Source organism: Methyloligella halotolerans, from assembly GCF_001708935.1.
GTDB classification, from domain to species: Bacteria; Pseudomonadota; Alphaproteobacteria; order Rhizobiales; family Methyloligellaceae; genus Methyloligella; species Methyloligella halotolerans.
The window spans coordinates 110,727-165,910 of the sequence record NZ_MASI01000001.1 but is presented as its reverse complement, the minus strand read 5'-3'; the positions used below and the strand labels follow the sequence as shown (position 1 = coordinate 165,910).

59 protein-coding genes, 1 tRNA gene and 4 pseudogenes (2 of these 64 cut by a window edge) are annotated in these 55,184 nt (G+C 63.6%); 6 read left to right on the top strand and 58 right to left on the bottom strand.

Annotation, left to right across the window (positions count from 1 at the left end):
• The 3 genes from clpA to A7A08_RS00875 form a co-directional block, all read right to left on the bottom strand.
• Window positions 1–1,607: the 5' portion of an ATP-dependent Clp protease ATP-binding subunit ClpA gene (clpA, locus tag A7A08_RS00885; RefSeq protein WP_069093681.1), read on the bottom strand. Its footprint begins 757 nt before the window's first position; the window shows 1,607 of its 2,364 coding nt (coding positions 1–1,607); its start codon is at window positions 1,605–1,607; its stop codon lies beyond the left edge, outside the window.
• Between the two features lie 9 nt (window positions 1,608–1,616).
• A complete protein-coding gene (gene clpS / locus A7A08_RS00880; protein ID WP_069093680.1) occupies window positions 1,617–1,949 on the bottom strand; it encodes an ATP-dependent Clp protease adapter ClpS in 333 nt (110 codons plus the stop codon).
• 397 nt (window positions 1,950–2,346) lie between these two features.
• A complete protein-coding gene (locus A7A08_RS00875) occupies window positions 2,347–2,682 on the bottom strand; it encodes a phasin family protein (RefSeq protein WP_245290769.1) in 336 nt (111 codons plus the stop codon).
• Between the two features lie 325 nt (window positions 2,683–3,007).
• On the opposite strand from A7A08_RS00875, the gene A7A08_RS00870 reads away from it, so the two are divergent.
• Window positions 3,008–4,276, top strand: coding sequence for a D-alanyl-D-alanine carboxypeptidase (locus A7A08_RS00870; protein ID WP_169822883.1), 1,269 nt, complete (start codon window positions 3,008–3,010; stop codon window positions 4,274–4,276).
• Window positions 4,277–4,394: 118 nt separating this feature from the next.
• A complete protein-coding gene (locus A7A08_RS00865; protein WP_069093678.1) occupies window positions 4,395–4,796 on the top strand; it encodes a DoxX family protein in 402 nt (133 codons plus the stop codon).
• Between the two features lie 16 nt (window positions 4,797–4,812).
• Here the strand turns inward: A7A08_RS00865 and A7A08_RS00860 are convergent, their stop codons facing one another.
• The 4 genes from A7A08_RS00860 to putA all read right to left on the bottom strand — a co-directional run bounded on the left by A7A08_RS00860 (window position 4,813) and on the right by putA (window position 9,613).
• Entirely contained in the window at window positions 4,813–5,409 is a 597-nt protein-coding gene (locus tag A7A08_RS00860; protein WP_069093677.1) for a DnaJ domain-containing protein, read from the bottom strand.
• A 35-nt stretch (window positions 5,410–5,444) separates the two neighbouring features.
• Window positions 5,445–5,606: a hypothetical protein gene (locus tag A7A08_RS16095; RefSeq protein ID WP_169822882.1), complete on the bottom strand. Its 162-nt coding sequence runs from the start codon at window positions 5,604–5,606 to the stop codon at window positions 5,445–5,447.
• 9 nt (window positions 5,607–5,615) lie between these two features.
• Window positions 5,616–6,338: a vWA domain-containing protein gene (locus A7A08_RS00855; protein ID WP_069093676.1), complete on the bottom strand. Its 723-nt coding sequence runs from the start codon at window positions 6,336–6,338 to the stop codon at window positions 5,616–5,618.
• A gap of 101 nt (window positions 6,339–6,439) precedes the next feature.
• Window positions 6,440–9,613: a bifunctional proline dehydrogenase/L-glutamate gamma-semialdehyde dehydrogenase PutA gene (gene putA / locus A7A08_RS00850; protein ID WP_069093675.1), complete on the bottom strand. Its 3,174-nt coding sequence runs from the start codon at window positions 9,611–9,613 to the stop codon at window positions 6,440–6,442.
• 191 nt (window positions 9,614–9,804) lie between these two features.
• Between putA and panC the strand changes: the two genes are divergently transcribed.
• Window positions 9,805–10,686 (top strand): pantoate--beta-alanine ligase, encoded by an 882-nt coding sequence (gene panC, locus A7A08_RS00845; RefSeq protein WP_069093674.1) that lies wholly within the window; start codon window positions 9,805–9,807, stop codon window positions 10,684–10,686.
• Between the two features lie 3 nt (window positions 10,687–10,689).
• Here panC and A7A08_RS00840 read toward each other — a convergent pair whose 3' ends face one another.
• From A7A08_RS00840 to A7A08_RS00820, 5 genes are all read right to left on the bottom strand, one after another.
• Entirely contained in the window at window positions 10,690–11,130 is a 441-nt protein-coding gene (locus A7A08_RS00840; protein ID WP_069093673.1) for a DUF1489 family protein, read from the bottom strand.
• 107 nt (window positions 11,131–11,237) lie between these two features.
• The gene (locus A7A08_RS00835) at window positions 11,238–12,125 is read right to left on the bottom strand and encodes a YdcF family protein (protein ID WP_069093672.1); all 888 of its coding nucleotides are present in this window, start codon (window positions 12,123–12,125) and stop codon (window positions 11,238–11,240) included.
• A gap of 84 nt (window positions 12,126–12,209) precedes the next feature.
• Window positions 12,210–13,046 carry an aldo/keto reductase gene (locus A7A08_RS00830; RefSeq protein WP_069093671.1) on the bottom strand — a complete coding sequence of 279 codons (837 nt, stop codon included), beginning with the start codon at window positions 13,044–13,046 and terminating at the stop codon, window positions 12,210–12,212.
• 61 nt (window positions 13,047–13,107) lie between these two features.
• A complete protein-coding gene (gene mgtE, locus A7A08_RS00825; protein WP_069093670.1) occupies window positions 13,108–14,493 on the bottom strand; it encodes a magnesium transporter in 1,386 nt (461 codons plus the stop codon).
• A 271-nt stretch (window positions 14,494–14,764) separates the two neighbouring features.
• Window positions 14,765–14,850: transfer RNA gene (locus A7A08_RS00820), tRNA-Leu, on the bottom strand.
• A 157-nt stretch (window positions 14,851–15,007) separates the two neighbouring features.
• On the opposite strand from A7A08_RS00820, the gene lipB reads away from it, so the two are divergent.
• Window positions 15,008–15,715: a lipoyl(octanoyl) transferase LipB gene (gene lipB, locus A7A08_RS00815; protein ID WP_245290768.1), complete on the top strand. Its 708-nt coding sequence runs from the start codon at window positions 15,008–15,010 to the stop codon at window positions 15,713–15,715.
• Between the two features lie 5 nt (window positions 15,716–15,720).
• Here lipB and A7A08_RS00810 read toward each other — a convergent pair whose 3' ends face one another.
• The 4 genes and pseudogenes from A7A08_RS00810 to A7A08_RS00795 all read right to left on the bottom strand — a co-directional run bounded on the left by A7A08_RS00810 (window position 15,721) and on the right by A7A08_RS00795 (window position 22,549).
• Window positions 15,721–16,026, bottom strand: coding sequence for an acylphosphatase (locus A7A08_RS00810; protein ID WP_069093669.1), 306 nt, complete (start codon window positions 16,024–16,026; stop codon window positions 15,721–15,723).
• Between the two features lie 15 nt (window positions 16,027–16,041).
• A pseudogene (locus A7A08_RS00805) lies at window positions 16,042–18,061 on the bottom strand (acetyl-CoA carboxylase biotin carboxylase subunit).
• Window positions 18,062–18,144: 83 nt separating this feature from the next.
• Window positions 18,145–21,294 carry an efflux RND transporter permease subunit gene (locus A7A08_RS00800; RefSeq protein ID WP_069093668.1) on the bottom strand — a complete coding sequence of 1,050 codons (3,150 nt, stop codon included), beginning with the start codon at window positions 21,292–21,294 and terminating at the stop codon, window positions 18,145–18,147.
• Window positions 21,295–21,298: 4 nt separating this feature from the next.
• Window positions 21,299–22,549 (bottom strand): efflux RND transporter periplasmic adaptor subunit, encoded by a 1,251-nt coding sequence (locus A7A08_RS00795; RefSeq protein ID WP_069093667.1) that lies wholly within the window; start codon window positions 22,547–22,549, stop codon window positions 21,299–21,301.
• Between the two features lie 290 nt (window positions 22,550–22,839).
• On the opposite strand from A7A08_RS00795, the gene A7A08_RS00790 reads away from it, so the two are divergent.
• Complete coding sequence (locus A7A08_RS00790; RefSeq protein WP_069093666.1) at window positions 22,840–24,057, top strand: alpha/beta fold hydrolase; 1,218 nt, start codon at window positions 22,840–22,842, stop codon at window positions 24,055–24,057.
• Window positions 24,058–24,135: 78 nt separating this feature from the next.
• On the opposite strand, the gene lanM is transcribed toward A7A08_RS00790, so the two are convergent.
• From lanM to A7A08_RS00745, 10 genes are all read right to left on the bottom strand, one after another.
• Window positions 24,136–24,543 carry an EF-hand domain-containing protein gene (gene lanM, locus A7A08_RS00785; RefSeq protein ID WP_483428584.1) on the bottom strand — a complete coding sequence of 136 codons (408 nt, stop codon included), beginning with the start codon at window positions 24,541–24,543 and terminating at the stop codon, window positions 24,136–24,138.
• A gap of 286 nt (window positions 24,544–24,829) precedes the next feature.
• A complete protein-coding gene (locus A7A08_RS00780; RefSeq protein ID WP_069093664.1) occupies window positions 24,830–25,108 on the bottom strand; it encodes a YARHG domain-containing protein in 279 nt (92 codons plus the stop codon).
• Window positions 25,109–25,189: 81 nt separating this feature from the next.
• Window positions 25,190–26,722, bottom strand: coding sequence for an acyl-CoA carboxylase subunit beta (locus A7A08_RS00775; protein WP_069093663.1), 1,533 nt, complete (start codon window positions 26,720–26,722; stop codon window positions 25,190–25,192).
• An 83-nt stretch (window positions 26,723–26,805) separates the two neighbouring features.
• On the bottom strand, window positions 26,806–27,504 hold the full coding sequence (locus A7A08_RS00770) for an ATP12 family chaperone protein (protein WP_069093662.1): 699 nt from the start codon (window positions 27,502–27,504) through the stop codon (window positions 26,806–26,808).
• A 25-nt stretch (window positions 27,505–27,529) separates the two neighbouring features.
• Window positions 27,530–27,931: a low affinity iron permease family protein gene (locus A7A08_RS00765; RefSeq protein ID WP_069093661.1), complete on the bottom strand. Its 402-nt coding sequence runs from the start codon at window positions 27,929–27,931 to the stop codon at window positions 27,530–27,532.
• A 40-nt stretch (window positions 27,932–27,971) separates the two neighbouring features.
• Entirely contained in the window at window positions 27,972–28,958 is a 987-nt protein-coding gene (locus tag A7A08_RS00760; protein ID WP_069093660.1) for an RluA family pseudouridine synthase, read from the bottom strand.
• A 2-nt stretch (window positions 28,959–28,960) separates the two neighbouring features.
• The gene (gene crcB / locus A7A08_RS00755) at window positions 28,961–29,332 is read right to left on the bottom strand and encodes a fluoride efflux transporter CrcB (RefSeq protein WP_069093659.1); all 372 of its coding nucleotides are present in this window, start codon (window positions 29,330–29,332) and stop codon (window positions 28,961–28,963) included.
• Window positions 29,329–30,672, bottom strand: a complete 1,344-nt coding sequence (locus tag A7A08_RS00750) for a replication-associated recombination protein A (protein WP_069093658.1) — start codon at window positions 30,670–30,672, stop codon at window positions 29,329–29,331. Before A7A08_RS00750 ends, crcB begins: the two co-directional genes overlap by 4 nt.
• Before the next feature lie 10 nt (window positions 30,673–30,682).
• Window positions 30,683–30,814 carry a hypothetical protein gene (locus tag A7A08_RS17050; protein WP_280948559.1) on the bottom strand — a complete coding sequence of 44 codons (132 nt, stop codon included), beginning with the start codon at window positions 30,812–30,814 and terminating at the stop codon, window positions 30,683–30,685.
• A complete protein-coding gene (locus A7A08_RS00745; RefSeq protein WP_245290767.1) occupies window positions 30,811–32,007 on the bottom strand; it encodes a Do family serine endopeptidase in 1,197 nt (398 codons plus the stop codon). The genes A7A08_RS17050 and A7A08_RS00745 overlap by 4 nt, the downstream gene beginning before the upstream one ends.
• A gap of 253 nt (window positions 32,008–32,260) precedes the next feature.
• On the opposite strand from A7A08_RS00745, the gene A7A08_RS00740 reads away from it, so the two are divergent.
• Entirely contained in the window at window positions 32,261–32,815 is a 555-nt protein-coding gene (locus tag A7A08_RS00740) for an SRPBCC family protein (protein ID WP_069093657.1), read from the top strand.
• Window positions 32,816–32,920: 105 nt separating this feature from the next.
• On the opposite strand, the gene rplQ is transcribed toward A7A08_RS00740, so the two are convergent.
• The 32 genes and pseudogenes from rplQ to rpoC form a co-directional block, all read right to left on the bottom strand.
• A complete protein-coding gene (gene rplQ / locus A7A08_RS00735) occupies window positions 32,921–33,346 on the bottom strand; it encodes a 50S ribosomal protein L17 (RefSeq protein WP_069093656.1) in 426 nt (141 codons plus the stop codon).
• A 62-nt stretch (window positions 33,347–33,408) separates the two neighbouring features.
• Window positions 33,409–34,424 (bottom strand): annotated as a pseudogene (locus A7A08_RS00730) (DNA-directed RNA polymerase subunit alpha).
• 98 nt (window positions 34,425–34,522) lie between these two features.
• Complete coding sequence (gene rpsK, locus A7A08_RS00725; protein ID WP_069093655.1) at window positions 34,523–34,912, bottom strand: 30S ribosomal protein S11; 390 nt, start codon at window positions 34,910–34,912, stop codon at window positions 34,523–34,525.
• A gap of 71 nt (window positions 34,913–34,983) precedes the next feature.
• Window positions 34,984–35,352, bottom strand: a complete 369-nt coding sequence (gene rpsM / locus A7A08_RS00720) for a 30S ribosomal protein S13 (protein WP_069093654.1) — start codon at window positions 35,350–35,352, stop codon at window positions 34,984–34,986.
• Between the two features lie 164 nt (window positions 35,353–35,516).
• On the bottom strand, window positions 35,517–36,182 hold the full coding sequence (locus A7A08_RS00715; RefSeq protein ID WP_069093653.1) for an adenylate kinase: 666 nt from the start codon (window positions 36,180–36,182) through the stop codon (window positions 35,517–35,519).
• Window positions 36,179–37,513 carry a preprotein translocase subunit SecY gene (gene secY, locus A7A08_RS00710; RefSeq protein ID WP_069093652.1) on the bottom strand — a complete coding sequence of 445 codons (1,335 nt, stop codon included), beginning with the start codon at window positions 37,511–37,513 and terminating at the stop codon, window positions 36,179–36,181. Before secY ends, A7A08_RS00715 begins: the two co-directional genes overlap by 4 nt.
• Before the next feature lie 213 nt (window positions 37,514–37,726).
• Window positions 37,727–38,194: pseudogene (gene rplO / locus A7A08_RS00705) on the bottom strand (50S ribosomal protein L15); the annotation flags it as partial.
• 11 nt (window positions 38,195–38,205) lie between these two features.
• Window positions 38,206–38,412: a 50S ribosomal protein L30 gene (rpmD, locus tag A7A08_RS00700; protein ID WP_069094246.1), complete on the bottom strand. Its 207-nt coding sequence runs from the start codon at window positions 38,410–38,412 to the stop codon at window positions 38,206–38,208.
• A gap of 32 nt (window positions 38,413–38,444) precedes the next feature.
• The gene (gene rpsE / locus A7A08_RS00695; protein ID WP_069093650.1) at window positions 38,445–39,023 is read right to left on the bottom strand and encodes a 30S ribosomal protein S5; all 579 of its coding nucleotides are present in this window, start codon (window positions 39,021–39,023) and stop codon (window positions 38,445–38,447) included.
• 22 nt (window positions 39,024–39,045) lie between these two features.
• The gene (rplR, locus tag A7A08_RS00690; protein ID WP_069093649.1) at window positions 39,046–39,408 is read right to left on the bottom strand and encodes a 50S ribosomal protein L18; all 363 of its coding nucleotides are present in this window, start codon (window positions 39,406–39,408) and stop codon (window positions 39,046–39,048) included.
• Window positions 39,409–39,410: 2 nt separating this feature from the next.
• The gene (gene rplF / locus A7A08_RS00685) at window positions 39,411–39,944 is read right to left on the bottom strand and encodes a 50S ribosomal protein L6 (RefSeq protein WP_069093648.1); all 534 of its coding nucleotides are present in this window, start codon (window positions 39,942–39,944) and stop codon (window positions 39,411–39,413) included.
• Window positions 39,945–39,974: 30 nt separating this feature from the next.
• Window positions 39,975–40,373: a 30S ribosomal protein S8 gene (gene rpsH / locus A7A08_RS00680; protein ID WP_069093647.1), complete on the bottom strand. Its 399-nt coding sequence runs from the start codon at window positions 40,371–40,373 to the stop codon at window positions 39,975–39,977.
• 22 nt (window positions 40,374–40,395) lie between these two features.
• Window positions 40,396–40,701: a 30S ribosomal protein S14 gene (gene rpsN / locus A7A08_RS00675; protein WP_069093646.1), complete on the bottom strand. Its 306-nt coding sequence runs from the start codon at window positions 40,699–40,701 to the stop codon at window positions 40,396–40,398.
• Window positions 40,702–40,721: 20 nt separating this feature from the next.
• Window positions 40,722–41,294 carry a 50S ribosomal protein L5 gene (rplE, locus tag A7A08_RS00670; RefSeq protein ID WP_069093645.1) on the bottom strand — a complete coding sequence of 191 codons (573 nt, stop codon included), beginning with the start codon at window positions 41,292–41,294 and terminating at the stop codon, window positions 40,722–40,724.
• Window positions 41,287–41,610: a 50S ribosomal protein L24 gene (rplX, locus tag A7A08_RS00665; protein ID WP_069093644.1), complete on the bottom strand. Its 324-nt coding sequence runs from the start codon at window positions 41,608–41,610 to the stop codon at window positions 41,287–41,289. Before rplX ends, rplE begins: the two co-directional genes overlap by 8 nt.
• A 2-nt stretch (window positions 41,611–41,612) precedes the next feature.
• Window positions 41,613–41,981, bottom strand: a complete 369-nt coding sequence (gene rplN, locus A7A08_RS00660; RefSeq protein ID WP_069093643.1) for a 50S ribosomal protein L14 — start codon at window positions 41,979–41,981, stop codon at window positions 41,613–41,615.
• Window positions 41,982–42,012: 31 nt separating this feature from the next.
• The gene (gene rpsQ / locus A7A08_RS00655; RefSeq protein WP_069093642.1) at window positions 42,013–42,258 is read right to left on the bottom strand and encodes a 30S ribosomal protein S17; all 246 of its coding nucleotides are present in this window, start codon (window positions 42,256–42,258) and stop codon (window positions 42,013–42,015) included.
• 11 nt (window positions 42,259–42,269) lie between these two features.
• Window positions 42,270–42,473, bottom strand: coding sequence for a 50S ribosomal protein L29 (rpmC, locus tag A7A08_RS00650; RefSeq protein ID WP_069093641.1), 204 nt, complete (start codon window positions 42,471–42,473; stop codon window positions 42,270–42,272).
• Between the two features lie 5 nt (window positions 42,474–42,478).
• Entirely contained in the window at window positions 42,479–42,892 is a 414-nt protein-coding gene (gene rplP, locus A7A08_RS00645; protein WP_069093640.1) for a 50S ribosomal protein L16, read from the bottom strand.
• 26 nt (window positions 42,893–42,918) lie between these two features.
• Window positions 42,919–43,644, bottom strand: a complete 726-nt coding sequence (rpsC, locus tag A7A08_RS00640) for a 30S ribosomal protein S3 (protein WP_069093639.1) — start codon at window positions 43,642–43,644, stop codon at window positions 42,919–42,921.
• Window positions 43,644–44,024, bottom strand: coding sequence for a 50S ribosomal protein L22 (rplV, locus tag A7A08_RS00635; protein ID WP_069093638.1), 381 nt, complete (start codon window positions 44,022–44,024; stop codon window positions 43,644–43,646). Before rplV ends, rpsC begins: the two co-directional genes overlap by 1 nt.
• A gap of 2 nt (window positions 44,025–44,026) precedes the next feature.
• Window positions 44,027–44,305 carry a 30S ribosomal protein S19 gene (gene rpsS, locus A7A08_RS00630; RefSeq protein ID WP_069093637.1) on the bottom strand — a complete coding sequence of 93 codons (279 nt, stop codon included), beginning with the start codon at window positions 44,303–44,305 and terminating at the stop codon, window positions 44,027–44,029.
• Between the two features lie 4 nt (window positions 44,306–44,309).
• Window positions 44,310–45,149: a 50S ribosomal protein L2 gene (rplB, locus tag A7A08_RS00625; protein ID WP_069093636.1), complete on the bottom strand. Its 840-nt coding sequence runs from the start codon at window positions 45,147–45,149 to the stop codon at window positions 44,310–44,312.
• 4 nt (window positions 45,150–45,153) lie between these two features.
• Complete coding sequence (locus tag A7A08_RS00620; RefSeq protein WP_069093635.1) at window positions 45,154–45,447, bottom strand: 50S ribosomal protein L23; 294 nt, start codon at window positions 45,445–45,447, stop codon at window positions 45,154–45,156.
• Window positions 45,444–46,064, bottom strand: coding sequence for a 50S ribosomal protein L4 (gene rplD, locus A7A08_RS00615; RefSeq protein ID WP_069093634.1), 621 nt, complete (start codon window positions 46,062–46,064; stop codon window positions 45,444–45,446). The genes A7A08_RS00620 and rplD overlap by 4 nt, the downstream gene beginning before the upstream one ends.
• Window positions 46,065–46,066: 2 nt before the next feature.
• On the bottom strand, window positions 46,067–46,846 hold the full coding sequence (rplC, locus tag A7A08_RS00610; protein ID WP_069093633.1) for a 50S ribosomal protein L3: 780 nt from the start codon (window positions 46,844–46,846) through the stop codon (window positions 46,067–46,069).
• Between the two features lie 35 nt (window positions 46,847–46,881).
• Window positions 46,882–47,190, bottom strand: coding sequence for a 30S ribosomal protein S10 (gene rpsJ / locus A7A08_RS00605; RefSeq protein ID WP_069093632.1), 309 nt, complete (start codon window positions 47,188–47,190; stop codon window positions 46,882–46,884).
• 63 nt (window positions 47,191–47,253) lie between these two features.
• Window positions 47,254–48,444, bottom strand: coding sequence for an elongation factor Tu (tuf, locus tag A7A08_RS00600; protein WP_069093631.1), 1,191 nt, complete (start codon window positions 48,442–48,444; stop codon window positions 47,254–47,256).
• A 66-nt stretch (window positions 48,445–48,510) separates the two neighbouring features.
• Window positions 48,511–50,586: an elongation factor G gene (gene fusA, locus A7A08_RS00595; RefSeq protein ID WP_069093630.1), complete on the bottom strand. Its 2,076-nt coding sequence runs from the start codon at window positions 50,584–50,586 to the stop codon at window positions 48,511–48,513.
• A 21-nt stretch (window positions 50,587–50,607) separates the two neighbouring features.
• Window positions 50,608–51,078: a 30S ribosomal protein S7 gene (gene rpsG, locus A7A08_RS00590; protein WP_069093629.1), complete on the bottom strand. Its 471-nt coding sequence runs from the start codon at window positions 51,076–51,078 to the stop codon at window positions 50,608–50,610.
• A gap of 71 nt (window positions 51,079–51,149) precedes the next feature.
• Window positions 51,150–51,521, bottom strand: a complete 372-nt coding sequence (gene rpsL / locus A7A08_RS00585) for a 30S ribosomal protein S12 (RefSeq protein ID WP_069093628.1) — start codon at window positions 51,519–51,521, stop codon at window positions 51,150–51,152.
• Between the two features lie 516 nt (window positions 51,522–52,037).
• Window positions 52,038–55,184: pseudogene (rpoC, locus tag A7A08_RS00580) on the bottom strand (DNA-directed RNA polymerase subunit beta'); it runs 1,067 nt beyond the window's last position.

Below are 55,184 nucleotides of genomic sequence, written 5' to 3'. Positions count from 1 at the left end.
CGCTCCATATACTCCGACATGTCGAAGCGGAGCAGCTCCACGCCCAACAGCTCGGCGAGCTGGCGTGAGACCTCGGTCTTGCCGACGCCCGTGGGCCCGGAGAACATGTAGCAGCCGATCGGCTTGCCCGGCTCGCGAAGCCCGGCGCGCGACAGCTTGATCGCCGCGCCCAGCGCCTCGATCGCCTGATCCTGGCCGAACACGACCCGCTTCAGGTCCCGGTCGATATGGCGCAGGACTTCCGCGTCGGTCTTCGAGATCGTCTTCGGCGGGATGCGGGCCATGGTGGCGATGGTGTTCTCCACCTCTTTCACACCGATCACCTTCCGCCGCTGCTTCTCAGGCACCAACATCAGGGACGCGCCCGTCTCGTCGATCACGTCGATCGCCTTATCGGGCAGCTTCCGGTCGTGGATGTATTTCGCCGACAGCTCCACCGCCGTGCGCAGCGCCTGATTGGTGTAGCGCACTTTGTGGAAGTCCTCGAAATAAGGCTTCAGCCCCTTCAGGATATCGATCGCATCGGAGACGCTGGGCTCGTTGACGTCGATCTTCTGGAAGCGGCGGACGAGCGCCCGGTCCTTCTCGAAATGCTGACGATACTCCTTGTAGGTCGTCGAGCCGATGCAGCGCAGCCCCCCGCTCTGAAGCGCAGGCTTCAGCAGGTTGGAGGCATCCATGGCGCCGCCGGAGGTCGCGCCCGCGCCGATCACCGTGTGGATCTCGTCGATGAACATGATGGCGCCGGGATAATTCTCGATCTCCCGCATCACGGCCTTCAGCCGCTCCTCGAAATCGCCGCGATACCGCGTGCCGGCGAGCAGCGCGCCCATGTCGAGCTGGAAGATCGTGGCATCCTGCAGCACTTCCGGCACGTCGCCCATGACGATGCGCCGCGCCAGGCCTTCGGCGATGGCCGTCTTGCCGACGCCCGGATCGCCCACGAAGAGCGGGTTGTTCTTCTGCCGGCGGCATAGCACCTGGATGGTGCGCTGAATCTCGCTCGCCCGGCCGATCAGAGGATCGATCTTGCCGCCCTCGGCCTTCTCGTTGAGATTCACGCAATAGACCTCGAGCGCGTCCGCGCCGCGCTTCTTGTCCTCGCCGCCCTCGACGGTCGCCGCGTCGTCGTCCACGCCGCGAACGGTCCGGGGCTCGGACATACCGGGCCTTTTGGCGATGCCGTGGCTGATATAGTTGACCGCGTCCAGCCGGGTCATGTGCTGCTCTTGCAGGAAGAACGCCGCATGGCTCTCCCGCTCGGCGAAGATCGCAACCAGCACGTTAGCGCCCGTCACCTCTTCCCGGCCCGAAGACTGCACATGGGCCACAGCGCGGTGGATGACGCGCTGGAAGCCGGCCGTCGGCTGCGCATCGCTGCGCTGGGTGACGGAAAGCCCGGCGAGCTCTTCCTCGATATAGCCGGTGACTTTGTCGCGCAGCAGATCGAGATCGACATCGCAGGCCCGCATAACGGCGGCCGCGTCGCGGTCGTCGATCAGCGAGAGCAGCAGATGCTCGAGCGTCGCATATTCGTGATTCCGCTCATTGGCGTATTGGAGAGCGCGCCTCAGAGCCTGTTCGAGACTGGTCGAAAAAGAAGCCAAGTCAGATCCTCACTCTTTTTCCATGGTGCATTGGAGCGGATGCTCGTTCTGACGCGCGAAACTCGTCACCTGAGCCACTTTAGTCTCGGCCACCTCGTAAGTGTAGACCCCGCAGATGCCGACGCCCTTCTGGTGGACATGCAGCATGATCTGGGTCGCCTCTTCCTGGCCCTTGTTGAAAAAGTGCTCCAGGACGTAAACGACGAAGTCCATAGGGGTGTAGTCGTCGTTCAGAAGCAGCACCTTGTACAAGCTGGGCCGCTTCGTCTTCGGACGAGTCTTCGTGATGATGTTCGTGCCGGTGTCGTCGTCGCCCCGGCCGTTTTCGCCGTTCCGCGCCATTGTCAGCCTCTATGTGGCGTCTCGTTCTTCATGTTCCAAGTGGCGTTAGCCAAATTCCAATCGAGCCATCGCGTCTCAGGTGTCGCATTCCAAGCGTCGCGTCCTGGCGGATCCATACCGGACAGTTGGCGGACCTCGCCGAGACGACGGCAGCCTCCTGTCTCCTATCCTGTGCCAATCCCGCGAAGCTGCGCAACCCCGACACGACAGCGAAGCCATTGCCGTAAACGCCGATGCGACGACCTCCGTCATCCTAACATAGGCATCTTGCCGGCCATGAGAATGACGATCTGGCGACGAATACGTGCGGTCAAATCGAATCCAGGCCAAAAAAAAGCCCGGGTCGAGACCCGGGCCATTTACCTCATGCCCTTCCGGGCAATCGCGCTGAAAAGACCTAGTAGGTCTTCTTGGCGAAGCTGTCTTCCATCGGCTTATAGGCGTCCTGCGCCATGCCGACATACATCTCGCCAAGCTTGGACATCTCGGCCATGTAATCGTCATACGCCTTCTTGGCGTACTGCGACTGGATCTCGAAAGCCTGCTCGGCAGATTTGGCACTGACCAGCTGCTCGAAAGCACGGGTGCTGTCTTCGAACGTCTTCTTCGAGTAGTCGGTCATCTCAGACGCGATGGCCTGGACACCTTTGCTCCACTCGCCCATTGCACGGACGCTGGCCTCGAAACCGTCTTTGCCAGCCTTCTGGAACTCTTCAAAACCTTTCAACATCATGCCCTCTCTCGGTAACGTTGAGTAATATTGCGTATGCGAAGAATATATGCATTGCACAAAAAAACGTCAACCCGTTTTATTGCACTGCACAAAAAAGAGAAAATTCGTCTTAACCCTTTGGCAATTCCCCAAATTTACGCTGGCTTCAGCAGCGCCGGACGCGGAGGAACCGCACCGAATAGCCCGTGATCGCCAAGAATAGGCGAACGGCATCCGGCGGCATAGGGACGGTTAGTCGACGGGGATTTTCAGCGTTATGCGCGAAATTACCAGAAATTCAGCGGGCGGCGCTCAGCGGCTGCACCGCACTGCAGTTTGGGCTCTCGTGAGCCTCTTGACCTTGGCAATGCTGCTGCCGCCGCTTCGGCCGGCGCAGGCTGCCTCGGATTTCCGATCCGCCATCGTGGTGGACATGAACAACGGCGAAGTGCTTTTCGCCCGCTCTGCCGACACCAAGCGGTATCCGGCCTCGCTCACCAAGATCATGACGCTCTACGTCCTGTTCGGCTATCTCCGCGACGGCCGCATCACGTTGGACTCCGAGCTGACCATCACGCCCCACGCGGCATCCCAGCCGCCGACCAAGCTGGGCCTGAAGCCGGGATCGACGATCCGCACCGAGGACGCGATCAAGTCGCTGGTGACCAAGTCCGCCAACGACATGGCGGCCGCCGTGGCCGAGAACCTGGCCGGCACCGAATCCAACTTCGCCCGCATCATGACCCAGCAGGCCCGCGCCATCGGCATGAAGAACACCGTGTTCAAGAATGCATCGGGTCTGCCGAACAATGCCCAGGTCACGACGGCCCGCGACATGGCCATTCTCGGCGAGCGCATCATGCGCGACTACCCGGAGTATTATCACTACTTCTCGCTGACGAGCTTCAGCTACAAGGGCCGGAGCTACCGCAATCACAACCATCTGCTGGGCAACTATTCCGGCACCGACGGCATCAAGACCGGCTTCATCCGCGCCAGCGGCTTCAACCTGACGGCCTCCTGCCGCCGCGACGGCAAGCATCTGCTGACCGTCGTGCTGGGCGGTTCCACCAGCGGCGGCCGCGATGCCACCGTGCGCTATCTGTTCGACAAGCACTGGGCCAAGGCCAGCGTCGGCAGCACCCGCGAACCGTTCGTGGCTTCGCCGGGCATGCCGCTCCGCCGTCCGCCGGTCTTCGCCGTGGCATCCGCCGGAGGCCGCAGCGCGAGCCCTGCCCCGCAGCCCGTTTCCTATCAGCCGCAGCCTCAGCGCGTGGCGGTCCGCAACCCGCTCGCCGAAGTGCAGCAGCAGCCTCAGGTTCAGGCGCGGCCTCAACCGCAGCCCCAGCTCGTCGGACGTTCCGAGAACGGCGCCTATCACGTCCAGGTCGGCTCCTACACCACGCCCCAGGACGCCGACCGCCGGCTGACCACGATCCAGAGTCAGGCGGGCAACCTGCTCTCGGGCCACCAGCCCGTCACCACCAGCTTCCAGAACGGCAGCACGCGATGGTACCGAGCGCGCTTCGCGAACTTCTCGCAGTCCGAGGCCGAGAAAACCTGCTCGAGCCTGAAGCGCATGTCGGTCGACTGCATCGCGATGCGGGCCGAATAGGCAAAAAGCCGCCTGCATAATCGTCACTTCGCCGACCGGCTGAAGTTGCCGCGAATCTCCCCAAGGCCTAGCTTGCTTTCGTCTTGGGGGGATAACGAGACCACAGCGAGGGACGATTATGCTGAGCTCACTTGATCGATACGCACCTTACGCGCTTGCCGCGCTCCGCATCGTCACCGCGCTCCTCTTCATGGAGCACGGCACGATGAAGCTGTTCGGCTTTCCGGAAGTCGAGGGCCATGGCGGCGGCGGAAGCCTTTCACCGCTGATCCTTACCGCCGGCATCTTGGAAGTGTTTGGCGGCCTAGCGATCCTCATCGGCCTATTCACCCGGCCGATCGCCTTCCTGCTTTCGGGCCAGATGGCAGTCGCCTACTGGATGGCCCATTTCCCGCGCGGATTTTATCCGGTCGAGAACGGCGGCGACGGCGCCATCCTGTTCTGCTTCGTCTTCCTGTATCTGTTCTTTGCGGGTCCAGGCGCCTGGGCGATCGACACCATGCGCCAGCGGAACGGCTAACGAGACTGGCCGCGGATCAGCGAACGCTGAGGAGAACTTCCTTGGCCTCGTTGATCCGCGCCGCCAGATAGGTCGAGCCGCCCTGGTCCGGATGCACCTTCTTCATGAGGTGGCGATGCGCCTTGCGGATCTCTTCCACCGTGGCCGAGCGGGCCACACCCAGCACCTCATACGCCTCGTCGATACTCATGCTTCCGGAAGACCGGCTGCGGCGCCCCGCCCCGCCCGTGCCGTTCCCAGCGCCGTAGCGTGAATATCCAGCGCCCGCACCGGCACCATCCTGCCAACCCGGCGAACGTTGATTGAGATAGGCTTCGATCAACGCGGCCTCTTGGGGATCGCCGTGCTGAAGTTCGGCGACGAGTTCCTTGAGCTCCTGCGTCTGGAGGTCCGATAGCGCACGCCCGGCGAATTTGCCGGAGACCACCCGCCCGTCGACACGGCCCGTCCCGTGGTCGAGCTCCATCTCTAGATGGGCGGTGCGCACGAAGGATTTCTGCCCACCCGCGCGCTGCCGGCCCGGCCCATAGCCACCGCCGAGGCCGCCCATGCCGCCGGGACCGAACGGTCCGCCGCCGAAGGTGCGGAAGCGGATGCCCTGCCGGCGCAGCATCGTGTAGCCGATGATCGCGACCGGAATCGCGAGGATCAGGAGGCCGGGAATGATGAAGCGCCGGCGAGAATGAAGAGCGCGATCCAGCTGTATTTCCGGATGCCGCGCGCAAGCTTGCCGGTATCGGCGTTCGCCAGGTAGCGAAGCCCGAACATGATCGCCAGGAAGAGGCCGAAGCCGAGGAGGAATGCGTACATGGTCTCCGGTCAGCCCATCTGCTCTAGAAGGCGCGCGGCCGCGCCACCTTCGCGTTCGCTAAAGGATTGGAGGGCCTTTCGCCCGCCGCTCGCATAGACCGCCACAGCTTTGAGCAAGGCGCGAAGCTGGTGCGCGGCCCCGGCATCGAACGCACAATATGCCCCTTTCGTGAGTCGGGCGATCTCCTTGAAGGCGATCTCCGCCCGCGGTTCGCGGCCTTCCTGGAACAGGAAGACGGGCACGCCGAGCAATCCCAGCTCACCGGCTTTTTGACACAGCGCGTCGATGCTCTCCTCCATGCAATCGCCGACATAGACGACGGCGCTCACCTTCTGCTTCGCCGTCTCGCGCTTGGCGTGACCCAGCACCTTGCCGATCTGGGTGTAGCCACCGCGGCAGGAGACCTGGCTCATCACCCGCGAAAGCGCGGCGGCATCGCTCACCCATTTGCTGGCCCGGCATTCGCCGAAGCCTCGGAAATAGATCAGCTGTACGTCGAGACCGCCGATTTCGTCCACGGCGGCGAACATATCGCCCTGAAGCTGCAGCGCCATATCCCAGGTCGGCTGTCGGCTCATGGTCGCATCCATGGCGAAGATCAGCCTGCCGTCGCCGGTGCGGGGCGCAAGCGACTGGGTGCGCCTCAGAAACGCGGCAACGTCCGAATCGCTGGAGCGCCGCTCCTGAATATCGTTCGCATCGTCCGTGCTCGGACGCATTGCCTTCGCCATCGAAACTCCCTGGTTGGCGAACGTATCGGGAAAGAACCGCCCTTATAGATGGAAACTCATTGCGATTCCGGCAATGGCGGCCTGATCGGTAATTTCCGCCCTCAATCTTCGTCCGTGGCGGCCAGCAGCTTGGCATTTCCGCCCGAAGCGGTCGTATTCACCGTCATCACCCGTTCGGTTGCGAACCGCTCCAGATAATGCGGCCCACCCGCCTTCGGTCCGGTGCCCGACAGACCCTCGCCGCCGAAAGGCTGGGCTCCGACCACGGCGCCGATCTGGTTGCGGTTGACGTAGAAGTTTCCCACGCGGGCACGGGCGGCAACGAAGTCCGCGGCTTGCTCGACCCGGGAATGGAGCCCCAGGGTCAGCCCAAACCCGCTCGCGTTGATCTGATCGCATACCGCGGCAAGCCCATCGCCGGGAAAGCGCACGACGTGGAGGATCGGTCCGAAAACCTCCGCCTTCAGCTCGGACAGCGAGTCGATCTCATAGATCGCGGGGCTTACGAAGCTGCCGCGGGGAAGATCGTCCGGCAGGGGCAGATCGAGGATCTCCCGCGCCTCCGCCCGCATTCGCACCTTATGGGCCTGGAGCGTCAGCTTGGCCTGGGAATCGATCACCGGGCCGATATCGGTCGAATAGTCCAGCGGATCGCCAATCGTAAGTTCCCGCACCGCGCCCGTCAGCATCTCCAGGATGCGGTCCGCCACCTCCTCCTGCAGGAACAGCACCCGCAGTGCGGAGCAGCGCTGGCCGGCGCTGTCGAAGGCGGACGCGATGACGTCGTCCACCACCTGTTCGGGCAGCGCGGAGGAATCGACGATCATGGCGTTGAGGCCCCCCATCTCGGCGATCAGCGGAACGACCGGCCCTTCCCGTGCCGCAAGCGCACGGTTGATGGCGATGCCAGTCTCCGTGCCGCCGGTGAAAGCCACGCCGTTCACCCGAAGATCCTCGATCAAGGCCTGACCGACCACCTCGCCCGGCCCGGGCAGCAGATGCAGCACATCGGCCGGCACCCCCGCCTCATGCAGCAGGCGGACGGTGCGGGCAGCGATCAGCGGCGTCTGCTCGGCGGGCTTCGCGACTACCGCGTTGCCGGCGGCGAGCGCCGCTCCGATCTGGGCGGAAAAGATCGCCAACGGAAAATTCCAGGGCGAGATGCAGGCGAACACGCCGCGCCCATGCAGAGATAGCAGGTTCTCCTCACCGGTCGGACCCGGAAGATGCTTGGGCGCACCGAAGCTCTCCCGGGCTTGCGAAGCCGCGTAGCGCAGATGGTCCACCGCCTCGCGGAGATCGCCCTGGGCATTCTCCAGGGTCTTGCCGGCTTCCCGTACCAGGAGCGCCATCAAGGCGGGCCGGTCCGCCTCCATAAGATCGGCCGCCTTCTCCAGGATCGCGGCCCGCTCTTCGCCGCCACGCCGATCCCACCCCGGCGCAGCAGCGGTTGCCGCATCGAGCGCAGCGTCGATCGCATCAGCATCCGCGTTGGTGCAATGGCCGACCTCGATCTGCCTGTCGTTTGGCGACGTGATCGCATAGGGCTGCCCCCGCGTAATGAGCTCGCCGGAGACGATGGGGCCGGCCACGAACCCGCCCTGCTCCAGCGCATCGCGCATATCGTCCACGAGAGCCTCGCGGGAAAAGTCGTCCCATAGAGGCAGCCCCTCTGCATTCTTCCGCGGTGCGAAGATCTCCGCTGGTAGGGGAATGCGCGGATTGGCCTTTGTCTCGTTGGCTTCCGCCTTCTCGACGGGATCGGCGATGATCGCCCCGATGGGCGCCTCGTCATCGGCCAACCGATTCACGAAGGAGGTATTGGCGCCGTTCTCCAAAAGCCGCCGCACCAGATAGGCCAATAGATCGCTATGGCCGCCGACCGGCGCGTAGATCCGGCAGGGCCGTCCCAGCTTGTCCGGCGAAACGACTGCTTCGTGGAGGGCTTCTCCCATGCCGAACAGCCGCTGGAACTCGTAATCCGCCCCCTCGCCCAGCCGGTGGACGGCCGCGATCGTGTGAGCGTTATGGGTGGCGAATTGCGGAAAGAAGCAATCCGCCCTCTCCAGCAGCGCCCGGGATGCAGCAATGTAGGAGACGTCGGTGTTCACCTTGCGGGTGAAGACCGGATAGCTGTGCAGCCCGGCGACTTGCGCCCATTTGATCTCCGAATCCCAATAGGCGCCCTTCACCAGCCGCACCGGAATGCGCCGTCCCGTCGCCCGCGCCACCGCCCCGAGCCAGGCGATCAGTGGCAGGGTGCGCTTGGAATAGGCCTGCACCGCCAGGCCCAACCCATCCCAGCCGGCGAGATCCGGATCTTCGAAAAGGGGCTTCAGGAGGGATAGGCTGAGATCGAGCCGGTCCGCCTCCTCCGCATCGATGGTGAGAGGCAGATAGGCTTCCCGCATGGCGACCGCGAGCCGCTTCAGCCGCGGCAGCAATTCCTCCTGCATGCGGGCGGCCTGGGAGGGCTCATATCGCGGATGAAGCGCGGAAAGCTTGATGGACAGGCCGGAGCGCCGGTGCAGGGTTTCCCCGTCCCGGTTGCGCGGCTCGCCGTGATCGGTGGCAATGGCTTCGATGGCATGAGCGTAGCGCTGCAGATAGCGCTGGGCGTCATCCTCGCTTCGCGCCGCCTCCCCCAGCATGTCGTAGGAGAAGCGATAGCCGCGGCCCGCCTCGTCCTTGCCGTTCCGAATCGCCTCTTCGATGGTTTCTCCGAGCACGAACTGTCCGCCCAGGATGCGCATGGCGTGGCGCAGCGATTCCCGGATCACCCCTTCGCCCGTTCGCGAGACGAGCCTCTGCAGCCGCCGGGAGATCTCGTTGCCGTCCCGCGTCCCCCAGTCGAGCACCCTACCCGTCAGCATCAGCCCCCAGGTCGACGCGTTGACGAAGAGCGAGGGCGAATGCCCCAGATGCTTGGCCCAATCCCCCGCCGACACCGTGCCGGCGATCAGCTTATCGGCGGTCGCCTTGTCAGGAATGCGCAGCAACGCTTCCGCCAGGCAGAGCAGCAGCACGCCTTCTTCGGTGAGAAGCCCGTATTCGTGCAGAAAGGAATCGACGCCGCCATAGGCGTGGCGCCCGGCCCGCGCCGCCTGGACCAGGTTGCGAGCCACCCGCTCGATCTGCCGCCGTTCCGGTTCGCTGAACCGCGCCTGATCGATCAGCTCCTCGACCAGCCGGTCCTCGTCGGCGAGAATCAGTGCCGCGACGCCGTCGCGGGGCGGAATCTTCGCCGTCGTCTGGTCCGCCTGCACGCTGCTCATATCGCCTCGCCGACGCCGTCCATGGCCGCTCATTCTCCGATCTTAGTCCCAACGTCCGTTAAAGCGACTCTCGTGTTTCCGCCTTTTCCGCCGTCACCCTCCAAGTACGGTCTGGAACCCTTCCCCGCCATCTTGCCTTCGCAACGGAAAGCGCTATCGTCCGCGCTTTCGGACTGGGGAAGCAACGGCCCATGGCACCGGCCATCAGCACAATCAGAACAGTGACCGGTATGCGCCGCCGCGTTGCCCAATGGCGCAACGAGGAGCGGAAGATCGCTCTCGTGCCCACCATGGGTGCGCTCCACCCCGGCCATCTTTCCCTCATCGCCAAGGCCCGCGAAAAAGCCGAGCGGGTCATCGTCTCGATCTTCGTCAATCCGACTCAGTTCGGCGAAGGCGAGGATTTCGATGCCTACCCCCGCGACGAGAAAGGCGACCTCGCCAAGCTGACCGAGGCGGGGGTCGACGTCGCCTACATTCCCGATGCCAGGCAGATGTTCGCTCCCGGCTTCGCCACCCGGGTTCATGTGAAGGGACTGACCGAGCGTCTCTGCGGCGCCTCCCGCCCCGGCCATTTCGACGGCGTCTCGACCATCGTGACCAAGCTGCTGCTGCAATGCGCGCCCGATCTCGCGATCTTCGGCGAGAAGGACTACCAGCAGCTTCTCACCATCAAGCGCATGGTCGCCGATCTCGATATCCCGGTAGAGATTCTCGGCGCCCCCATCGAACGGGAAGAGGACGGCCTCGCCCGCTCCTCCCGCAACGCCTATCTCAACAAGCGCCAGCGCGAGCTTGCCCCGCTGCTCCAGCGGACCCTGCAGGACATGGCCTACGATCTCGCAGAGGGGCGCCCGGTCGAGGATGCCACGGCGGCGAGCGCCTTCCGCCTGGAATCGGCCGGCTTCAAGGTCGACTATCTGGAAGTCGTCGATCCGGAGACCCTGCAGCCCGTCGACGGGGTCCTGAGCAAGCCGGCACGGACCCTCGTCGCGGCCTATCTCGGCAAGACGCGGCTGATCGACAATCTTGGCGTCAAACCGAAGCAGCGGAACCGCAAGCGGGCGAGTTAGCCCCTACCCGCCGATCAGGCAGAGTTCCCGCAGGTCCCGCACCATTTCCTGGGGAATATCGGAGAGCCCCTCCCCATGGAGGAGATCGCCAGGCGCATCCTCGTCCGTCAGATAGCGCCAGCCCTGAAAGGCGCGGCGCGGCTGTCCCCTCGTCGGAACGAGATCCGGTCCCAGGATGATTCCGCAGCAAGCCCGACCGTCCTCACGCGTCTCCGGCCGCAGATCGAGGATCGGCTGGCGAACCAGCACGGCGCCCTTGATGACCCAGTAGAGGGAGCCGCCCGCGAGGATCTCGTCGCGCCGCCGCGGCGTCTGGGTGGTGCGGTGGATCAACTCCAGCGGATGCCCCGCAGCACGATGCTGGGCAAGGCGCTTGGCCTGCCAGTCGCGCAAGGCTTGCACGCTGTCGATACCGACGCAGAGCTTGAGAAGATGGAGAGCCATGGAGGTCAGAAGCCTATCGCCGGGATTGGGCGGGCAATAAGGCGGAGGTCGGGTTTTCCCCGCTTTTCTGGAGGCTTCGTCGGTCGGACAAAATCCGACGATCAGGTTCAGGCCGCGTCAGGCAGCGCTTCCTCTGTGTTATGCGGAGCGGAAGGCGGGGACGCCTCGGGCCGCTTCGCCGGGCCTTCGGGTCCGGGAAACAGCGCATCCGTCCGGCCTCTGATCCAGTATGCCAACAGCCCGACCCATTCCCGCGTCGCCATGTCGACCCTACGCAGCCCTTCCGAGACTTTGTCGAACGGCCGCCAGGCATCTTCGGGCCCGCGGGTGCGGTAGTCCACCGGCCAGGGTTCGACCTCGAACCCGGCCTGGCGGAAGCATCCCATGGCCCGGGGCATGTGAGCGGCCGAGGTGATGAGCACCCACCGCTTGTCCGGCCCGAGCAGCTCCAGCTTTTGAAGCTTCGCCTTCACGTATTCGGCGTTTTCGTAGGTGTCTCGCGAGCGGTCTTCGAGAACCAGCCGTGTGCTGTCGATGCCCAGTCCGGTCAGGATCGTTGCGGTGCCCAGCGCCTCGCTCGACGCCGGGTAGAACAGCGCGGCATCGCCCCCGGAGATTACCACCTTTGCGTCGGCGAAGCGGTGGGCAAGCAGCCCTGCCTCGACGATCCGGTCGCCCGCCTCGTTCAGTGTCGGCGCGCCGCGCCCTTCGCCGATGTAGCGCTGCTCCGCCCCGCCCAGAACGATGAAGCCCGTCGGCGGCGCGCCCCGGTCGAGATCGGCCCGCGGAAAGCGGTCCTCGAGCGGCAGCACCAGCCAATTGCCGAGGGGCGACAGCCCCACGGCCAACAGCAGGAACGCCGCCAGCGCCACGATCCGCCGCCCCCACCTGGCCCAGTAGGTCCAGACCATCACCGTGCCCAGCAGCAACAGAAAGGCGATCAGGCAGGACGGCTGCAGGAAAAACCACAAGAGCTTCGCGAGATAAAAGAACATCCCTCACCAGATCCGATGCGCAGCAGATCAAACCGGCGACTCATAGCAGCCTTGCCGGCCAGGCGCATTCTCCGAGGCGTCGGATCAATCCCACTGGGGAGCCCAATCCGGGTCGGTCATCCGGCCGCCGGGCTCGGCCAGCGAGAAGATGCGCGCCATCTCGTCTTCGCTGAGCGAGAAGTCGAAGATGTCGAAATTGCTCTCGATATGGTCCGGATTGCCGGAACGCGGGATGGCGACCACGCTTTCTTGCTGGATCAGCCAGCGCAGGATCACCTGGTTGGCGCCCTTGCCGTGCGCATCGGCGATCTCGGTAACGACGGGATCTGAGAGCAGCCTCCCCCGCCCCAGGGGCGAATAGGCCGTCAGCGCGAGGCCGTCCCGGCGGCAGGCACCCAGCACCACGCTCTGATCCAGATGCGGGTGATATTCGACCTGATTGGTGACCAGCGGGGCGGAAGCGAGTGCGATCGCCTCCTCCATCAGCGCCACGGGGAAATTGCTGATCCCGATATGCCGCGTCATGCCGAAACGCTTCACCTCCGAGAGCGCCGCCATGGTCTCCTCCAGAGGCACCTCCGGATTCGGCCAGTGGATCAGCAGAAGATCGACCCAGTCGAGGCCGAGACGCTTCAGGCTCAGCTCGACCGAGCCCTGCAGCCGCGCCTCCTCCATCTGGTCCATCCAGACCTTGGTGGTGACGAAGACCGAATCTCGGTCCACCCCCGAGCCCGCCAGCCCCTCGCCCACCTCCGTCTCGTTACCGTAGATCTGCGCGGTGTCGATGTGGCGGTATCCGATCTCCAGGGCGCACTTGACCGCATCGACGCAGACCTCGCCCTCGAGCTGCCATGTCCCGAACCCGAGCACCGGGATCGCGGCCCCGTTCGCCTCCACGCAGCTCCGCTCGTCAATTGTCATACGCCGCCACCCCCGCGTGCAGAATCAAAATCGTCCGAGTACGGATGATGCCTTGTCCCGGCTAGAGGAGCCAGAGCGCAGCGAGACCGAGAAAAGCGAAGAAACCCACCACATCCGTAACCGTCGTGACGAAGACGCCCGAGGTGATTGCGGGATCGACCCCGAGCTCGTTCAGCCCCAGCGGCACGAGTATGCCGGCAAGTGCGGCCACCACGAGATTGACGACCATGGCCATGGCGATGATCAGACCGAGATCGGTGCGGCCGAACCAGACATAGGCCACGAGCCCCATGAGCACGGCGAAGAGAAGCCCGTTGAGGAGGCCCACCGCGGTTTCCCTCCCGATCACCCTGAGTGCATTCACCCGGCCGAGATCCCTCGTGGCCAGCGCCCGGACGGCCACGGTCATGGTCTGGGTGCCCGCATTGCCGCCCATGGAGGCCACGATGGGCATGAGCACGGCGAGCGCCACCATCTGCTGGATCGTGGCGTCGAACATGCTGATGACGAAGGAGGCGAGGATCGCGGTGACGAGATTCACCAGAAGCCAGGCGAAGCGCTGGCGCGTCGTGCCCCAGACGCTGTTGGAGATGCCCGTGCTGGGCGCGACACCGGCGAGGCGCAGGATATCCTCCTCCGCCTCTTCCTGAACGACCTCGACCACATCGTCGGCCGTGATCACGCCGATCAGCCGGTTGTCCGGATCGACCACCGGCGCCGAGGACAGATTGTAGCGTTCGAACTCCCGCGCCACGTCCTCCTGGTCGGAATCCGCCTGGATCGGCCGAAGCTCGTGATCGGTGATGTCCTCGATATTCACGTGGCGCTTCGAGCGAAGCAGCCGGTTGAGCGCCACCGAGCCGATCAGATGGAAGGCCGGATCCACGACGAAGATCTCTTCGAAGCGCTCCGGCAGATCCTCCGATTCGCGCATGAAATCGATGGTCTGGCCGACGGACCAGAACGGCGGCACCGAGATGACCTCGGTGCGCATGATGCGGCCGGCGGAATCTTCCGGGTATTCGAGGCTCTTCTTCAGGGTGAGCTGATCGAGCCGCGGGAGCTGGTCGAGGATCGCGTTGCGGTCCTCCTCCGCCAAATCCTCCAGCAGATAGACCGCATCGTCCGTATCGAGCTGTTGCAGCGCGTCCGCCACCACCTCGGCCGGCAGGGTCGCCAGGAGCTGGTCGCGCACGCTCTCGTCCAGCTCGCTCAATGCGGCCGGATTGAACTCGTGTCCAAGCTGGGTGATGAGCTGGTCGCGCTCTTCGGGCTTCAGAAGCTCTAGAAGATCGGCGAGATCGCCCTCATGGAGGTCGCCGGTGAGCGCACGGACCTCGGCGATATCCTCCGCCTCCAGCGCCGCTTCCACGGCATGCAGGAACTCGGAGCGGAAATCGCCCTCCTCGTCGCGCACAGGCATATGTTCGTCCAGGACGCTATCCATCGCCTTTCCGAAACCTCGGTATGAACGCTCAAGAAGCGGAAGATTCTGCGCGCCCTATGACCCAAACGCGGGCGAAACCGCCGCGGATCGTGGATCGAGCGCCTATCAGACTACAATTTTCGCAAATAAACGCTGCTTCCCCCTTAACCGCCAGCCCTAAGTGGAAGATTTCCAGCTTGCCGATGGTTCCCGAGGACAACGCGCTGCGGACCACCGATGGGGGGCGAGCCCGGCCTTGCGGGAAAATGAGGATGCACCAGGGAAGAGAGAGTGGTGCGGTCGAGAGGAATCGAACCTCCACGGGCTATGCCCACAGCGACCTCAACGCTGCGCGTCTACCATTTCCGCCACGACCGCATAGATAAGGCGAAGCTTTCGTGCATCGACGAAAGCGCGTGCTTCGAGCCGTGAGCCCGAAGGTCGGGCTGCATTAGCAAACTCGGACCCGAGGCGCAAGCTGACAGAGGCCTATGCGTGCCCTTTATATGGGATGCGGAGGCTGAAAATCTCCCCCATGATGGCGCCCATGCCGACAGCCAATTTCGCAAGAATGGTCGGGACGACCGGGCTTCTGGGCGCGGAGCTTTATTCGGAGCCCGGCCAAACGACCGGAATCGAGTGGTTCCGCAGCAAGAAGCCCGTGCCCTACATGCGGGCGCTGAACGCCATGGAGAGCCGCGTGGCGGAGATCGCGGCCGGTGAGGCCGGCGAATGCGTCTGGCTGCTGGAGCACCCTGCCCTTTATACGGCGGGCACGTCCGCCGACCCATCCGAACTCATCGATCCGGACCGTTTTCCCGTCTTCAAGACCGGCCGCGGCGGCCGCTTCACCTATCACGGGCCCGGCCAGCGCGTGGCCTATGTGATGCTGAACCTGAAGGCGCGTGGCGGCGACGTGCGCGCCTACGTCCAGGGCCTGCAAACCTGGCTAAGGGACACCCTGGCCGCCTTCGACATCGCCGCCGACCCGGCCTCCACCGATATAGGGGTTTTCGTCGAAGGGGCGAAGATCGCCTCCATCGGCGTGCGGGTCAGCCGCAGCGTGACCTTTCACGGCGTCAGCCTCAACGTGGCGCCCGATTTGGAGCATTTCTCCGGAATCGTTCCCTGCGGGCTCAAGGACACGCCTGTTACCAGCCTGAAGGTGCTCGGGGTCGATACGGATTTTGAGAAGGTCGACGCGGCCTTGCTCGACGCCTGGCCGGAGAGCCTGCGCGGCTAGCGGGATTACTTGTAGTTATCCGACGCGATCACTTCGAACCCGTCGGGCGGCGTGCCGCCCTCGTCGACGATGGTGACCTTCGAGACCTGCGCGTCGGGCGAACCGTCCTCGCAGCGTTTCACCATGTCGGCAACGACGTCCGGCGGCCCCGAGAACACGGCCATCACGGAGCCGTCGTCGCAATTGCGGACCCAGCCGTCGAGCTCAAGCTCTCTCGCCGTGCGCTCCGTCCAGGCGCGGAAATAGACGCCCTGGACTCGGCCCTCGATGCGGACCGTGACGGTTCTGATGTCGTCGCTTTCGCCGGACACGGCTAAAGCTCCCGCCTATTCGAACTCCATGATGACAGCATCGACATTAAGGCTGTCGCCCGGCTCCGCAAGGATTTTGGAGACCTTCGCGTCGCGCTCCGCCTTGAGGACGTTCTCCATCTTCATGGCTTCCACGATGCAAAGCGTGTCGCCTGCCGCGACCTGCTGGCCCTCCTCCACGGCGAGGGAGACCACCATGCCCGGCATCGGGCAAAGCAGCATCTTGGAGGTGTCCGGCGGCTCCTTGATGGGCATCAGCGCCATCAGCTCCGCCTCGCGGGCGGTATAGACCCGCGCCGAGACCTCGACCCCCTGATAAGTCAGCTCGTAGCCGTTCAGGATCGCACGGACCTGCACCGAGACATGGTTGCCGTTGATCGTGCCCTGCCAAACCGGATCGCCGAACCACCACTCCGACGAGATCTCGATCGTGCGCCCCTTCCCCTCGCCGGTGAAGGCGATCACCAGGGAATCGTCCAGCTCGTCCGCGCCTGGGGTGACGGTCACCCGCTCCGCCGCTCCGCCCAGCTCGACCACGCGCTCTTCGGCGAACGTGACCGGCTCACCCAGCATCTGCTGGGTGATGTTGCGGCGGCGCGCATTGCTGAGATGGTCGATCGCGGCGGCGACGGAGATCAGCACGTCGCGGGTCTCGCCTTCGGGCAGCGGTGCGGTGAAGCCGTCCGGATACTCCTCGGCGATGAACTTGGTGGAGATGTCCCCCTCCCGCCAGCGCGGATGGCGCATCAGGGCGGCAAGGAACGGGATATTGTGACGGAATCCGTCGATCACGAAGGCGTCGAGCGCCTTGCCCATGGCCTCGACAGCCTCGATGCGGGTCGGCGCATGGGTGACCAGCTTCGCGATCATCGGGTCGTAATAGATGGAGATCTCGCCGCCTTCCTCCACGCCGGTGTCGATGCGGACGGTGACGCCGTCCTCCACGCCCACTTCCGGCGGGCGGTAGCGGACCAGCCGTCCCGTGGATGGCAGGAAGTTACGGGACGGATCCTCTGCATAGACCCGCGCCTCGATGGCCGAGCCGTTGATCTTCACGTCCTTCTGGGCGATCTCCAGCTTCTCGCCGTCGGCGACCTTGAACATCTGCTCGACCAGGTCGAAGCCGGTGATCAACTCGGTGACCGGATGCTCGACCTGAAGGCGGGTGTTCATCTCCAGGAAGTAGAAGTTCTTGTCCTTGTCGACGATGAACTCCACCGTGCCGGCGGAGTCGTAATCCACGGCCTTGGCGAGCTCGACCGACTGCTTGCCCATGGCCTCGCGGGTCTTCTCGTCCAGGAACGGGCTCGGCGCCTCTTCCAGAACCTTCTGATTGCGGCGCTGGATGGAACACTCGCGCTCGGCCAGATAGATCACGTTGCCGTGCTTGTCGCCCAGCACCTGGATTTCGATATGGCGCGGCTCTTCGACGAATTTCTCGATGAAGACGCGGTCGTCGCCGAAGCTGGATTTGGCCTCGGACTTCGAAGCGTTGAAGCCTTCCTCGACCTCTTCCCTGCTATAGGCGATGCGCATGCCCTTGCCGCCGCCGCCGGCGGAGGCCTTGATCATCACGGGATAGCCGATGTCGTCGGCGATCTTCACCGCTTCCTTGGCATCCTCGATCACGCCCATATAGCCGGGCACGGTATTCACGCCCGCCTCGGCCGCCAGCTTCTTGGATTCGATCTTGTCGCCCATCGCCTCGATGGCGTGGGGGTTGGGCCCGATGAAGGCGATGCCTTCCTTCTTCAGCGCTTCGCGAAGGCCGGGTTCTCCGAAAGGAGCCGTAGCCGGGATGGATGGCCTCGGCCCCGGTCTCCTTTGCGGCCGCAATGATCTTGTCGATCACCAGATAGGATTGCGCCGCCTGTGCCGGACCGACATTCACGGCCTCGTCGGCCATTTCCACATGAACGGCATCCCGGTCGGCGTCGGAATAGACAGCCACCGTCTTGATGCCCAGCCGTTTGGCGGTCCGCATGATGCGGCAAGCAATTTCACCGCGGTTCGCGATCAGGATTTTCGAAAACATACGCCCCCAGACCTTCTTTTGAGCACTGCTTTCTAGAGGTTAGAGGACGCGGAGTAAACCAGATGGTTCCTCCGCATACGCCCTTACTCAGCGGCGGAAGAGTACGGTTTATGCCGCTCTTCTTCGTTTTTCGTCCGATCGGCCTCGGCGCGCTCGAAATCCCCCGGCCCTTCCATGGCCGGCATCTCGTCGCCCTTGATGCTGGCATGGTCCTTCGCAAGAAAGGTATAGATCGCCGGCGTCACGAAGAGCGTGAACATGGTGCCGATGGTCAGCCCGGCGAAGATGACCAGGCCGATGGCGAAGCGGCTGGCCGCGCCCGCGCCCACCGCGATCAGGAGCGGCACCATGGCCACCACCATCGACGCCGTGGTCATCAGGATCGGCCGGAGCCGGATGACGGCCGCCTCCTCGATGGCATCCCGCCGGCTGTACCCCTCCTCTTCCTGGAGGTGGTTGGCGAAGTCGACCATCAGGATACCGTGCTTGGCGATCAGTCCGATCAGCGTCACCAGACCCACTTGGGTGTAGATGTTGATCGAGCCGAGCCCGAGGCTGATGGGCAGCAGCGCGCCGAACATGGAGGTCGGCAGCGCGATCAGGATGATGAACGGATCTCGGAAGCTCTCGTACTGGGCCGCCAGCACGAGGTAGATCAGCACCAGCGCGAAGACGAACGTATAGACGAGAGTGTTGCCCTCCTGGATGTACTGGCGGCTCTGGCCTTGCCAGTCGTAGGAGAAGTTCTGCGGAAACACCTCCTCCGCCTTGTTCTCCAGGAATTGCACCGCATCGCCCACCGTGCGCCCCGGGAACGGCACCGCCGAAAGGGTCGCCGAGTTGAGCTGCTGGAAGTTGGTGAGCGCATTGGGCTGCACCGTCTTGGTGACGTGGGCCACGTTGGAAAGCGGCACCATGTCGCCCGACACGGTCCGGATCTGGTAGCGGGTGAGCCAATCCTCATCCAGCCGGAACTTGCGCGGCACCTGGGGGATCACCTGGTAGCTGCGCCCGTAGAGGTCGAACAGGTTGACGTAGTTGCCACCCAGCAGCGTCGCGAGCGACTGGCCGATATCCGCCATGGACACGCCGAGGCTGTTGGCCTTGTCGCGGTCGATCTCGAAGGAGATCTGGGGCGTTTCAAAGCGCAGATCGTAATCGGTGAAGATGAACATGCCGCTCTCGTTCGCGGCCTTCACGATCTCGTTCGTCACCTCGGCGAGCCGCTCGAAGTTCTCCGTCGTCGTGATCACGAACTGGACGTCGGCGCCGCCCGTCGAGCCCGGCAAAGCCGGCGGCGAAAAGATCAGCGCCTGGGCCGGCGCGACCTTGCTGACCTCCGGCTGCACCTCCTGAAGCACGCTGGCCTGGCTCCCCTCGCGCTCGTCCCAGTTCTTCAGCAGAAGTCCGACGAAGGCCTGATGCGCATCGCCCATGCCGTTGATGGTGAAGACGTGCTCTTCCTCGGGGAGCGTGTCGAACACCTTCCCAAGCTGCGCCGTCGCCTGCTCCAGATAGTCCAGATTGGCGTATTGCGGCGTCTTTACGATGGCGAAAAGGATGCCCTGATCCTCGTCCGGCGCGAGCTCCTTCTGGCTCGTCATATACATGAAGACCGTCGCCACGATGACGCCCACGATCACCAGCACCGTGACAGGCCGGTATTTCAAGGAGTTGCTCAACCGCCGCCGGTACCAGCCGTTCAGCCGGTTGAAGAACCTATCCAGAAAGCCTGTGAGACCGCTGCCGTCGTTGTCGTGCTGGCGCAGCAGCTTGGAGCACATCATCGGCGACAAGGTCAGCGCGATGAAGCCCGAGACAACCACCGCACCGGCGAGTGTGAACGCAAACTCGCGGAACAGCGAACCGGTGACGCCGGACACGAAACCGATCGGTGCATAGACGGCCGCCAGGGTGATGGTCATGGCGATGACCGGATAGACGATCTCCCGGGCCCCTTTGAGCGCCGCGTCCACCGGCTTCATGCCGTCTTCGATATGCCGGTAGATGTTCTCCACCACCACGATGGCGTCGTCGACCACCAGCCCGATCGCCAGCACCAGCGCCAGCAGGGTCATCAGGTTGATGGAGTAGCCGAGCACGTAGAGCATCGCCAGCACGCCCACCAGGGACAGCGGGATCGTGACGATGGGGATGATCGTGGAGCGCAAATTCCCGAGGAAGAGGAAGATGACGACGATGACGATGATCGCCGCCTCGCCGAGAGTGGTCACGACCTCCCAGATCGAGGTGCGGATGAAGTTCGTCGCATCATAGGCGACCGCCGCTTTCAGACCTTCCGGCAGCGCCCGCTGGATATTCGGCATGTCCTTGCGGACATCGGTGATGACCGTCAGCGGGTTCGCCGTCGGCGTCGCCTCCACCCCGATGAACACCGCCTTCAGCCCGTCGAAGACGGACGAGGAATCGACGTTCTGGGGACCGAGCTCGATCTCCGAGATATCGTTCAGCCGGACCAGCGCATCGCCATTTGTCTTGATCACCAGCTCGCCGAACTGCTCCGGATCGCTCACATCGGTCTTCGCATCGATGCTGGTCTGGGTGAACTGACCTTTCACCTGGCCGGCGGCAGAGGTGTAGTTGTTGCGGTCCAGCGCCTGGGCCACGTCCAGAGGCGTCACCTTCAGGGCCGCCATCCGGTCCGGGTTGAGCCAGATCCGCATGGCGAAGGTCTGCCCGCCGAGGATTTCCGCGCTCGCCACGCCTCCGATGGTCTGCAGCCGCGGCTGCACCACCCGGGTGAGGTAGTCGGTGATCTGGGACGCGGTCATCACCTCGCTGGAGAACGAGATGTACATCAGCGCCGTTCCCTCGCCCGTCTCCTTGGAAACGACGGAGTCGTTGGCTTCGCGCGGCAGCAGATATTGAACCTGGGCGATCTTCGACAGCACGTCGGTCATCGCCCGGTCGGGATCGGCATTGAGCTTCAGATTGAGGGTGATGGTCGAAACGTTCTGGCTCGACGTGGCCGTGAGCGTATCGATGCCCTCGGTGCTCGCCACGGCCTGCTGGATCGGCACCGTGATGAAGCCCTGGATGAGATCGGCATTAGCGCCCGGATAGGTCGTGGTGACCGTGATGGTCGTATTCGACATCTCCGGGTATTCCCGGATCTGCAGATTGAGGCCGGCTTGGGCGCCCACGAGCAGCACCAGGAAGCTCACCACCATGGCAAGCACGGGCCGCTTTATGAAAAGATCCGTGAAGCTCATGGCATCAGGGCCTCGGCAGCTCGGCCGGCGCCTTCAGGCGCTCTGAATTGTCCACCTCGACGGAGGAATCCGGCTGCAGCTTCAGCTGTCCGCTGGTGATGACCTCTTCGCCGGCCTTCACGCCTTCCAGAATCGCAACCCGGTCGCCGCGGTTGGGGCCGACCCGCACGAAGCGGCGCTCCGCCTTGAGCTTCGGCCCCTGCTCCGCCTCCGGCTTGGTGCCGGCCTCATCGCCGTCGCTGGCCTGACCGTCCGGGGCTTCCCCCTGATCGGCCTCGGCCGCCTGGGCCCCGCCGCTCTCAGGGGACGGCTTGTCGTTCGGCTCGCGATCCTTGCCGTCGTTCGGCACCGCGACCCACACCGCATCGCCGTAGAGGCTGTAGGTGACCGCCGTCTTCGGCACGGTCACGTATTGCTTCGGTTCGCCGGAATCGACGGTCACGTCGCCGAACATGCCCGGCAGCAGAACCTTGTCCAGGTTCTTCAGCGTCGCGCGCAAGGTCAGCGTGCGCGTATCGGAACTCACGCGAACGTCCCGCGCCGTGATCTTACCCTCGAACGTTCGTTCGGGATGGCTGTCCACATTCACCCGTACCGGGTCGCCGAGCTCGATGCGCCCAGCCGCGGATTCCGGCACCGGAAAGTCGATCCAGATCGGATCGAGCGCCTGCAGCCAGACGATCCCCTCGCCCGTCGGCACGTACTGGCCCTTCTCCACGGTGCGGAGACCGATGCGGCCCGAGAACGGCGCCTCGACGGATTTCTGCTCGATGATCGCGCTGACCTGGTCCACCGCCGCCCGGGCGGAATCCCGGTTGGCCGTCGCGGTGTCCAGGGCGGCCTGCGACACGGCACCTCGGTCGACCAGCTTGCTCTGCCGGTCGTAATTGATCTCGGCGTCCTTCAGGGTCGCCTTGTTGGCCGCCAGCTCCGCGCGCTGCACGGAATCGTCCAGCTGCACCAGGAGCTTGCCCTCTTCGACATCGTCGCCGCTTTCGAAGAAGTAGTCCTCCACGATGCCGGAAATCTCCGGTGCCAAATTGACGCCGCGAATGGCTGTGACCGTGCCGATCGCATGAATTTCGGGAGTCCACCGCTCGGTTCGCGCCTCCTCCGTGGTGACGGTCGGCGCCGCGCCTTGCATCTTGGAGACGAACTGCTCGATCATCTGCGGCTTGAAGACGAGCTGGAACCAGGCAAGCCCGCCCAGGAACACCGCAATGATGAGGCCGACGATGATGAAGCGCTTGGTCATGATGGAATACTGACCCGCCGAAGACCTGCAGAAGCCGGCTGGCCCGGGGGCAAAAGTCGAGAGCGAACTCTCAAGAGCGAAAAGATTAGCTGCCGTTGGCGGCGGAATTGCGCCGTCCAGGCGATTATCGGACCTCGGGATAGCAGGGTTTGGCCGATTTGCAATAACCCTGGAACCAACCGTTCCGCAAAGGTTTTTGCCTCGGCCCGGATCTTAGGGTTGAGGGCTCTCGATATCCTTAAGGATTGGCCTGTTCTCGCCGAGTCCGGCGGGCGGCCGAAAGGAAACCGATGACGAAAATTTTCACGCGACCTGCCGCCCTGTCGATGCTGGTGGTGCTCCTGATGACTCCCGCCTCCTGGCACGCACCCCAGGCTGCGGAAACCGATGGCGGCGGCCAGAACGCAGGCGGGTTTCCGCCTCTCGGCATCGCGCTCGAAGGCTACCCCTACCCCTATGAGGTCAAGCTCTTTCCGATCACCCGGAAGGGCCAGGACCTCAACATGGCCTATATGGACGTCGCGCCGAAGGGGAAGTCCAACGGGCGGACCGTGCTCCTGCTACATGGCCGGAACTTCCCGTCCAGCTACTGGGCACCCGTCATCGCCACACTGAGCGGCGCCGGGTACAGGGTGATCACCCCTGATCAGATCGGCTTCGGCAAGTCCTCCAAACCGGTCTTCGACCTGCATTTCGACGAGCTTGCGCGCAACACCGCGCGTCTTTTGAATTCCCTAGACATCGAGAAGGTCGATGTTGTGGCCCATTCCATGGGCGGCATGCTGGCCATGCGGTTCGCCCGCGATTTTCCGAAACGGGTCGACCGCGTGCTGCTGACCGGGCCCATCGGGCTTGAGGATTACGGCCTCTACGTGCCCCCGGTCGCGACCGAGACGCTGATCGGCATCGAGGCGAAGGTCACACCGGAGGAGTACCGGGAAAGCCTGAAGACCCGCTACAATCTCACCCTGCCCGACGAGGAGCTCGATCCGTTCGTCTGGGCCAGGACCGGCATGCGCGACAGCGCCGAATTTCCTCGCTGGCTCAGAAGCTTCGCCAATTCGGCTCAGATGGTTCTGCGCGAGCCCGTGATCTACGACATGCCCTTCGTGAAGCAGCCCGTGCTTATCGTCATGGGCGAGAACGACCATGTCGCGCCGGGCAAGAACGCGGCGCCGAAGGAGATGCAGGCCAAGATGGGCCACAACGCCGAAAACGCGCAAGCCATCGTGAAGAAGATGCCCCATGCCCGGGCAGCCATCTTCGAAGGCGTCGGCCACCTTCCCCAGCTTGAGAGCCGGGACGAGTTCGACAAGGTTATGCTCGATTTCCTGGCCGAGCCGTGGCCAAAGCCGGACAAGGCGAAGAAGCCAGCCGGGAACGAGGCCGAGAAAACGCGAGATACCAAGTTGAGAGATAACAAAGCCGGCCAACACAGGCCTTCCGGTTCGCCGGCCGAAGCTCCCGTCACCGGGGAGGCCGCCACCCCGGAGAAGGCAAAAAAATAGCCGCCCCGAAGGGCGGCCATTTTCGTTCCGGGCAGAACCAAGCCATCAAGACCGGTTCGCCGCCGGAAACATGGAGTCTTACTCCTGGATCAGCTCGAGGAGCTTCTTGCCCTTCTTGGTCTCAAGCTCATCGGACTCGATGGTGTCGTCGCCATCGGGATTGGCCGCCTCGAAGCGCTTCTTGATCAGGGCCTCGTACTCGGCCATGTCGAGAGAACCGTCATCGTCCGGATCGGCCTTCTTGAGCTGCCGCTCGCTGACGCGGCCCTTCAGCTCGTCCGCTTCCAGGGTGTTGTCGTCGTCCGTGTTCAGCTTCTTGAACACCTTGGCGCCGGCCGCCTGAGCTTCCTCCAGGGTCAGCGCGTTGTCCATGTCGGGATCGACGACTTTCATGGTGTCGCTGATCTCCGCGTCGGCCGCATAGACGGCGGTGGACATTATCAAAGCGGCACCGGCAATAGGAATAAATTTCGCGAGCTTCGTCAAAACTGCCTCCGTTCAATAGGTGAATTTGCCAATAAAGAGAGGGACCAACGCCCAGAAGCAAGCTTTGTTCGCGCTTCCAGTTTAAAAAGCGTTTTCAGGCGGTTAAGAGCGGGCCGATGAGAGCCCGCCTCTCATGCGCCTCTCGTGACGCGCGAGAATCAGTTTGAGCGCACGGAAGCGCCCCTCCCGGGCGGCGGGGGAAACGAGGCATCCTGATGCCGCGCCGGACCGTATCGGCGCCATTCAAGCCATCACAGAGGGCGGCGGAAGACGAGGCTTGGAGACTCTAGCGGCAGCCCTGATAGCGCTCCTGCTGCTTGATCGTCGCCACCGCGTCGCGGTCCGTCGTCGACATCGGCATGGAGTTGGCGTTGTCGTAGAGACATCCCGCATTGCCGAACGTGTTGATCGCATTGCGGGTCTTAAAGCAGTAGCCGTTCGCATGATAGATCTGGTTGCGCAGCCACCAGAGCTCACCGCAGGTATAGGCCGCGGCCGGCGTGGCGCTTAAAGCGGCGCCTCCGAAAGCCAGCCCAAGTCCCAGAATCGTAGCAGATAAACGCATGACATCCCCCTGAACCACTGAACCGGTTGTAAGCTTACCGGGGTTTCGCGTTTTCCCGCAACAATGTCATGGGACCGTTATTCAGAGCGGCAGGTTGTTGTGCTTCTTCCACGGGGTCTCGGCTTCTTTGTTCTGAAGCATACGGAGCGCCCGGGCGATACGTGGGCGGGTGCCGTGGGGCATGATCACCTCGTCGATATAGCCCCGCTCCGCCGCCACGAACGGATTGGCGAAGCGCTTCTCGTATTCGGCGATACGCTTCTGGATCTTCTCCGGGTCGTTCAGGTCGGCGCGATACAGGATCTCGGCGGCGCCCTTCGGGCCCATCACCGCGATCTCGGCCGTCGGCCAGGCATAGTTCACATCTGCCCGGATGTGCTTTGAGGACATGACGTCGTAGGCGCCGCCATAGGCCTTGCGGGTGATGACGGTGACCTTCGGCACGGTCGCCTCGGTAAAGGCGAAGAGCAGCTTCGCGCCATGCTTGATGAGACCGCCATATTCCTGGGCCGTGCCCGGCAGGAAGCCCGGCACGTCGACGAAGGTCACCAGCGGGATCTGGAAGCAATCGCAGAAGCGCACGAACCGAGCCGCTTTCCGCGAGGCATCGGAATCGAGCACGCCGGCCAGAACCATGGGCTGGTTCGCCACCACGCCGATGGTGCGGCCCTCCATGCGCCCGAAGCCGGTGACGATGTTCTTGGCGAAATCCTCCTGGATCTCGAAGAAATCGCCCTCGTCCACGACCTTGGTGATCAGCTCCTTCATGTCGTAGGGCATGTTCGGATTGTCGGGGATGAGCGTATCGAGCGAATGGTCCGCCCGGTCCCACGGATCCTGGGTCGGCAGCTCCGGCACCCCGGAAAGGTTGCTCGCGGGGAGGAAATCCATGAAGCGCCGCATCTGCAGCAGCGTCTCCACGTCATTGTCGTAGGCGCCGTCGGCGATCGAGGACTTGGTGGTGTGGATCGAGGCCCCACCCAGCTCTTCCGCGGTCACCTCTTCCTTGGTCACGGTCTTCACCACGTCGGGACCGGTGACGAACATGTAGGACGTGTCGCGCACCATGAAGATGAAGTCGGTCATGGCTGGCGAATAGACGTCGCCGCCCGCGCACGGCCCCATGATGACGGAGATCTGCGGGATCACGCCGGAGGCCTGAACGTTGCGCAGGAAGACCTCGCCATAACCGCCCAGCGCCGCGACGCCTTCCTGGATGCGCGCGCCGCCCGCATCGAACAGGCCGATGATCGGGACGCGGTTCTTCAGCGCCATGTCCTGGATCTTGATCATCTTCTGGGCATGGGTTTCGGACAGCGAGCCGCCGAACACCGTGAAGTCCTTGGCGAAGACATAGACCACCCGGCCGTTGATGGTGCCCCAGCCGGTCACCACGCCGTCGCCCGGCACCTTGGTCTCTTCCATCCCGAAATCGGTGCAGCGATGTTCGACATACATGTCGAACTCCTCGAAGGAGCCGTCGTCGAGCAGCAGCTCCAGCCGCTCGCGGGCGGTCAGCTTGCCGCGACTGTGCTGGGCGTCGATGCGCTTCTGGCCGCCGCCCGCCCGGGCTTTCTCCCGGCGCATCTCAAGCTCTTCGAGGACTTCTTTCATATGCCTTCCCCAACCCGACTGTGATTACTGCCACGCTCAATAGCATGGCAGGCCCCAGAGGCAAGCCCTGGGGGCGATCGCCGCTAGTTCCGCACCAGCGCCATCATGCGCGCCGCCGTGTCGAAATCGTCCTTCCGCTTGGCCCGGCGGTCCGAGGCTTCCTTGTCCTCGCCCCACTGGGAGATTTGCCAATCCTCGTCCACATGGGCCGCGCCCCACGCATCTTCGGTCGAGAGCTCGCCCTCGGCCACGGCCAGCGCCAGCACGGCCGAACCCGTCAGGCTCGTCATGATGTGAAGCGCGGTAAGCTCGAACGGCGTGAACCCCGAGAGCAACGACTGGATCCCCGCCATGGTTTCGTCCGGCTGATCGACATGCATCACCCCTTCTGAGAGGTGGAACGTCCCGCCCACGCGGCCTTCCGCCCAGCGCAGAGCGGGATCCCAAGCCTCACCCTGCATGGCCACGAGCCCGTCAGGCCCGTCGGCCCGATAGCAGAGAAGATCGGTGCCGGCGAAGGTGGCGATATCGTCTGCCACCGCCGCCTCGTTGTCCCGCACCCCATCGATCGCCGTATTGACCAGCCGGGTCATGGGCATGGTCTCCGGCAGGATCTGCTTGCCCTGGGCGCGCCACTCCTCGGCGACCGCCTCGCCCAGATCCCGGTTCGGTAGCGCCAGAACATTCCGTCCCGGGGTCTTCACGGTCCGTCCATCCAGCAACAGCTGAAATTCGCCGGTCTCGGTCTCGCCCACCGAGACCTCCTTGTAAAAACGGTCCAAGCTCAAAATGCCTCCAACCAACTCTCTACCTCGTCTCGAGCGCCGCCCCTCTGCGGCGCTCCGCATCCTCTTTCGCAAGCTCCTCGAAGTCGCTGCGGATCAGCTCCAGCTCCTTTTCGTCGAGCTCTTCGAGATTGAGCATGACGTTGCGGGCGTGGGTGTTCACGCGGATCAGCTCGTCCAGCTTGATGTGCATCGCCGCCGTATCCCGGTTCTGGGTGTTCTGAATCACGAACACCATCAGGAAGGTCACGATCGTGGTACTGGTGTTGATCACAAGCTGCCAGGTGTCGCTGTAATCAAAAAGGGGTCCCGTTACGCCCCACACGACGATCACTCCGACGGCTATCAGGAAGGTCAAGGGCCGGCCGGTGAGCCGGGCCACATCATGGGCAAACCGCCCGAACCAGGTCGATCGCGAGATCATCTCTCAGTCCTCCGGATTTTGCCCCAACCAGCCGGGCTCGCTATTGCGCGTCTTCGCCACCCTTCTCGGTAAATCCGAAGGCGGCGAAGCTCGCCTTCATATGATCGGGAAGCGGCGCCGTGACGTCCACGATGCCGTCTCCCGTCGGATGCTTGAAACTGATGCGCCGGGCATGGAGATGCAGCTTGTTGGCGATGCCCTCGGGCAGCTCCTGCCCTTCGTCCGGCGGATACTTACTGTCGCCAAGGATCGAGTGTCCGCACATGGCCATATGGGCGCGCAATTGGTGTTGGCGTCCCGTGACGGGCTTGAGGGAGACGTAGGAAGCGATCTCGCCAGCCCGATCCACCACCGCGTAATACGTGACCGCGCTCTGAGCCTGCTCCTGCTCGCCCGGCCGGGCTTTTCGCACCCGGTCCCCCTCCGGTCCCGTGGCCTTCACCAGCGCTGCATCGATCTTGCCCTGGGGCGGCTTCGGCAGGCCATGCACCACGGCCCAGTAGATCTTCCGCACCGACCGGGTCTGGAAGGCCTTGCCGAGTGTCGCGGCGATGGAGCGCCGCTTGGCGACCACCAACACGCCCGACGTATCCCGGTCCAGCCGGTGCACCAGCCGAGGACGCGTCTCCGGCCCGTCGCCGAGCCCTGCCAGCATCCCGTCGATATGCCGCGCCGTCTTGCTGCCCCCCTGCACCGCCATGCCCGAGGGTTTGTTGAGGATCAGGAGATCGTCGTCCTCGTAAAGCGTGATGTCGCGCAGGAATTTCGCATCCGCGGCGCTGAGCTGAGGCTTCTCCTTCGGCGATCGGCCGCCCTCGAAAGCCTGCATGGGCGGCACCCGTACCTGCTGGCCCGCCTCCAGCCGCGTATGAGACTTCACCCGGCCGCCATCGACCCGCACCTGCCCCGTTCTGAGCAGCTTCTCCAGTCGGCTATGGGGAAGGCTCGCGTAATGGGACTTGAACCAGCGGTCGAGCCGCATGCCGTCCTCGTCCCGGGAAACCTCCCTTGTCTCGACCCCGGCCATGCTTACAGCGCCCGGACGAAGGCCAGCCCGGCGAACACGCCGGCAAGCGCAAGGGTGACGGTCGTCGCGACGTAAAGGATGGCCTGAACCGTGTCGCCCCGTTCCAGCAGCAGGGCGAAATCCGCGGAAAACGCCGAATAGGTGGTGAACCCGCCCAGCAGGCCGACCGCGAGAAACGCCCGGAGATCGTTATGTACGGTCAGCTTCGTCGCCATGGCCTCGATCAGCACACCCATGAGGAAACAACCCAGCACGTTGCAGACCAGCGTTCCCCAAGGAAACCCGAAGCCGATCAGCCGGCCCGAGGCCACGCCGACGAGGTAGCGGAGACTCGCACCGACCGCGCCACCTGCCGCAACGTAGAAAATGGTCATGACTCCCCCTTGCCCGGCGCTTTCCCTGCCCCGCTACGCTCCGCGCGGATTTTCGACCAGCGCTCAAGCCGCTTGCCCACCTGCTCCTCGTAGCCATACGGCGTGGGCTTGTAGAACTGCTCCCGCTCCATCTCGTCCGGAAAATAGTTCTGCCCCGAGAACGCGCCTTCCTGGGAGTGGTCGTAGGCGTAGCCCGCCCCGTACCCCTCGTCTTTCATGAGCCGGGTTGGGGCGTTCAGGATATGCTTCGGCGGCAGATAGGAGCCGTGCTCCCGCGCCGTCCTTGTCGCTGCGTTGAACGCCATATAGGCGGCGTTCGACTTGGGCGCCGTGGCGAGATAGACGGTGACTTGCGCAAGCGCGAGCTCGCCCTCCGGCGACCCAAGAAAGTCATAGGCGTCCTTCGCGGCGTTGGCATGCACCAGCGCCACCGGATCGGCCATGCCGATATCTTCCACGGCCATGCGGACCAGCCGCCGGGCGATATAGAGCGGGTCTTCGCCGCCCGCCAGCATGCGCGCCAGCCAGTAGAGCGCCGCGTCCGGATCGGACCCCCGCACCGATTTATGGAGCGCGCTGATGAGATTGTAATGGCCGTCCTGTGACTTGTCGTAGAGCGGCGCCCGGCGCTGAACCAGCTCGGTCAGTTCTTCCCGCGTCAGCGGCTTCTCAACCCCCTTATGGGTGGCGAGTAGCACGTCCTCGGCGAGCGTCGCCAGCGCACGGCCGTCGCCGTCGGCCATATCGATCAGCGCCGAGCGGGCATCGTCGTCGAGGGGGAGCTTTCGGCCTTCGAACTCTTCCGCCCGCACGAGCAACTCGGCCAACGCGTCGTGATCCAGCCGTCTGAAGGTCAGCACGGTCGAGCGCGACAGCACGGCCGAATTCAGCTCGAAGGACGGGTTCTCCGTCGTCGCGCCGACCAGCGTGATCGTGCCGTCCTCCATATGCGGCAGGAAGGCATCCTGCTGGGACCGGTTGAAGCGGTGGATCTCGTCCACGAAGAGCAACGTGCCCCGCCCCTGCTCCCGGCGCGCCTTCGCCGCATCGAAGACCTTGCGGAGATCCTGCACGCCGGACTGAATCGCCGAGAGCTGCACGAAATCGAGATCGGTGACCTGGGCCAGCAGGCGGGCAACCGTCGTCTTGCCCGTCCCAGGCGGTCCCCAGAAGATGACGGAACTAAGCCGGCCGGCCGCAACCATCCGCGTGAGAAGGCCGTTTTCGCCGAGCAGATGCTCCTGGCCGATGACGGTCGCCAAGCTCTCGGGCCGGAGCCGGTCGGCCAAAGGCCGCGGCGCGTTCCGCTCCATTCCGGCGGCTTCGAACAAACTGGACATCTGTTAGGTCCTAGCCTCCGATCTGAAGGCTCAAGATGCGGCCGCCCCGCGCGATCTGCAGCTCCCAGCCGCCGGTATTGTTGGACAGCAGAGTGACGAGCTGCTTCACCGCCGTCACCTCCTCGCCGTTGACCGTCTTCACGATATCGCCCGGCCGCAAGCGACCCGCGCCGCAACGGTCCCGCGGGTAACGTCCATTACCACGACGCCCGGCCCTTCATTGGCGAGGTCGAGCTCCTCCGCCACGGCCGGCGAGAGATTGGCGACCTTGGCGCCGGTGAGCGGCGTGCGCCCTTCGAGCAGCTTCTCGTTCCGGGGCGGCACTTCCGCCGCAGGCACCAGCTTCAGCGTCACATCCTGAGCCCGTCCATCGCGCATGACGCCGAGCGTGGCCGTGCCGCCGATCCCCTTGGTCACCAGCCGGTACTGCAGGGCTTGCGGGTCCTTCACCGCCATCCCGTCTACGCTCAAGACCACGTCGCCGACCTGAAGTCCGGCCTTGGCGCCGGGTCCCGCGGCGTTGATCTCGTTCACCAGCGCGCCGCGCGGGCTCTTGAGGCCCAGCGTATCGGCCAGTTGGGAGGTAACCGGCTGCAGCGACGCGCCAAGCCAGGGCCGCCGCACCGTGCCGCCTTCAAGTGCCGCCTTCACCACCAGCCGCACCATATTGGAGGGAATCGCGAATCCGATCCCGTGCGACCCGCCGCTCTTGGAGAAGATTGCGGTGTTGATGCCGACCAGATGGCCGTCCATGTCGATCAGCGCGCCGCCCGAATTGCCGGGATTGATGGCCGCATCGGTTTGGATGAAGAACTGGTAGTCCGAGATGCCCACCTGGGTCCGGGCGAGCGCCGAGACGATGCCGCTTGTTACCGTTTGCCCCACGCCGAACGGGTCTCCGATGGCGAGCACGATATCGCCCACCTGCAGGCTGTCGGAATCGGCGAATGCGACCGAGCGGAATTTCTCGCCTTTGGCATCGAGCCTGAGCACGGCCAGATCCGTCCTGTCGTCCTTCAGGATGATCTCGGCCGGAAACTCCCGACCGTCCGAGAGCGCCACGGTGATCTCCGCCTCGCCACTGCCTTCTATGACATGGTTGTTGGTGACCACGATCCCCTCGTCCCCCACGATCACCCCGGAGCCGAGCGAGTTTTGCACCCGCTCCCGCGGCATGCCGAAGTCGCGGAAGAAGCGTTGGAAGAACGGGTCGTTCATGAACGGCGAGACCCGCTGGGACACCCGGCGGCTCACATAGACGTTCACCACCGCCGGTACCGCCTTCTTGACCACCGGCGCGTAGGACTGCTTCAGCGCGGCCTGGCTCTTGGGCACCACCCGGATCTCTGCCGAGGCTGGGTACCCCCCAGGAGTGCTGCGAGTAGAACGACGAAGAGGCTGCTATATCTCATGGAAATAATGGCAAAGGCTCCGATTCACGGCCCGGGAACATTGGCCTTCGTATAGCGTAAGGAACGGCATGGCGGAACAAGGGCTGTCGCCGCACACTTGCTCCACCGCTGACTTGCACTAGGATGCCGGAATTCGTTTTTAGCAAGCTACACAAAGACGATTTGGAGGAAAACATATGCCCACATGGAGAAGCGCCATAGCAGTCGCCGCCCTCACCGCATTTTGCGGCAGTTCGGCGCTCGCCGCTGACGCCAAGGGCCGCACCGAAGCCCCTGGCCTGCCCGATCAGGTCTGGGCACTGGTGAGCGACTTCTGCTCGATCAAGGACTGGCACCCGGCTGTCGTCGAGTGCGTCGAGAGCGAAAAGGACGGCGACACGTACCGTGAGCTGACCCTCGGCGACGGTGGCAAGATCGTCGAGAAGCGGACCGGTCAGGACGACCACAGCTACTCTTACGAGATCGTGGAGAGCCCCCTGCCCGTCAAGAACTACAAATCCAAGATCTGGGTCGAGAAAGACGACGAGCCCAACCGCACGGTGATCTACTGGACCGGCGAATTCGACGCGGACGGCGCCACCGATGAGAAGGCCGAGGAGATCGTCACCGGCATCTACAAGGACGGTCTTGCCGGCATCAAGGACGCCGCGATCGCTGCCCACGAGAAGGAAGAGGGCATCGAGTTCACCCCGCCGAAGGTTCATGGTGAAGTGGGCGATCCGAAGCAATAGGATCTCGCCCGGCGGCCGGCACCCGGCCGATCAGGCAAAGAAAAACGCGCCCGGCATTGCCGCGGCGCGTTTTTTTTCTCGTCGCTCGGAAGCTGGGTGACGGCTTTAGGCCGCGACCGCTTCGTCCTCGTCGAAATTCTGGGTCGGACCGGAATCCTGCCCCTTGGCGTCCTCGTCGCGATCCACCAGCTCGATCACCGCGACCGGCGCGGAATCGCCGTAGCGGAAGCCGGCCTTCAGCACACGGGTGTAGCCGCCCGGACGCTCCGCATAGCGCGGACCCAGCGTCTCGAACAGCTTCGACACCATGGCGTCGTCGCGCAGCTTCGCGAAGGCGCGGCGGCGGGAATGCATGTCGCCCCGCTTGGCGAGCGTCACGAGCTTGTCGGCCACCCGCTTGAGCTCCTTGGCCTTGGGCAAGGTGGTGACGATCTGCTCATGCTTGATCAAAGCATTCGCCAGGCTGCTCAGCAGCGCTTTGCGGTGCGGGACCGATCGATTGAGCCGTCTACCGGCTTTACGATGGCGCATTCTCTCCTCCTGCGTGCGGCATGGCCGCTAACATTTCATTCTTCCGGCGATGCCGGAGAGCTCTAGTAATGGTCCTCGAAGCGCTTGGCCAGCTCTTCGATGTTCTCCGGCGGCCAATCCGGCACATCCATGCCGAGATGCAGCCCCATGCCGGCCAGGACTTCCTTGATCTCGTTCAGGGACTTCCGGCCGAAATTCGGCGTACGAAGCATCTCCGCCTCGGTCTTCTGGATCAGGTCGCCGATATAGACGATGTTGTCGTTCTTCAGGCAGTTGGCGGAGCGGACGGAAAGCTCCAGCTCGTCCACCTTCTTGAGCAGCGCGGCATTGAACACCAGCTCCGGCGGCGTCTCGGGCGCCTGCTCCTTCTTCGGCTCTTCGAAGTTCACGAAGACCGAGAGCTGATCCTGCAGAATACGCGCAGCCAGGGCCACCGCGTCTTCCGGCTTCACCGAGCCGTCGGTCTCGATATCCATGGTGAGCTTGTCGTAATCGAGGACCTGGCCCTCGCGAGTATGCTCGACCTTGTAGGAGACTTTCCGAACCGGGCTGAACAGGGAGTCGACGGGGATGAAGCCGATCGGCGCATCGTCCGGACGGTTCTGCTCCGACGGCACGTAGCCCTTGCCGAGCGCCGTGGTGAACTCCATGCGGATCGACGCGCCCTCGTCGAGGGTGCAGATGACGTGATCCGGATTCAGAATCTCCACATCGGCGCCGGTCTCGATATCGCCGGCCGTGGCCACGCCCGGCCCCTCCTTCTTCAGCATCATGCGCTTGATGCCTTCGGAGTGCTGGCGCACCGCGATGCCCTTGATGTTCAGGACGATGTCGGTGACGTCGTCGCGCACGCCCGGGATCGAGGAGAACTCGTGGAGCACGCCGTCGATATGCACCGAGGTGACGGCCGCGCCCTGCAGCGAAGACAACAGGATACGGCGCAGCGCATTGCCGAGCGTCACACCGAAGCCGCGCTCGAGCGGCTCCGCAACCACCATCGCGAACCGGTTCGATCGCGACCCGGAATAATGTTCAGCTGGTTGGGCTTGATAAGATCTTGCCAGTTCTTGTGCAGCACCTAATTGGCCCTTTCTTGATCGATGTCAGGGGCGCCAAAGCCCCAAATGCGCGGCGCGAAACGCGGCCGCGCCAAATGTCGAACGCGCGTCGAACGCGTTAGACCCGGCGCCGCTTCCGCGGACGGCAGCCGTTATGCGGGATCGGCGTCACGTCGCGGATGGAGGTGACGGTAAACCCGGCGGCCTGCAACGCGCGCAGAGCCGACTCGCGTCCCGAACCCGGACCGCGCACCTCAACCTCGAGGTTTTGCATGCCGTGCTCGGCCGCCTTCTTGCCGGCGTCCTCGGCGGCGACCTGCGCCGCATAAGGGGTCGACTTCCGCGAGCCCTTGAAGCCCATGGCACCGGCCGAAGACCAGGAGATCGTGTTCCCCTGCGCATCGGTGATGGTGATCATGGTGTTGTTGAAGCTCGCATGCACGTGAGCAACGCCCGACGAGATGTTCTTCTTTTCGCGACGGCGAAGACGCGTTTTTTCTCTAGCCATGCTTTATTTTCCCGCAATTCTCGTCGCTCGGAGGTTCGCTAACGACCGTCCGGGCCAAATCAAGACCTCGATTACTTCTTCTTGCCGGCGATCGGCTTGGCCGGACCTTTGCGCGTCCGCGCATTGGTGTTGGTCCGCTGGCCGCGCACCGGGAGACCGCGCCGATGGCGCAGGCCGCGATAGCAGCCGAGATCCATCAAACGTTTGATATTCATCGCCACTTCGCGCCGGAGATCGCCTTCCACGACATAGTCGCGGTCGATCACTTCGCGGATCTGGCTCACCTCAGCATCGGTGAGCTCGTTGACGCGACGCTCAAACGGAATGCTGACTTTCGAACAAATTTGCTTGGCGTAGCTGTCGCCAATGCCATGGATATACGTGAGGGCGATCTCGACCCGCTTATTGGTCGGGATGTTCACACCTGCAATTCGGGCCACGGGTTATCTCCTCGAACACGCGCTAACGTGTTGTAATCAAATGCAAAAGTCCGGTGAAGCACAGAAAGACCGACCGCCGAAACTCAAATGAATCCGGGACCGGTTGCTCTTTCTCCAACGATGGATTGGCGCTCTTCTAACGATTCCGCTTGACAAGGTCAACCTCAGCTTTCCTTCCCGTGGGAAACATCGTCCAGCACCTTGGCGATGGCGTCATGCACCTCTGCGATGTCCGCCATCCCGTCGACCGCGTAGAGGCGGCCCTTATTCTTATAGAAGTCGATCAGAGGCTTGGTCTGCTCGTGATAGGCCTTCAGCCGCGAGCGAACCACCTCCTCCGTATCGTCCTTGCGGCGGACGAACTCCGTCGCGCCGCACCGGTCGCACTCGCCGGCAACCTTCGGCCGCTTGTAGACGTCGTGATAACCCGCACCGCACTGGGCGCAGGAGAAGCGGCCGGTAATGCGCTCGACAAGCGCATCGTCGTTCACTTCCATCTCAATCACGGCATCCAGCTTCTCGCCGCGCTCATCGAGGAGCGCATCGAGGGCTTCCGCCTGGGCAATCGTGCGCGGGAAGCCATCCAGGATGGTGCCCTTGCCCGTTCCCTGATCCATGCGTTCGGCGATCAGGCCGATCACAAGCTCGTCCGGCACGAGATCTCCGCGCGCCATGATCTTCTCGGCTTCCTGGCCGAGATCGGTGCCCGCAGCGACGGCGGCACGGAGCATGTCGCCGGTGGAAAGCTGCTCCAGGCCTCTTTCCTCCTCGATCATGCTCGCCTGGGTCCCTTTGCCCGCGCCGGGCGGTCCAAGCAGTATCAGGTTCATCTCCGACGAGCGCCCCGCAGCCGCGCCTTCTTGATCAGGCCCTCATACTGATGCGCCAGCAGATGGCTCTGCACCTGCGCGACAGTATCCATGGTGACGCTCACCACGATGAGGAGCGAGGTGCCGCCGAAATAGAACGGCACGCCGGCGGTGGAAACCAGGACCTCCGGCAGCACGCAGACCGCGGCCAGATAGATCGCGCCGACCACCGTGATCCGGGTCAGCACATAGTCGATATATTCCGCCGTCCGCTTGCCGGGACGAATGCCCGGGATGAAGCCGCCATACTTCTTCAGATTGTCGGCCGTCTCCTCCGGGTTGAACACCACGGCGGTATAGAAGAAGGCGAAGAACACGATCAGCGCCACGTAGATGGCGATATGCAGCGGCGCGCCGCGGCCCAGCATGGTGGTGACCGTGGTCAGCCACTCCGGCCCCTGGCCTGCCGAGAAGTTCGCGACAGTGATCGGCAGCAGCAGCAGCGACGAGGCGAAGATCGGCGGGATGACGCCGGCGCTGTTCAGCTTCAGGGGAAGATGCGAGGCATCGCCCTGGAACATGCGGTTGCCCACCTGTCGCTTCGGGTACTGCACGAGAAGCCGGCGCTGGGCCCGCTCCATGAACACGATGACCGCGATGACCACGACGGCCATCACGAGGATGCCGATGATCAGCGTGGTCGACAGGGCGCCCTCGCGGCCGAGCTCCAAAGTGCCGGCGATGGCCGACGGAAGCTGCGCGACGATGCCCGCGAAGATGATCAGCGAGATGCCGTTACCGACGCCGCGCGCCGTGATCTGCTCGCCGAGCCACATCAGGAAGACGGTGCCGCCGACGAGCGTGATGACCGTCGTAAGGCGGAAGAACATGCCCGGATCGATCACCGCATTGCCGGCGCCCTCAAGGCCCACGGCGATGCCGTAGCCCTGCAGCGCGGCCAGAACGACCGTGCCGTAGCGGGTATACTGGTTGATCTGCCGACGCCCCTGCTCGCCTTCCTTCTTGAGCTGCTCAAGATGCGGCGAGACGGTTGTCAGCAGCTGAATGATAATCGACGCCGAAATATAGGGCATGATGTTCAAGGCGAAGATCGCCATACGTCCCACGGCGCCGCCGGAGAACATATTGAACATGCCCAGAATGCCGGACTGGTTCTGCTGGAAGAGATCGGCCAGCGCCTGAGGGTTCACCCCCGGGATCGGAATATAGGTCCCGAGCCGATAAACGAGGAGCGCACCCAGCGTAAACCAGATGCGCTTCTTCAACTCGTCAGCCTTGGCGAAGGCCGCGAAATTTAGATTGGAAACGAGCTGTTCCGCAGCAGAGACCATGAGGCGCTGCCTCCCTTTCCGCAATCCCGGACGGCAACCGGCCGCCCGAGCCTGCGCGCGCTAATCCTCTTTGTTCGCCTTCGACTGAGAGGATCCGGCCTCGTCGGCCTTGGCTTCACCCCCGTCGGACGCCGCATCGTCGGCCTTGGCTTCCGCCTTGCCCTTGGATGCGGTTTTCTTTGCCGGCGCTTTGGCGCTCTTCTTCTCGGTCTTGGCTTCGTCCGACGCCGTAACGGTCACGGATCCGCCCGCAGCTTCCACCGCCTTTACGGCAGCCTGGCTGGCGCCCGCGACCTCGAAGCTCACCTTGGCCTTGATCTCGCCCGTGCCGAGCAGACGCACACCGTCATGCTCGCGGCGGATCAGACCGGCATCCTTCAGCGCGGCGGCGTCGACGGTCTTCTTGCCGTCGAGCCGGCCGGAATCGATCGCCGCCTGGACGCGTCCGAGATTCACCTCGTTGTAGTGCTTGGCGAAGATGTTGTTGAAGCCCCGCTTCGGCAGACGCCGGTCGAGCGGCATCTGACCGCCTTCGAAGCCCTTGATCGCAACACCGGAACGGGCCTTCTGACCCTTCATGCCGTGACCCGAGGTCTTCGCAAGACCGGAGCCCGGACCGCGTCCGACCCGCTTCTTCGAATGGGTCGAGCCCGGACGATCCTTCAGTTCGTTCAGTCGCATCGTTTAAACCCTTACGCCTTCTGCTCGTCTTCGACGACGCGCACCAGATGGCTCACCTTGGCGATCATGCCGCGCACGGCCGGGGTATCCTCCAGCGTGCGGCGCTTATGCATCTTGTTGAGCCCCAGCCCCACCAGGGTCTGGCGCTGATCCTTCGGCCGCCGGATGGGGCTGCCGATCTGCTCGACCGTTACGGTCTTCTTCTTTGTCTCGGCCATCTCGACCAACCTGTCTCGTCAAAGAGCTTCGATTAAACGTCCGCGGCGCCCGCAGCGTCGCCTGCATCGTCCCGGCGGCGCGACACGATCTCGGAGACCTTCTTGCCCCGGCGGGCCGCCACGCTGCGCGGGCTGTCCTCCTGGGAGAGCGCATCGAAGGTCGCGCGGATCATGTTGTACGGGTTGGACGTGCCAACCGACTTCGCCACCACGTCATGGATGCCAAGGGTCTCGAACACGGCGCGCATCGGACCGCCCGCGATGATGCCGGTGCCGGGAGGCGCCGCGCGCAGGACAACGCGGCCCGCGCCATGATGACCTTCGACGTCGTGATGCAAGGTCCGGCCCTCGCGCAGCGGCACGCGCAGCAGACCGCGCTTGGCCGACTCCGTTGCCTTGCGGATCGCCTCGGGCACCTCGCGCGCCTTGCCGTGGCCGAAACCGACCCGGCCCTTCTGGTCGCCCACGACGACCAGCGCGGCGAAACCGAAGCGACGTCCGCCCTTCACCACCTTGGCGACGCGGTTGATGTGGACGAGCTTGTCGACAAACTCGTTGTCACGATCATCGCGGTCTCTGCCTTGCGGACCGCGCGATTGAGGACGTGCCACGTTAGAACCCTTTCCCTGGAATCTAGAAATTCAAGCCGGCTTCACGCGCGGCATCCGCCAGCGCCTTGACCCGGCCATGATAGAGATAACCGCCACGGTCGAAGACCACGTCCTTGACGCCAGCCTTCGCAGCCCGCTCCGCCAGCAGCTTGCCGACCGCTTCCGCAGCCGCCACATCGCTGCCCTTCTTGAGCGCGCCCTGCAGATCCTTATCGAGAGACGAGGCAGCCGCCATGGTCTTGCCCTCGGTATCGTCGATCACCTGCGCATAGATATGCTTGGACGACCGGAAAACCGAAAGCCGCGCGCGTCCATTTGCCGTACGCTTCAAGGCCTGGCGCACACGCTGCTGCCGCCTCGTAAAGCCTGTTCCTGTCCCGCTCATGGCTACTTCTTCTTGCCTTCCTTACGGAGAATGTACTCGCCCTCGTAGCGCACGCCCTTGCCCTTGTAGGGCTCCGGCGGACGATAGGCGCGGATCTCCGCGGCCACCTGGCCGACCTTCTGCTTATCGATACCCGAAACGACGATCTCTGTCGGCTTCGGGCACTGGATCTCAATGCCATCCGGAATCGGATAGCTCACGTCATGGCTGAAGCCCAGATTGAGCTGCAGAGCCTTGCCCTGCACCGCGGCGCGATAACCGACACCGGTGATCTCCAGCTTCTTGGTGAAGCCTTCCGTGACGCCGGTCACCAGATTGGCGATCAGCGTCCGCGACATGCCCCACATCGCCTGGGAGCGCTTCGACTCGTCGCGCGGAGAAACCGTCAGCTCGCCGTCTTCCAGCTTCAGCAGAACGTCGTCCACCAAATGCTGGCTCAGCTCGCCCTTGGGGCCCTTCACGGCGACATGCTGCCCGTCCAGCGTGGCGGTCACGCCGCTCGGGATGCTCACCGGCCTTTTGCCAATACGCGACATTATCTTCGTCTCACCCGAAAAGTTCAAATCTTAGAATACGTTGCAAAGGATCTCGCCGCCGACATTCTCGGTGCGAGCCTTCGAATCGGACATCACGCCCTTGGGCGTCGACAGGATCGCCACACCGAGCCCGTTGGCCACGGTCGGAAGATCCCGAACGGAGGAGTAAACCCGCCGCCCCGGCGTGGACACGCGCTTGATCTCTTTGATCACCGGCTCGCCATCGAAATACTTCAGCTCGATGTCGAACTCCGACTGACCGTTGTCGTAGTCCACCTGCGCGTAGCCGCGGATATAACCCTCTTCCTGGAGCACGTCGAGCACATGCTGACGAAGCTTCGAGGTCGGGGTGGTGACCCGGGACTTGTTGCGCAGAAGCGCGTTGCGGATGCGGGCGAGCATATCGCCCAAAGGATCATTGATGCTCATGCCAGGTCTCTACCAGCCTTCTCTACCAGCTCGACTTCACCATGCCCGGAATCAGGCCATTGTTGCCCAACTCCCGCAGCATGATGCGAGACAGCTTCAGCTTCCGGTAATAGCCGCGCGGACGGCCCGTCAGCGCGCAGCGATTGTGAATGCGCACCGGCGAGGAGTTGCGCGGCAGCTCGGCCAGTTTCAGCCGTGCTGCAAAACGCTCCTCCGGCGGAAGCGAACGATCGGACGCGATCTTCTTCAGCCGCTCCCGGCGGGTCTTGAATTCTTTCGACATACGGCGGCGCTTCTTATCGCGCTCCACCATGCTGGTCTTTGCCATTCTGTCCTCCTTCGCGAGCGCTAAGCCGCCTTAGCGTCACCGCGGAACGGGAAATTGAAGCCCTTCAGCAGCGCGCGTGCTTCGTCGTCGCTCTCCGCCGTCGTGCAAACGATGATGTCCAGGCCCCAGATCTCCTCGACTTGGTCGTAGTTGATCTCCGGGAAGATGATGTGCTCCTTCAGGCCCATGGTGAAGTTGCCGCGCCCGTCGAAGCTCTTCGGGTTCAGCCCACGGAAGTCACGCACACGCGGCAGCGCGATATTCACCAGACGATCGATGAACTCGTACATGCGCGCCTTGCGAAGCGTCACCTTGCAGCCCACCGGCATGCCTTCGCGCAGCTTGAAGCCGGCGATGGACTTGCGGGCCTTGGTGATCACCGGCCGCTGACCTGCGATCAGGCCGAGATCGCCGGCCGCCGCAGTCACCTTCTTGGAATCGGCGACGGCTTCGCCGACGCCCATGTTGAGCACGACCTTCTCGAGCCGCGGAACCTGCATCACGTTCTGATAGCCGAATTCCTTGGTGAGATCGCCCCGCACCACGTCGTTGTAGTGCTCCTTGAGACGCGGAACGTAACTTGCCTCAACCATCGATCACCTCACCGGAGCGCTTGGCGAACCGCACTTTGCGCCCATCCTTCAAAAACTTGTATCCGACCCGGGTCGGCTCCCCATCCTTGGGGTCCTCCAGGGCGATGTTGGAAATGTGGATCGGCGCCTCCTTGGCGACGATACCGGCCTCCTGATTGGCGGTCTGGCGCTGGTGCCGCTGCACCACGCCGACGCCCTGCACCAGGACGCGATTCTCCGACGGCATCACGCGAAGCACTTCGCCGCGCTTGCCCTTGTCCTTGCCGCTCGTGACGACGACCTTGTCGCCTTTGCGGACTTTCAGCTTCAACGCCATTGCTACAGCACCTCCGGCGCCAGGCTGACGATCTTCATCTGCTTCTTGGCACGCAGCTCGCGGGTCACGGGCCCGAAAATACGGGTGCCCACGGGCTCGCCCTGCGGATTGACCAGCACCGCCGCGTTGCGATCGAAGCGGATCAGGCTGCCGTCGGCCCGGCGCACGCCCTTGGCGGTGCGCACGACGATGGCCTTCATCACCTGCCCCTTCTTCACACGGCCGCGCGGGATCGCCTCCTTGACGCTCACCACGATCATGTCGCCGATCGAAGCGTATTTCCGCTTGGAACCGCCCAGCACCTTGATGCACTGGACGCGGCGCGCGCCGGAATTGTCGGCGACATCGAGATTTGACTGCATCTGAATCATTGCAATGATCCTCTAACCCGAATTATCGCCCTTAAGCGCTTGCTTCATCCCGCGGAACGACCATCCAGCTCTTATGCTTCGAGAGCGGAGGGCACTCCTCGATCCAAACCGTATCGCCGACCTTGCACGCGTTCTGCTCGTCATGCGCCTGGTAGTTCTTCGTCCGGCGCACGGTCTTGCGCAGCAGCGGGTGGGTGAAGCGTCGCTCCACCTTGACCACCACGGTCTTGTTGTTCTTGTCGCTCACCACGACACCTTGCAGAATTCGCTTCGGCATCTTCTTCGTCCTTACGCCTTCTTGGCCTCGGAGGCCTTCTGACGCGTGATGGTCTTCACGCGCGCAATGTCCTTACGCACCTGCCGCACACGGGCGGTGTTCTCAAGCTGTCCCGACGCCGCCTGAAAGCGCAGGTTGAACTGCTCTTTCTTCAGCTTCACCAGCTCGTCGCTGAGCTGGTCCGGCGTCATATCGCGGATCTCTTCGGCCTTCATCGTCTTTAGCCTTCCACTCGCATCACGAGGCGGGTCTTGATCGGCAGCTTAGCCGCCGCCAGACGCAGAGCCTCACGCGCCACCGGTTCGCCGACGCCGTCGATCTCGAACATGATCCGGCCCGGCTTGACCTTGGCGGCCCAATACTCCGGCGAACCCTTGCCCTTACCCATGCGGACTTCGGTCGGCTTCTTGGAGATCGGCGTGTCCGGGAAGATCCGGATCCACACGCGGCCGGCACGCTTCATCTGACGGGTCATCGCCCGGCGCGCGGCCTCGATCTGACGCGAAGTGATCCGCGCCGGCTCCTGGGCCTTCAGGCCGTAGGTCCCAAAGTTGAGATCGACACCGCCGGTCGCATTGCCGCGGATACGTCCCTTCTGGGCCTTCCTGTATTTCGTCCGTTTCGGTTGCAGCATAACGCTTCGCCTATTCTTTCAATTCCCTACGCCGAAGCCGGCGCATTGTTGCGGCGGGGTCCGCCACCCGAACGGCCACCCTCCTGCGCGTCCATCGCGCGGGTCTCCTGGGCCATCGGATCGTGATCCAGGATCTCGCCTTTGAAGATCCAGACCTTGATACCGATGATGCCGTAAGCGGTCCGTGCCAGGGCCGTGCCGTAATCGATATCGGCCCGCAGCGTGTGCAGCGGGACACGGCCTTCGCGATACCACTCCATGCGGGCGATCTCGGTGCCGCCCAGACGGCCGGAGCAGTTGATCCGGATGCCGCCGGCGCCCATGCGCATGGTGGACTGCACCGCCCGCTTCATGGCCCGGCGGAAGGCAACGCGGCGCTCAAGCTGCTGCGCGATGCTCTCGGCCACCAGATTGGCATCGATCTCCGGCTTGCGGATCTCGACGATGTTCACGTGCACCTCGGAGTCCGTCAGCTTGGAGAGCTCCTTGCGCATCTTGTCGATGTCCGCGCCCTTCTTGCCGATCAGGATGCCCGGGCGTGCCGTGTGGATCGTCACCCGGCATTTCTTGTGCGGACGCTCGATCACGACCTTGGAGATGCCGGCCTGCTTGCGGGACTTCATGATGTGCTCGCGCATCTTGATGTCTTCGTGCAGGAGCCGGGCATATTCCTCGCCGTCGGCGAACCAACGGGAGTCCCAGGTGCGGTTCACGCCGAGCCGGAGCCCGATCGGATTGACTTTCTGTCCCATTACGCTGCGTCCTCGACTTGGTGCACGACCACGGTGATCTGCGAAAACGGCTTCAGGATACGGGCAGCACGACCGCGCGCCCGAGGCTTGATCCGCTTCATCACCAGCCCCTTGCCGACATAAGCTTCCTTGACGACCAGGGCATCGACATCGAGATCGTGATTGTTCTCCGCATTGGCGATCGCCGACTGCAGAGTCTTCTTCACATCCTGCGCGATGCGTTTGCGCGAGAAGGTCAGATCGGCCAGCGCACGGTCCACCTTCTTGCCCCGGATCATCTGGGCAACCAGGTTCAGCTTCTGCGGGCTCACCCGCAGCAGCCGGGTCACGGCCTGCGCTTCGTTCTCGCCGAGCTTTCTCTCGCGATGCGGCTTACCCATCGCTATTTCCTCTTTGCCTTGCGGTCCGCCGCGTGGCCCGGAAACGTCCGGGTCGGAGCGAACTCACCGAATTTGTGTCCCACCATGTCCTCGGTCACCAGCACCGGGATGTGCTTCTGGCCGTTATGGACGCCGAAGGTCAGACCGACGAACTGCGGCAGGATCGTCGAGCGCCGGGACCACATCTTGATCACCGCGCTGGACCCGCTCTCGCGCGCCTTGTCTGCCTTCTTGAGCAGATATCCGTCGACGAACGGACCTTTCCAAACAGAACGCGTCACCGCCCTAACCTCTCTTCTTCTTCATGTGCCGGCTACGCAGGATGTACTTGTCGCTTTCCTTATTGCTCCGCGTGCGCTTGCCCTTGGTAGGCTTGCCCCACGGGGTCACAGGATGGCGACCGCCCGAGGTCCGGCCCTCACCACCGCCGTGCGGATGGTCGTGCGGGTTCATGACGACACCGCGCACCGTGGGCCTGCGACCGAGCCAGCGGCTCCTGCCGGCCTTGCCGAGATTGATGTTCGCGTTGTCCGGGTTGGACACCGCACCGACCGTCGCCATGCAGGCGGACCGCACCAGGCGCGTCTCGCCCGACTTCAGCCGGATGATCGAATAGTCGCCGTCGCGGCCGACCAGCTGGACGTAGGATCCAGCCGCGCGGGCCAGCTGACCGCCCTTGCCTTCCTTCATCTCCACATTGTGGACGATGGTGCCGATCGGAATGGCGGCGAGCGGCATCGCGTTGCCCGGCTTCACGTCGGCCTTGGCGTCGGCGACCACAGTGTCGCCTTCGGCCAGACGCTGCGGCGCAATGATGTAGGACAGCTCGCCGTCCTCATACTTGATCAGCGCGATGAACGCGGTGCGGTTTGGATCGTATTCGATCCGCTCCACGGTTGCCGGCACGCCCCATTTGCGGCGCTTGAAATCGACCAGGCGATAGGTGCGCTTGTGACCGCCGCCGCGATGCCAGACCGAAACGCGGCCATGGTTGTTGCGGCCGCCCTTCTGGGTCAGTCCCTGAGTCAGGGACTTCACGGGCTTGCCCTTCCAGAGCGCCTTGCGGTCCACGAGCACCAGCTGACGCTGGCTCGATGTCCTCGGTTTGAAGGTCTTCAGTGCCATAGCTCTAAATTCCCGTCGTCACGTCGATCTTCTCGCCTTCGGCGAGGCGCACGACGGCCTTCTTGATATCTTTCTGGCGTCCGGGGATGCCGCGGAACCGCTTCTTCTTCCCCTTGCGGACGATGGTGTTCACGGCAAGGACCTTCACGTCGAAGAGCTTCTCGACGGCCTTCTTGATCTGGTCCTTGGTCGCGTCCTGGCGAACCTTGAAGATCACCTGGTTGAACTCCGAAGCCGCAGTCGACTTCTCGGTAATCACCGGCGACAAAATTATGTCGTAGAGAGAAGCAGTGTTCATTTGAACCGCGCCTCCAGCGCTTCCAGGGCCGCCTTGGAAAGAACCAGCTTCTCGTGGCGCAGGATGTCGTAGACGTTGATCCCCTGCACCGGCAGCACATCCACATTCGGCAGGTTCCGGGCAGCCTGCGCGAAGGCCAGCTGCACCTCGGCGCCGTCGATGATCAGCACCGAACCCAGGCCGAGTTTGGAAAAGCGCTCCTTGAGCTCTTTCGTCTTCGGCTCTTTCAGCTCGCACTTTTCGATCACGACCAGCGCATCCGCCTGGGCTTTGGCCGAAAGCGCATGCTTCAGCGCCAGAGCCCGGATCTTCTTCGGCAGCTCGATCGCGTGGCTGCGCGGCTTCGGCCCGAAGGACTTGCCGCCTCCGCGGAACAGGTTGACCCGCTGGCTGCCGTGACGCGCCCGGCCCGTACCCTTCTGACGGTACATCTTGGCCGTGGTCGCGGTGACTTCGGAACGGTCCTGCACCGAGCGCGTGCCGGCACGCCGCTTGGCGAGCTGGTAGCGCACCATGCGGTGCAGAATGTCCTCGCGCGGCTCCAGGCCGAAGACCTCATCGGAGAGATCGACCTTGCCGGCCTTCTTCGCATCGAGCGTGGTGACGTCCGCTTGCATAACTATTCGCTCCCACCCTCAGAAGGAGACGCGGCTTCAGCCGCCTCACCCTGCTCATTGTTCGTCTCGGCCGGCGCATCCGACTTCGCAGCCTTTGCCGACCCGTTGGCCAGCTTGAAGGCGCCCGGCTTCGGCGCATCGTCGGGCAGAGACCGCTTCACCGCATCGGAAAGCAGCACCCAACCGCCCTTGGCGCCCGGCACGGCGCCGGAAACCATGATCAGGCCGCGGTCGACATCGGTCCGAACCACCTTGAGGTTCTGGGTGGTGACCTTCACGTCGCCCATATGGCCGGCCATCTTCTTGCCCTTGAAGACCTTGCCGGGATCCTGGCTGTTACCCGTCGAGCCATGGCTACGATGGCTGATGGACACGCCGTGGGACGCCCGCAGGCCGCCGAACCCGTGCCGCTTCATGGCACCGGCAAAACCCTTGCCGATCGAGGTGCCGGAGACATCCACGAACTGGCCTTCAACGAAATGGTCAGCGGTGAACTCCGCGCCGACGTCGATCAGGTTCTCGGGGGTGACCCGGAACTCTGCAAGACGCCGCTTCGGCTCCACCTCGACGGCGGCGAACTGTCCACGCGCGGCCTTGGAGAGGCGCTTCGCCTTGGCGAGCCCCGCCCCCAGCTGCAGCGCGGTATAACCGTTCTTATCCGCGACGCGCTGGCCGACGACCTGGCAGTTGTCCAGCTTCAGCACCGTGACGGGGATATGCTCGCCCGCCTCGGTGAAGATCCTGGTCATGCCGACCTTCTGTGCGATGACACCTGATCGCATCGGTTACTTTCCTCAAATCGCTTTAGAGCTGGGCTCTAGAGCTTGATCTCAACATCGACACCGGCGGCCAGATCGAGCTTCATCAAAGCGTCGACCGTCTGCGGCGTCGGATCCACGATATCGAGCAAGCGCTTATGAGTGCGCATCTCGAACTGCTCGCGGCTCTTCTTGTCGATATGCGGCGACCGGTTCACGGTGAACTTCTCGATATGCGTCGGCAGAGGGATCGGTCCCCGCACCTCGGCACCCGTGCGCTTCGCCGTATTCACGATCTCCTTCGTCGATGCATCGAGGATGCGATGATCGAAGGCTTTGAGCCGAATTCTGATGTTCTGGCTTTGCATCCCGGTCGTCCCAAATGAGACGGGCGCGCTGCATTCACAGCAGCGCGCCCCGCCGCAACTTCGTTACTCGATGATCGACGACACCACACCGGCGCCGACGGTCCGGCCGCCCTCACGGATGGCGAAGCGGAGCTTCTCCTCCATGGCGATCGGCACGATCAGCTCAACGGTCATGGCGCAATTGTCGCCCGGCATCACCATCTCGGTACCTTCCGGCAGGTGCACCACACCGGTCACGTCGGTGGTGCGGAAGTAGAACTGCGGACGGTAGTTGGTGAAGAACGGCGTATGACGGCCGCCCTCTTCCTTGGTGAGGATGTAGGCTTCGGCCTTGAACTTCGTATGCGGGGTGATCGAACCCGGCTTGCAAAGCACCTGGCCGCGCTCCACGCCCTCGCGCTCGATACCGCGGAGCAGGCAACCAACGTTGTCGCCGGCCTCGCCCTGGTCGAGCAGCTTGCGGAACATCTCGACACCGGTGACGGTCGTCTTGCTGGTCGGCTTGATACCGACGATCTCGACTTCCTCACCGACCTTGACCACACCGCGCTCGATACGGCCGGTCACCACGGTACCGCGACCGGAGATCGAGAACACGTCTTCGATCGGCATCAGGAAGGGCTGATCCTTCGGACGCTCGGGCTGCGGGATGTAGGCGTCGACCTCGCGCATCAGCTCGAGGATGGCCTCGGCGCCGATCTCGGGGTTGTTGCCCTCCACAGCGGCCAGAGCCGAACCCTTGACGATCGGAATGTCATCGCCCGGGAACTCGTAGTTGGACAGCAGCTCGCGAACCTCGAGCTCGACCAGCTCCAGAAGCTCCGGATCGTCGACCTGATCGACCTTGTTCAGGAACACGACCAGCGCCGGCACGCCGACCTGACGGGCAAGCAGGATATGCTCGCGGGTCTGGGGCATGGGGCCATCGGCCGCGGAAACCACCAGGATCGCGCCGTCCATCTGCGCCGCGCCGGTGATCATGTTCTTCACATAGTCAGCGTGGCCCGGGCAGTCGACGTGGGCGTAGTGGCGGTTCTCGGTCTCGTACTCGACGTGAGCCGTCGAGATGGTGATGCCGCGAGCCTTCTCTTCCGGCGCCTTGTCGATCTGATCGTAGGCGGTGAAGGTTGCGCCGCCGGTTTCGGACAGAACCTTGGTAATCGCCGCGGTCAGGGTCGTCTTACCGTGATCGACGTGGCCGATCGTCCCGATGTTGCAGTGCGGCTTGGCCCGCGAAAATTTTTCCTTAGCCATCCTGGCTCTCCATTCCTTCTACAAAGAAGCGAAAAAGTTCTGCGGCGGTGTTCCCGCCACCTTCTGCTAGGCGAATTTCGCCTGAACCTCGTCAGCTACCTGCTGCGGCACCTGAGCGTAATGATCGAACTGCATGGTGTACTGCGCACGTCCCTGGCTCATGGAGCGAAGGTTGTTCACGTACCCGAACATGTTGGCCAGCGGGACCATGGCGTCGATCACCGTGGCGATGCCGCGAGGCTCCTGACCGCGGACCTGTCCGCGGCGGCTGGTGAGGTCGCCGATGATGCCGCCGACATACTCTTCCGGCGTCACGACTTCCACGTGCATGATCGGCTCGAGAAGCTTCGGCACGGCCTTCTGGGCCGCCTCGCGGAACGCTGCGCGGCCCGCGATCTCGAACGCCATCACACTGGAGTCCACGTCGTGATAGGCACCGTCCGTCAGGGTCACCTTGACGTCGAGGATCGGGAAGCCGGCGATGATGCCGTTGTCCATCACGCTGCGGACACCCTTCTCGACACCCGGGATGTATTCCTTCGGGATGTTGCCGCCGACGACGGTGTTCTCGAAGACGAAGCCCTCGCCCGCCTCAGCAGGCGCGATCGTCATCTTCACCCGGGCGAACTGGCCCGAACCGCCGGTCTGCTTCTTATGGGTGTAGTCGACATCGGTCGCCTTCGTGAGGGTCTCACGATAAGCCACCTGCGGCGCGCCCACATTGGCGTCCACTTTGAACTCGCGGCGAAGCCGGTCGACGATGATGTCGAGATGCAGCTCGCCCATGCCCTTGATGAGGGTCTGGCCGGACTCGTGGTCGACGGTCACGCGGAAGGACGGATCCTCCTGCGCCAGACGGTTCAACGCGACGCCGAGTTTCTCCTGGTCGCCCTTGGTCTTGGGCTCCACGGCGACCTCGATAACCGGATCCGGGAACTCCATGCGCTCCAGGATGATCGGGTTCGCCGGATCGCAGAGCGTGTCGCCGGTGGTGACATCCTTCAGGCCGGCCAGCGCGACGATGTCGCCCGCATAGGCCTCCTTGATGTCTTCCCGGTGGTTGGAGTGCATCTGCAGCATACGGCCGATGCGCTCCTTTGAGTCCTTCACGGTGTTCTGGACGCTCGCGCCCGTCTCCACCACGCCGGAATAGATGCGGCAGAAGGTCAGCGAGCCCACGAACGGGTCGTTCATCACCTTGAACGCCAGCATGGCGAGGGGCTGCTCGTCGGAGCACCGGCGGGAGGACTCCTCACCGGTCTTCACGTCGATACCCTTGATCGGCGGCACATCGACCGGAGACGGCAGGTAGTCGACCACGGCATCCAGCAGGGACTGCACGCCCTTGTTCTTGAACGCGGAGCCGCAAAGCACGGGCACGAATTCCAGATTGCAGGTGCCCTTGCGGATCAGCTCTTTCAGCTTCTCCTCGGACGGCTCCTCGCCTTCCAGATAGGCCTCCATGGCAGCCTCGTCGACTTCGACGGCCTGCTCGATCATGGCCTCGCGATACTCTTTGGCCTGGTCCATGTACTCGTCCGGCACGTCGCTCTCCTCGAAGGAGGCGCCAAGGGACTCGTCGTTCCACACGATGCTCTTCATGCGGACCAGGTCGATCAGGCCGATAAAGTCGTTCTCGGCGCCGAGCGGCAGCTGGATCACCATGGGATTGGCGCCCAGGCGCTCCTTGACCGTCTTCACGGAGTTGAAGAAGTCGGCGCCGGTCTTGTCCATCTTGTTGACGAAGATCATGCGCGGCACGTGATACTTGTCGGCCTGCCGCCACACCGTCTCGGTCTGCGGCTCTACGCCCTGGTTGGCGTCGAGCAGCGCAACCGCGCCGTCGAGCACGCGAAGCGAACGCTCCACCTCGATGGTGAAGTCCACGTGGCCAGGCGTGTCGATGATGTTGACGCGCTTGTCCTTCCAGAACGCGGTGGTCGCAGCAGAGGTGATCGTGATGCCACGCTCCTGCTCCTGCTCCATCCAGTCCATGGTGGCCGCGCCGTCATGGACCTCGCCCAGCTTGTGGCTGCGCCCCGTATAAAAAAGGATCCGCTCAGTCGTCGTGGTCTTGCCGGCGTCGATATGCGCCATGATCCCGATGTTGCGGTAGTCCTTAAGGGGAGTTTCGCGTCCCATCTCAACAATCCTCAGTTTCGCTTACCAGCGATAATGCGAGAAGGCCCGGTTGGCGTCGGCCATGCGGTGCGTGTCCTCGCGCTTCTTGACGGCGTTGCCACGGTTGTTCGCCGCATCGAGCAGCTCACCGGACAGGCGCTCCACCATCGTGTTCTCGTTCCGGCCGCGGGCGGAGGCGATGATCCAGCGGATCGCCAGGGCCTGGCGGCGATCGTGACGCACCTCGACCGGCACCTGGTAGGTGGCGCCGCCGACGCGCCGGGACCGAACCTCGAGCGCGGGCATCACGTTCTGCAGCGCCTGATGGAACAGCTCCACCGGGTTCTGCTTCGTCTTCTCTTCGACCGTATCCAGCGCGCCGTAGACGATGCGCTCTGCGGCGGATTTCTTGCCGTCGTTCATGATGGAATTCATGAACTTCGTCAGGATCACATCCCCGAACTTCGGATCGGGAATAATGTCGCGCTTATCTGCTCTATGGCGCCGGGACATCTTTTTAAATCCTCAAAACGTTCTCATCCGAGGGTCCTGGCGGCAGCCAGAGAACCTCTCAGGCTCAATGACTACTTCGGCCGCTTAGCGCCGTACTTCGAACGACGCTGACGGCGATCGTTCACGCCCTGGGTATCCAGCACACCGCGAATGATGTGGTAACGCACACCCGGAAGGTCCTTCACACGGCCGCCGCGGATCATCACGACGGAGTGCTCCTGCAGGTTATGCCCCTCACCCGGAATGTAGCTCGTCACTTCGAGCCCGTTGGTGAGACGCACACGCGCCACCTTACGAAGCGCCGAGTTCGGCTTCTTCGGCGTGATGGTGTAGACGCGCGTGCAGACGCCCCGCTTCTGGGGGCAGGCCTGCATGGCCGGCACCTTGTTCCGCTTCAGCACCTTCTTGCGAGGCTTGCGGATGAGCTGTTGAATCGTGGGCATACTTCGATCGCCTTACCGATTTCGTGTGGCATCGGCCCGTTCGATGGCCTTCGCCGCGTGTTCCTGTTTGGGGCCTTCCCCAATGCAAAAAAGGGCTTTCGCCCATAAAGCAGAAGCCGAAGTGCGCATGCGCAGCTTCAGCCCCCAAATCAGAGGATCTCGAAGGATGGACCTCCAAGATCGTGAACCCGAATTTGATCCGGTTGGTTCGGCAGTGTTTAACCCGCGCCGCTTCGCCTGTTGGCGATGGCGAGATGAGTTACCACCTGCCGTGAAAGTCAGCGCCTTGTATCAGGCGCTTTCTCGCATCGTCAAGGCCGGGACCCAATAAAAAGCTGCGAGAACCGGCCTTTTCTCGCCTTCGCCCCATGGCTGGCGCGAATTCGACCCAAATCGGCCGTGCCGGCTCCATGAGATGTGGTGCGATGGCCCCAAAAACAAGGCCGGAGCGCTTTCAAACGCCCCGGCCCTGGGATTCGTCGACGGAGATTCGCGTCTGGCGAGGTTGGGCCGGTCCTAGACCGACTCCGATTCCTCGCTGCCAGCAGCCTCTTCTTCCGTATCGGGCTTCTGCTCAGCGGCCACCTTGGCCCGCTCTTCGGCAATCAGGTCGTCGCGATGCGAAGCGACCTTTTTGAGCCGGTTGAGCATGCCGCCGGTGCCTGCCGGGATGAGTCGGCCGACGATCACGTTCTCCTTCAGGCCTTCCAGCGTATCGACCTTGCCGTTCACAGCGGCCTCCGTCAGCACGCGGGTGGTCTCCTGGAAGGAGGCCGCGGAGATGAAGGAGCGCGTCTGCAGGCTGGCCTTCGTGATGCCGAGGAGCACGTGCTGGCCCGTCGCAGGCTTCTTGCCGGCGGCTTCGGCTTCCGTGTTGGCGTCCTCGAAATCGATCCGATCGACCTGCTCGCCCTTGAGGAACTCCGTATCGCCCGGATCCTGGATCTCCATCTTGCCGAGCATCTGCCGGACGATGACCTCGATATGCTTATCGTTGATGGTCACGCCCTGCAGCCGGTAGACCTCCTGGATCTCGTTCACCAGGTAGTTGGCCAGCTCCTCGACGCCCTTGATCGCCAGGATGTCATGCGGGGCCGGATGACCGTCGAGCAGGTATTCGCCCTTCTCGATCCGATCGCCGTCCTGCACCGACAGATGGCGCCCCTTCGGGATCAGGAACTCCACCGGGTCCATCCCATCCTCGTCCGGCGTGATCGAAACGCGACGCTTGTTCTTGTAGTCGCGTCCGAACTGAACGATGCCGGACAGCTCGGCGATGATCGCATGGTCCTTCGGACGACGGGCCTCGAACAGCTCCGCCACCCGCGGCAGACCGCCGGTGATGTCGCGGGTCTTGGCGCTCTCCATCGGCACGCGGGCCAGCACGTCACCGCTGGTGACCTCGCCACCCGGGCCGACCGACAGAATGCCGTCGACCGGGAGAAGGTAACGCGCCTCGCCGCCGCGCGGCAGCTTGGCGATCTCGCCCTTCTTGTCCTTGATCACCACGGCCGGACGCAGATCCGAACCGCGCGGGGACGCACGCCAATCGATGATCACGCTGGAGGTGATACCCGTCGACTCGTCGCGCTGCTCGGAGACCGAAACGCCCTCGACCAGATCTTCGAAGTCGACGACACCCTCGATTTCCGTCATCAGCGGACGGGTATAGGGATCCCATTCCGCCAGCCGCTCGCCGCGCTTGACCTCCTGCCCGTCATCGACCCGCAGATGCGTGCCGTAGGGCAGACGGTGGACGGCCCGTTCGTTGCCGTCGGCATCGAGCAGCGACAGGACGGTGTTCCGGCCCATGACGATGAGACGGTCTTGGGAGTCCTCCACCACGTTTCTCTGCTTGATCTTCACCGTGCCGTCGTAGTTGGCATCGAGCGAAGACTGGTCGGCGACCTTCGAGCTCGCCACACCACCCAGATGGAAGGTACGCATGGTGAGCTGGGTACCCGGCTCACCGATCGACTGAGCCGCGATGACACCCACCGCTTCGCCCATGTTCACAGGCGTGCCGCGGGCCAGATCGCGGCCGTAGCAGGCGGCGCAGATGCCGTTGCGGGTCTCGCAGGTCAGAGCCGAGCGGATCTTGATCTCCTGAACGTCGGAGTTCTCGATCACCTCCATCTCCTCTTCGGCGATCAGCGTGCCCTTCTTGATGATGACCTCGCCGGTCGAAGGATGCTTCACATCCTCAACCGTCGTGCGGCCGAGCACACGCTTGCCGAGAGATACGGTCACCTCACCGGAATCGATCACCGCGCGGGACGTGATGCCCTCCTCGGTGCCGCAATCCGGCTCGGTCACGATGCAGTCCTGCGCCACGTCCACCAGACGGCGGGTCAGATAACCCGAGTTCGCCGTCTTGAGGGCGGTGTCGGCCAGACCCTTACGGGCACCATGGGTGGAGTTGAAGTACTCCAGCACCGACAGGCCTTCCTTGAAGTTCGAGATGATCGGCCGCTCGATGATCTCGCCCGACGGCTTGGTCATCAGACCGCGCATGCCGGCGAGCTGCTTCATCTGGGCCGGCGAACCGCGCGCACCCGAATGGGACATCATGTAGATCGAGTTGATCGGCTTCTCGCGGCCGGTCTCCTCGTCGATCTGAACCGAGGAGATGCGCTTCATCATCTCCTTGGCCACCTCTTCGGTGCACTCCGTCCAGGTGTCGACCACCTTGTTGTACTTCTCGCCCCGGGTGATCAGGCCGTCATTGTACTGGGCCTCGTATTCCATCACGAGGTCCGAGGTCTTCTTGACGATCTCGTCCTTGGTTTCCGGGATCAGCATGTCGTCCTTGCCGAACGAGATGCCCGCGCGGCAGGCGTAGGAGAAGCCGCGCCCCATGATCCGGTCGCAGAAGATCACCGTCTCCTTCTGACCGCAGTGGCGATACACCACGTCGATCATGTGGGAGATGTCCTTCTTGGTCAGCAGACGGTTCACCAGGTCGAAGCCGATGGTCGGCTGCTTCGGCAGCAGCTCGCCCAGCAGCATGCGGCCAGGCGTGGTGTCGTAGATCTTCGACACCTCGTTGCCGTCCTCGTCGACGCCGATGAAGCGGCCTTTGATCTTGGTATGCAGGGTGACGACCTTGGCATCCAGCGCATGCTGGATCTCGGCCACGGAGCCGAACGCCATCCCCTCGCCCGGCTCATTGTCCATGGCGAGCGACAGGTAATACAGGCCGAGCACGATATCCTGGGACGGAACGATGATCGGCGAACCGTCGGCCGGGTGCAGGATGTTGTTGGTCGACATCATCAGCACGCGGCTTCCAGCTGGGCCTCGAGGCTCAGCGGGACATGCACCGCCATCTGGTCGCCGTCGAAGTCGGCGTTGAACGCCGCGCAGACCAGCGGATGAAGCTGAATCGCCTTGCCCTCTACCAGGGTGGGCTCAAAGGCCTGGATGCCGAGGCGGTGAAGCGTCGGCGCCCGGTTCAGCAGCACCGGATGCTCGCGGATCACCTCGTCCAGGATATCCCAGACCTCCGGCTTCTCCTTCTCGACGAGCTTCTTCGCCTGCTTGACGGTCGAGGCATGGCCCTTGGCGTCGAGCCGCGCGTAGATGAACGGCTTGAACAGCTCCAGAGCCATCTTCTTCGGCAGGCCGCACTGATGCAGCTTGAGCTCCGGGCCCACCACGATG

Bases quoted from the DNA above. Each gene is read 5' to 3' on its own strand.
- clpS (WP_069093680.1), bottom strand. From the start codon at position 1,949: ATGGCGCGGAACGGCGAAAACGGCCGGGGCGACGACGACACCGGCACG.
- A7A08_RS00875 (WP_245290769.1), bottom strand. From the start codon at position 2,682: ATGATGTTGAAAGGTTTTGAAGAGTTCCAGAAGGCTGGCAAAGACGGT.
- A7A08_RS00865 (WP_069093678.1), top strand. From the start codon at position 4,395: ATGCTGAGCTCACTTGATCGATACGCACCTTACGCGCTTGCCGCGCTC.
- A7A08_RS00860 (WP_069093677.1), bottom strand. From the start codon at position 5,409: ATGCTGCGCCGGCAGGGCATCCGCTTCCGCACCTTCGGCGGCGGACCG.
- A7A08_RS16095 (WP_169822882.1), bottom strand. From the start codon at position 5,606: ATGTACGCATTCCTCCTCGGCTTCGGCCTCTTCCTGGCGATCATGTTC.
- A7A08_RS00855 (WP_069093676.1), bottom strand. From the start codon at position 6,338: ATGGCGAAGGCAATGCGTCCGAGCACGGACGATGCGAACGATATTCAG.
- putA (WP_069093675.1), bottom strand. From the start codon at position 9,613: ATGAGCAGCGTGCAGGCGGACCAGACGACGGCGAAGATTCCGCCCCGC.
- panC (WP_069093674.1), top strand. From the start codon at position 9,805: ATGGCACCGGCCATCAGCACAATCAGAACAGTGACCGGTATGCGCCGC.
- A7A08_RS00840 (WP_069093673.1), bottom strand. From the start codon at position 11,130: ATGGCTCTCCATCTTCTCAAGCTCTGCGTCGGTATCGACAGCGTGCAA.
- A7A08_RS00835 (WP_069093672.1), bottom strand. From the start codon at position 12,125: ATGTTCTTTTATCTCGCGAAGCTCTTGTGGTTTTTCCTGCAGCCGTCC.
- A7A08_RS00830 (WP_069093671.1), bottom strand. From the start codon at position 13,046: ATGACAATTGACGAGCGGAGCTGCGTGGAGGCGAACGGGGCCGCGATC.
- mgtE (WP_069093670.1), bottom strand. From the start codon at position 14,493: ATGGATAGCGTCCTGGACGAACATATGCCTGTGCGCGACGAGGAGGGC.
- lipB (WP_245290768.1), top strand. From the start codon at position 15,008: ATGATGGCGCCCATGCCGACAGCCAATTTCGCAAGAATGGTCGGGACG.
- A7A08_RS00800 (WP_069093668.1), bottom strand. From the start codon at position 21,294: ATGAGCTTCACGGATCTTTTCATAAAGCGGCCCGTGCTTGCCATGGTG.
- A7A08_RS00795 (WP_069093667.1), bottom strand. From the start codon at position 22,549: ATGACCAAGCGCTTCATCATCGTCGGCCTCATCATTGCGGTGTTCCTG.
- A7A08_RS00790 (WP_069093666.1), top strand. From the start codon at position 22,840: ATGACGAAAATTTTCACGCGACCTGCCGCCCTGTCGATGCTGGTGGTG.
- A7A08_RS00780 (WP_069093664.1), bottom strand. From the start codon at position 25,108: ATGCGTTTATCTGCTACGATTCTGGGACTTGGGCTGGCTTTCGGAGGC.
- A7A08_RS00775 (WP_069093663.1), bottom strand. From the start codon at position 26,722: ATGAAAGAAGTCCTCGAAGAGCTTGAGATGCGCCGGGAGAAAGCCCGG.
- A7A08_RS00765 (WP_069093661.1), bottom strand. From the start codon at position 27,931: ATGATCTCGCGATCGACCTGGTTCGGGCGGTTTGCCCATGATGTGGCC.
- A7A08_RS00760 (WP_069093660.1), bottom strand. From the start codon at position 28,958: ATGGCCGGGGTCGAGACAAGGGAGGTTTCCCGGGACGAGGACGGCATG.
- crcB (WP_069093659.1), bottom strand. From the start codon at position 29,332: ATGACCATTTTCTACGTTGCGGCAGGTGGCGCGGTCGGTGCGAGTCTC.
- A7A08_RS00750 (WP_069093658.1), bottom strand. From the start codon at position 30,672: ATGTCCAGTTTGTTCGAAGCCGCCGGAATGGAGCGGAACGCGCCGCGG.
- A7A08_RS00740 (WP_069093657.1), top strand. From the start codon at position 32,261: ATGCCCACATGGAGAAGCGCCATAGCAGTCGCCGCCCTCACCGCATTT.
- rplQ (WP_069093656.1), bottom strand. From the start codon at position 33,346: ATGCGCCATCGTAAAGCCGGTAGACGGCTCAATCGATCGGTCCCGCAC.
- rpsK (WP_069093655.1), bottom strand. From the start codon at position 34,912: ATGGCTAGAGAAAAAACGCGTCTTCGCCGTCGCGAAAAGAAGAACATC.
- A7A08_RS00715 (WP_069093653.1), bottom strand. From the start codon at position 36,182: ATGAACCTGATACTGCTTGGACCGCCCGGCGCGGGCAAAGGGACCCAG.
- secY (WP_069093652.1), bottom strand. From the start codon at position 37,513: ATGGTCTCTGCTGCGGAACAGCTCGTTTCCAATCTAAATTTCGCGGCC.
- rpmD (WP_069094246.1), bottom strand. From the start codon at position 38,412: ATGGCCGAGACAAAGAAGAAGACCGTAACGGTCGAGCAGATCGGCAGC.
- rplR (WP_069093649.1), bottom strand. From the start codon at position 39,408: ATGAGCGGGACAGGAACAGGCTTTACGAGGCGGCAGCAGCGTGTGCGC.
- rplF (WP_069093648.1), bottom strand. From the start codon at position 39,944: ATGTCGCGTATTGGCAAAAGGCCGGTGAGCATCCCGAGCGGCGTGACC.
- rpsH (WP_069093647.1), bottom strand. From the start codon at position 40,373: ATGAGCATCAATGATCCTTTGGGCGATATGCTCGCCCGCATCCGCAAC.
- rpsN (WP_069093646.1), bottom strand. From the start codon at position 40,701: ATGGCAAAGACCAGCATGGTGGAGCGCGATAAGAAGCGCCGCCGTATG.
- rplE (WP_069093645.1), bottom strand. From the start codon at position 41,294: ATGGTTGAGGCAAGTTACGTTCCGCGTCTCAAGGAGCACTACAACGAC.
- rplX (WP_069093644.1), bottom strand. From the start codon at position 41,610: ATGGCGTTGAAGCTGAAAGTCCGCAAAGGCGACAAGGTCGTCGTCACG.
- rplN (WP_069093643.1), bottom strand. From the start codon at position 41,981: ATGATTCAGATGCAGTCAAATCTCGATGTCGCCGACAATTCCGGCGCG.
- rpsQ (WP_069093642.1), bottom strand. From the start codon at position 42,258: ATGCCGAAGCGAATTCTGCAAGGTGTCGTGGTGAGCGACAAGAACAAC.
- rpmC (WP_069093641.1), bottom strand. From the start codon at position 42,473: ATGAAGGCCGAAGAGATCCGCGATATGACGCCGGACCAGCTCAGCGAC.
- rplP (WP_069093640.1), bottom strand. From the start codon at position 42,892: ATGCTGCAACCGAAACGGACGAAATACAGGAAGGCCCAGAAGGGACGT.
- rpsC (WP_069093639.1), bottom strand. From the start codon at position 43,644: ATGGGACAGAAAGTCAATCCGATCGGGCTCCGGCTCGGCGTGAACCGC.
- rplV (WP_069093638.1), bottom strand. From the start codon at position 44,024: ATGGGTAAGCCGCATCGCGAGAGAAAGCTCGGCGAGAACGAAGCGCAG.
- rplB (WP_069093636.1), bottom strand. From the start codon at position 45,149: ATGGCACTGAAGACCTTCAAACCGAGGACATCGAGCCAGCGTCAGCTG.
- A7A08_RS00620 (WP_069093635.1), bottom strand. From the start codon at position 45,447: ATGAACACTGCTTCTCTCTACGACATAATTTTGTCGCCGGTGATTACC.
- rplD (WP_069093634.1), bottom strand. From the start codon at position 46,064: ATGCAAGCGGACGTCACCACGCTCGATGCGAAGAAGGCCGGCAAGGTC.
- rplC (WP_069093633.1), bottom strand. From the start codon at position 46,846: ATGCGATCAGGTGTCATCGCACAGAAGGTCGGCATGACCAGGATCTTC.
- rpsJ (WP_069093632.1), bottom strand. From the start codon at position 47,190: ATGCAAAGCCAGAACATCAGAATTCGGCTCAAAGCCTTCGATCATCGC.
- tuf (WP_069093631.1), bottom strand. From the start codon at position 48,444: ATGGCTAAGGAAAAATTTTCGCGGGCCAAGCCGCACTGCAACATCGGG.
- fusA (WP_069093630.1), bottom strand. From the start codon at position 50,586: ATGGGACGCGAAACTCCCCTTAAGGACTACCGCAACATCGGGATCATG.
- rpsG (WP_069093629.1), bottom strand. From the start codon at position 51,078: ATGTCCCGGCGCCATAGAGCAGATAAGCGCGACATTATTCCCGATCCG.
- rpsL (WP_069093628.1), bottom strand. From the start codon at position 51,521: ATGCCCACGATTCAACAGCTCATCCGCAAGCCTCGCAAGAAGGTGCTG.